The sequence below is a fragment of the Paenibacillus helianthi genome (genome assembly GCF_001909055.1).
Taxonomy (GTDB): Bacteria; Bacillota; Bacilli; order Paenibacillales; family Paenibacillaceae; genus Paenibacillus_AQ; species Paenibacillus_AQ helianthi.
In genome coordinates, this window is record NZ_LVWI01000062.1 from 1 (window position 1) to 48,108 (window position 48,108).

The 48,108-nt window shown below is 46.3% G+C and carries 43 protein-coding genes and 3 pseudogenes; 10 read left to right on the forward strand and 36 right to left on the reverse strand.

Annotation, left to right across the window (positions count from 1 at the left end; genetic code table 11):
- Positions 1-41 precede the first annotated feature (41 nt).
- The 7 genes and pseudogenes from A3844_RS23150 to A3844_RS23175 form a co-directional block, all read right to left on the reverse strand.
- On the reverse strand, positions 42-566 hold the full coding sequence (locus tag A3844_RS23150) for an ABC-three component system protein (protein ID WP_074108586.1): 525 nt from the start codon (positions 564-566) through the stop codon (positions 42-44).
- Positions 556-711, reverse strand: a complete 156-nt coding sequence (locus A3844_RS32860) for a hypothetical protein (RefSeq protein WP_167374726.1) — start codon at positions 709-711, stop codon at positions 556-558. Before A3844_RS32860 ends, A3844_RS23150 begins: the two co-directional genes overlap by 11 nt.
- Before the next feature lie 536 nt (positions 712-1,247).
- The gene (locus tag A3844_RS23155) at positions 1,248-2,435 is read right to left on the reverse strand and encodes a DNA cytosine methyltransferase (protein WP_074108587.1); all 1,188 of its coding nucleotides are present in this window, start codon (positions 2,433-2,435) and stop codon (positions 1,248-1,250) included.
- Complete coding sequence (locus tag A3844_RS23160) at positions 2,425-5,331, reverse strand: ATP-dependent DNA helicase (RefSeq protein ID WP_074108588.1); 2,907 nt, start codon at positions 5,329-5,331, stop codon at positions 2,425-2,427. The genes A3844_RS23155 and A3844_RS23160 overlap by 11 nt, the downstream gene beginning before the upstream one ends.
- 785 nt (positions 5,332-6,116) lie before the next feature.
- Entirely contained in the window at positions 6,117-8,009 is a 1,893-nt protein-coding gene (locus A3844_RS23165; RefSeq protein ID WP_074108589.1) for a DUF2075 domain-containing protein, read from the reverse strand.
- 19 nt (positions 8,010-8,028) lie between these two features.
- On the reverse strand, positions 8,029-8,358 hold the full coding sequence (locus A3844_RS23170) for a MazG-like family protein (protein ID WP_074108590.1): 330 nt from the start codon (positions 8,356-8,358) through the stop codon (positions 8,029-8,031).
- Between the two features lie 167 nt (positions 8,359-8,525).
- Positions 8,526-9,091, reverse strand: a pseudogene (locus A3844_RS23175) (SF0329 family protein).
- A 774-nt stretch (positions 9,092-9,865) separates the two neighbouring features.
- Between A3844_RS23175 and A3844_RS23185 the strand changes: the two are divergent.
- Together A3844_RS23185 and A3844_RS23190 are read left to right on the forward strand one after the other, a co-directional pair.
- Positions 9,866-10,324: a hypothetical protein gene (locus A3844_RS23185; RefSeq protein WP_074084296.1), complete on the forward strand. Its 459-nt coding sequence runs from the start codon at positions 9,866-9,868 to the stop codon at positions 10,322-10,324.
- 418 nt (positions 10,325-10,742) lie between these two features.
- Positions 10,743-11,225, forward strand: a complete 483-nt coding sequence (locus A3844_RS23190) for a hypothetical protein (protein ID WP_074108591.1) — start codon at positions 10,743-10,745, stop codon at positions 11,223-11,225.
- A gap of 130 nt (positions 11,226-11,355) precedes the next feature.
- Here the strand turns inward: A3844_RS23190 and A3844_RS23195 are convergent, their stop codons facing one another.
- Complete coding sequence (locus A3844_RS23195) at positions 11,356-11,553, reverse strand: hypothetical protein (protein WP_178381927.1); 198 nt, start codon at positions 11,551-11,553, stop codon at positions 11,356-11,358.
- Positions 11,554-11,736: 183 nt separating this feature from the next.
- On the opposite strand from A3844_RS23195, the gene A3844_RS23200 reads away from it, so the two are divergent.
- Positions 11,737-12,066 carry a sigma factor-like helix-turn-helix DNA-binding protein gene (locus A3844_RS23200; RefSeq protein WP_074084293.1) on the forward strand — a complete coding sequence of 110 codons (330 nt, stop codon included), beginning with the start codon at positions 11,737-11,739 and terminating at the stop codon, positions 12,064-12,066.
- A 409-nt stretch (positions 12,067-12,475) separates the two neighbouring features.
- Positions 12,476-12,817 carry a DUF1801 domain-containing protein gene (locus A3844_RS23210; protein ID WP_074108593.1) on the forward strand — a complete coding sequence of 114 codons (342 nt, stop codon included), beginning with the start codon at positions 12,476-12,478 and terminating at the stop codon, positions 12,815-12,817.
- A gap of 161 nt (positions 12,818-12,978) precedes the next feature.
- Here A3844_RS23210 and A3844_RS23215 read toward each other — a convergent pair whose 3' ends face one another.
- The 11 genes and pseudogenes from A3844_RS23215 to A3844_RS23260 all read right to left on the reverse strand — a co-directional run bounded on the left by A3844_RS23215 (position 12,979) and on the right by A3844_RS23260 (position 24,322).
- Positions 12,979-14,589, reverse strand: a complete 1,611-nt coding sequence (locus A3844_RS23215; RefSeq protein ID WP_074108594.1) for a bifunctional metallophosphatase/5'-nucleotidase — start codon at positions 14,587-14,589, stop codon at positions 12,979-12,981.
- 31 nt (positions 14,590-14,620) lie between these two features.
- On the reverse strand, positions 14,621-15,448 hold the full coding sequence (locus A3844_RS23220) for a carbohydrate ABC transporter permease (RefSeq protein ID WP_074108595.1): 828 nt from the start codon (positions 15,446-15,448) through the stop codon (positions 14,621-14,623).
- A gap of 12 nt (positions 15,449-15,460) precedes the next feature.
- Positions 15,461-16,345 (reverse strand): carbohydrate ABC transporter permease, encoded by an 885-nt coding sequence (locus tag A3844_RS23225; protein WP_074108596.1) that lies wholly within the window; start codon positions 16,343-16,345, stop codon positions 15,461-15,463.
- Positions 16,346-16,462: 117 nt separating this feature from the next.
- Complete coding sequence (locus A3844_RS23230; RefSeq protein ID WP_074108597.1) at positions 16,463-17,758, reverse strand: ABC transporter substrate-binding protein; 1,296 nt, start codon at positions 17,756-17,758, stop codon at positions 16,463-16,465.
- A gap of 236 nt (positions 17,759-17,994) precedes the next feature.
- Positions 17,995-18,849: a response regulator transcription factor gene (locus A3844_RS23235; protein ID WP_074084287.1), complete on the reverse strand. Its 855-nt coding sequence runs from the start codon at positions 18,847-18,849 to the stop codon at positions 17,995-17,997.
- 4 nt (positions 18,850-18,853) lie between these two features.
- Positions 18,854-20,692 (reverse strand): cache domain-containing sensor histidine kinase, encoded by a 1,839-nt coding sequence (locus A3844_RS23240; protein ID WP_074108598.1) that lies wholly within the window; start codon positions 20,690-20,692, stop codon positions 18,854-18,856.
- A gap of 315 nt (positions 20,693-21,007) precedes the next feature.
- On the reverse strand, positions 21,008-21,316 hold the full coding sequence (locus A3844_RS23245; RefSeq protein ID WP_074108599.1) for a hypothetical protein: 309 nt from the start codon (positions 21,314-21,316) through the stop codon (positions 21,008-21,010).
- Between the two features lie 235 nt (positions 21,317-21,551).
- Positions 21,552-21,722: pseudogene (locus tag A3844_RS34060) on the reverse strand (SF0329 family protein); the annotation flags it as partial.
- 308 nt (positions 21,723-22,030) lie between these two features.
- Positions 22,031-22,495, reverse strand: coding sequence for an immunity protein YezG family protein (locus A3844_RS23250; RefSeq protein WP_074108600.1), 465 nt, complete (start codon positions 22,493-22,495; stop codon positions 22,031-22,033).
- A 136-nt stretch (positions 22,496-22,631) separates the two neighbouring features.
- Positions 22,632-23,201 (reverse strand): SF0329 family protein, encoded by a 570-nt coding sequence (locus tag A3844_RS23255; RefSeq protein WP_074108601.1) that lies wholly within the window; start codon positions 23,199-23,201, stop codon positions 22,632-22,634.
- Positions 23,202-23,332: 131 nt separating this feature from the next.
- A complete protein-coding gene (locus tag A3844_RS23260) occupies positions 23,333-24,322 on the reverse strand; it encodes a tRNA dihydrouridine synthase (protein ID WP_074108602.1) in 990 nt (329 codons plus the stop codon).
- Positions 24,323-24,683: 361 nt separating this feature from the next.
- Between A3844_RS23260 and A3844_RS23265 the strand changes: the two genes are divergently transcribed.
- Both A3844_RS23265 and A3844_RS23270 read left to right on the forward strand, forming a co-directional pair.
- Positions 24,684-25,982: an MFS transporter gene (locus tag A3844_RS23265; protein ID WP_074084281.1), complete on the forward strand. Its 1,299-nt coding sequence runs from the start codon at positions 24,684-24,686 to the stop codon at positions 25,980-25,982.
- A gap of 89 nt (positions 25,983-26,071) precedes the next feature.
- The gene (locus A3844_RS23270; protein ID WP_074084280.1) at positions 26,072-26,869 is read left to right on the forward strand and encodes a nucleotidyltransferase domain-containing protein; all 798 of its coding nucleotides are present in this window, start codon (positions 26,072-26,074) and stop codon (positions 26,867-26,869) included.
- 50 nt (positions 26,870-26,919) lie between these two features.
- On the opposite strand, the gene A3844_RS23275 is transcribed toward A3844_RS23270, so the two are convergent.
- From A3844_RS23275 to A3844_RS23295, 5 genes are read right to left on the reverse strand one after another with little or no spacing between them, the layout of a single operon-like run.
- Positions 26,920-27,948, reverse strand: a complete 1,029-nt coding sequence (locus A3844_RS23275; RefSeq protein WP_074108603.1) for a Gfo/Idh/MocA family protein — start codon at positions 27,946-27,948, stop codon at positions 26,920-26,922.
- Positions 27,945-29,138, reverse strand: a complete 1,194-nt coding sequence (locus A3844_RS23280; RefSeq protein ID WP_074108604.1) for a radical SAM/SPASM domain-containing protein — start codon at positions 29,136-29,138, stop codon at positions 27,945-27,947. Before A3844_RS23280 ends, A3844_RS23275 begins: the two co-directional genes overlap by 4 nt.
- On the reverse strand, positions 29,138-30,259 hold the full coding sequence (locus tag A3844_RS23285) for a hypothetical protein (RefSeq protein WP_074108605.1): 1,122 nt from the start codon (positions 30,257-30,259) through the stop codon (positions 29,138-29,140). Before A3844_RS23285 ends, A3844_RS23280 begins: the two co-directional genes overlap by 1 nt.
- Positions 30,260-30,275: 16 nt before the next feature.
- The gene (locus tag A3844_RS23290; protein WP_074108606.1) at positions 30,276-31,616 is read right to left on the reverse strand and encodes an ATP-grasp domain-containing protein; all 1,341 of its coding nucleotides are present in this window, start codon (positions 31,614-31,616) and stop codon (positions 30,276-30,278) included.
- Complete coding sequence (locus A3844_RS23295) at positions 31,613-31,855, reverse strand: acyl carrier protein (protein WP_074084275.1); 243 nt, start codon at positions 31,853-31,855, stop codon at positions 31,613-31,615. The genes A3844_RS23290 and A3844_RS23295 overlap by 4 nt, the downstream gene beginning before the upstream one ends.
- A gap of 157 nt (positions 31,856-32,012) precedes the next feature.
- On the opposite strand from A3844_RS23295, the gene A3844_RS23300 reads away from it, so the two are divergent.
- Positions 32,013-32,933 (forward strand): AraC family transcriptional regulator, encoded by a 921-nt coding sequence (locus A3844_RS23300; protein ID WP_074108607.1) that lies wholly within the window; start codon positions 32,013-32,015, stop codon positions 32,931-32,933.
- Positions 32,911-33,897, forward strand: a complete 987-nt coding sequence (locus A3844_RS23305) for a hypothetical protein (protein ID WP_074108608.1) — start codon at positions 32,911-32,913, stop codon at positions 33,895-33,897. Before A3844_RS23300 ends, A3844_RS23305 begins: the two co-directional genes overlap by 23 nt.
- A 104-nt stretch (positions 33,898-34,001) precedes the next feature.
- Here A3844_RS23305 and A3844_RS23310 read toward each other — a convergent pair whose 3' ends face one another.
- From A3844_RS23310 to A3844_RS23330, 5 genes are all read right to left on the reverse strand, one after another.
- On the reverse strand, positions 34,002-34,664 hold the full coding sequence (locus A3844_RS23310) for an ABC transporter permease (RefSeq protein WP_167374728.1): 663 nt from the start codon (positions 34,662-34,664) through the stop codon (positions 34,002-34,004).
- Between the two features lie 139 nt (positions 34,665-34,803).
- Complete coding sequence (locus tag A3844_RS33795; RefSeq protein WP_279629284.1) at positions 34,804-34,932, reverse strand: hypothetical protein; 129 nt, start codon at positions 34,930-34,932, stop codon at positions 34,804-34,806.
- A gap of 68 nt (positions 34,933-35,000) precedes the next feature.
- A complete protein-coding gene (locus A3844_RS23320; RefSeq protein WP_074108611.1) occupies positions 35,001-35,864 on the reverse strand; it encodes an RNA polymerase sigma-70 factor in 864 nt (287 codons plus the stop codon).
- Between the two features lie 44 nt (positions 35,865-35,908).
- The gene (locus A3844_RS23325) at positions 35,909-37,093 is read right to left on the reverse strand and encodes an NAD(P)/FAD-dependent oxidoreductase (protein ID WP_074084270.1); all 1,185 of its coding nucleotides are present in this window, start codon (positions 37,091-37,093) and stop codon (positions 35,909-35,911) included.
- Positions 37,094-37,323: 230 nt separating this feature from the next.
- Positions 37,324-37,845, reverse strand: a complete 522-nt coding sequence (locus tag A3844_RS23330; protein WP_074108612.1) for a GNAT family N-acetyltransferase — start codon at positions 37,843-37,845, stop codon at positions 37,324-37,326.
- Positions 37,846-37,970: 125 nt separating this feature from the next.
- Between A3844_RS23330 and A3844_RS23335 the strand changes: the two genes are divergently transcribed.
- Positions 37,971-38,948 (forward strand): phosphotransferase enzyme family protein, encoded by a 978-nt coding sequence (locus tag A3844_RS23335; protein WP_074108613.1) that lies wholly within the window; start codon positions 37,971-37,973, stop codon positions 38,946-38,948.
- Positions 38,949-39,371: 423 nt separating this feature from the next.
- Here the strand turns inward: A3844_RS23335 and A3844_RS23340 are convergent, their stop codons facing one another.
- From A3844_RS23340 to A3844_RS23365, 7 genes are all read right to left on the reverse strand, one after another.
- A complete protein-coding gene (locus A3844_RS23340; RefSeq protein WP_074108614.1) occupies positions 39,372-40,823 on the reverse strand; it encodes an ATP-dependent nuclease in 1,452 nt (483 codons plus the stop codon).
- A 160-nt stretch (positions 40,824-40,983) separates the two neighbouring features.
- The gene (locus A3844_RS23345; RefSeq protein ID WP_074108615.1) at positions 40,984-41,295 is read right to left on the reverse strand and encodes a helix-turn-helix domain-containing protein; all 312 of its coding nucleotides are present in this window, start codon (positions 41,293-41,295) and stop codon (positions 40,984-40,986) included.
- Positions 41,296-41,389: 94 nt separating this feature from the next.
- Complete coding sequence (locus A3844_RS23350) at positions 41,390-41,938, reverse strand: hypothetical protein (RefSeq protein WP_074108616.1); 549 nt, start codon at positions 41,936-41,938, stop codon at positions 41,390-41,392.
- Between the two features lie 69 nt (positions 41,939-42,007).
- Positions 42,008-42,700: a hypothetical protein gene (locus A3844_RS23355; RefSeq protein ID WP_074108617.1), complete on the reverse strand. Its 693-nt coding sequence runs from the start codon at positions 42,698-42,700 to the stop codon at positions 42,008-42,010.
- A gap of 54 nt (positions 42,701-42,754) precedes the next feature.
- A complete protein-coding gene (locus A3844_RS23360; RefSeq protein ID WP_074108618.1) occupies positions 42,755-43,432 on the reverse strand; it encodes a terminase small subunit in 678 nt (225 codons plus the stop codon).
- Between the two features lie 56 nt (positions 43,433-43,488).
- Positions 43,489-43,662, reverse strand: a complete 174-nt coding sequence (locus A3844_RS32865; protein WP_167374729.1) for a hypothetical protein — start codon at positions 43,660-43,662, stop codon at positions 43,489-43,491.
- Positions 43,663-43,997: 335 nt separating this feature from the next.
- Complete coding sequence (locus A3844_RS23365; protein ID WP_074108619.1) at positions 43,998-46,820, reverse strand: DUF927 domain-containing protein; 2,823 nt, start codon at positions 46,818-46,820, stop codon at positions 43,998-44,000.
- Positions 46,821-47,232: 412 nt separating this feature from the next.
- Between A3844_RS23365 and A3844_RS33555 the strand changes: the two are divergent.
- Positions 47,233-48,108 (forward strand): annotated as a pseudogene (locus A3844_RS33555) (IS630 family transposase); the annotation flags it as partial.

Genomic DNA, 48,108 nt, shown 5'->3' on the forward strand with positions numbered 1-48,108 from the left:
ATTTAGTACACTATGGTCAAGATCAAGATATTTATGTGGCTTTAACATTCCCCACCCTCTCCTAAATCACACTTCCAGTACATGTAATGCAACATAATCCAAATCAATCTTCTATCTGCCCTAAGTTCGATTGTATTATTCTCTAATATAAAGTTATATAGACATTCAAAAATCAAATCAAACTTTTCAAATTCATCTCGATGGATATTTATTTTTTGATTTAACTCATAAACTGTATTTTCATACATTTTTAATTCCGATAAATTAATTGGTGATTTTAAAAAATCTTCAATTTGTTGAAAATAACTCATACTCTCATCAAGAATTATATTAAAATATCTTACCGAGAGATTGTTAATCTGATTCTTTCTTTCAGCGTTAATTCGATTAACTTCATCTGTTACTTCTATCTCATGTCTTACGACCTGAGAAAAACTGAGAATAACCTCTTTAATATCTTGATCAAAGAATCTTAAGGGACTACCAACCTCATGAAAATGAATATTTAAATCGCGCCCAGCAGTTAAATTTCTATCTCCATTAATTTTAAACTTGTTACTTAACATTTATATTTCCACCTGCTGAAATATTACTATTACCTTTCACTTTAATATTTGTTTTTATTTTTTTCACTTCTTTTATACTATAAAAACTTATAGCTAAAGAGCTTATCGAAATAGCTGTCAAAATTAGTTCAAAAGTAATATCCATAGTAATCCCCCACTAAAATTTTATAGTGTCAAGATACCACATATTGGGTGATTTGTCATGATAGTCACGATAAAGTCATATAAGGCATCTGGGAAACTCAGATTCATGCTAATAATAACTTCAAAAAGTTACTCTTTTTTAATCCCTCACAATTCTCTAATCATTCATCAATAATGAACAATAGAATCTCTAACATTCTTTTTTCATTGTTTTTTGACACTCAATGTAGGACACTTTTAGTTCTTCGCTCTACTCATGATATAGTTCATCGTATTATAATAAATCGAAATCGAAGGCACCTGATTAGGTGCCTTCGATAGTTGGAACGGAGATTGGTAACTATATAACTCTCTATTCGCCGTTGCGTAAAGTACCTATTTGATGTAATTTTCCAAATAGAACGACTTGGGGAGATCAGCGAACGGAATAAAGAAGGAGCTATTTTAGGCTACTTAAAGTATGGATTAATGGCTTTTTCAATGATAGCTGATACGTGAACCATGTTCTGTCAGAGATACGATTGACGTAGGTACACTTCAACTCCTAGTATGAGTTTCTACCAACTTTTTATTCTTACTCCTCTTTGCCTTAATAATATACATCGCCAGTTTTATCACAGCCCCGCTTGCCTTCACAAGATCAATTGGTACTGCGTTACCAATTTGCAAAGCCGCCGCCGTAAGCGAGTCGCTAAAAATAAAATTGTCTGGAAAGGTTTGTAGCCGGGCCGCCTCCCGAATGGAAATACCTCTATCCTGTTCGTAGTGTCCGTATCGTCCCTTTGAATAGCGGAGGCATCCTCCTGTCATGGTCGGTGAAGGTTTATCTGCGTCCATGATCCCATAAACGTCCTTATGCCCTGAAAACACATTACCATTCTCATCTTTCTTTTTGTGGCACTCCAAAACTAAATCATCTGGTAATCCAGTCCGCGACCCTCCGTTTTGACGAATAATCTGCATGCGCAGGATATTTTTAGGAGATAATTTCTCACACTTATGGTTGTGTATTTCCCCGTCATCGGGGTATGCCTCACCAGCTTTGATTGTAGGTAAATCGCCGATGGCTTCCCTTACCGTCTTCCATCGCTTCAGCCCGTGCTTTTCAGCTTTGTCATGCGTCGGTTTCGGTAGTTGGAAAGAATAGCTATCAGCCATCAATTCATCATAGATGTCCTTTCGAACGGCGTGCAGCACAAACCTTTTTCGTATCTGCGGAACGCCGTAATCAGCAGAGTTGAGGATGCCTTCAACGACTACATATTGCTTTTTCAGGCGGTCAAGAAATTCGTCGAGGATTACCTTGTTGTACTCGGTTTTTATACCCGGCACATTCTCCATAAGGATGAACGGAGGAAGTATCTCTTCGATGACCCGCAAAAACTCGAACAACAGCAACTTACGCTCTGCAAGAGACTTGTTTTTGTTTTCGGGATTCTGTCTCGAAAAATTCTGGCAGGGTGGGCATCCCGCGAATAGGTAAATATCATCCTTCTTAATTCCGGCGGCCTTCAGAATAGCTTCACCACTCAAATTGCAGATATCGCCTTTCGGAACGCCGCGCAAAACGTTAACTTTTGAGAGCGACGGATAACCAAGGTATGTATCTACAGCACTATCCTCAATCTCCACGGCAGCTTTAACTTTAAACCCCGCCAAGGTCAGACCGCATGAAACCCCGCCGCAACCTGAAAATATGTCAATTGCTTCAAATTTAAATCTCATTCGTGACGCCTCCATCGTCTTCAAAAGCGATTAAGTTTTTTAAACCTGCAGGTGTATTAATTTGAGGCGGTAAGGCTTCGTTTTTGAAGGATTGTCTTTTTTGTGCACACATGGCTCTGAAATCACAGACCCCGCAGCTTTTCGGGCAAGCGCGCATGGGGAAGTCACTGTCGAGAATGCCTCTTACAGCCCACTCGACAACACCAATGGCATTGTTTACCGATTGCTTATCGACCGGTATCGCCGTTCTGCGATTATCCTTAAGTGTGTGGATATAGCCTGTCTCCACATTCTCACCAATAACTTCTTTGGCAGCTTGCGAATACAACTGAACCTGAACCGACATATCTCGCCAGTCATAAGCGGCAACATCTTCTGGCGTTTCCATTGATTTGAAATCGATAACGTCAGCTGTAGTGATTCCTCGTTGCAAGTCTTCGAGTAGAAGCAGGTCGATAGCGCCAGTTATCAAAGCATCCTTAACTGATATTTCAAACCGGGCTTCGTCTTGCCGCAGACGACCAAAGTCGGCAGCATACTGTTGAGAATATTCCATCAAGATCCTCTGTATAAGCCATTTTGCACGTTCATATGAACCGGGGCGATTAATCGGATCATTACTCGGAAAGACATGTTTCAGCATAAAGGTGGACTCGACAATCTCAGCCACTTCCTCCGCCGATGGAGCCCTATCTTTAAACTGCTGATGCATACGCTCAAGTATTGTATGGCTTGTTTTCCCAAAACCAAAGAGTTCTGGAACTGCCGCATTGTAACCATATATCGTGGACAACTTATATGAGTATGGGCATGTCAAATAACTTTTCACTGACGAAAAATCCGTTGGAAATTCGCTCTCGTCAAAGCGGGGTTGCGGCTCAATTTTCTCCGCCAAATCATCAAATGCTTTGTCCTCGCGCATCTTGGAGCTTGTATAGTCGGCTATGAATGTAGAACGTTTGCAAGCACGCTTCAAGTCCTGGTGATGCGTACTTCCGGTAAGGTAAAGAACCCTCTCGGCGCGAGTAATAGCAGTGTAAAAAAGACGCGCTTCGTCCTCAAGTCGCGTTCCATATGCTCCTCGGTTTATTGCATCAACCATCAGTTCATGCGGCAATTTTCCATTATATGTCGCCTTTTTGTGCGGAAACCTACTCGCAATTAAGTCGACCACAAAAACAACTGGGTACTCAAGCCCTTTGACCTTGTGTATCGTTGAAATATCCACCGAGTTTCCTTTGACAAGGTAATCTATTGACTCCAATTCATAACTGTTTATAGCGATATTACCAATAAAGTTAAGCATCTCAGCGTACCGGAAGGAAGAATCAATACTCGTATAGGTCTTTTCGACATCAAGGATAATCTTGCTAAATAATCCGAGGTCACGAAGCGCGGTCTCATCCTTAAAATCTCTTACGTTGAAAACATCGATTAAATCGTGCAAAAACTCCTGAGGATACACTTTTCGCCGTGCAGCGGAAGTCGATGCATGTATGTTTTGATGCCACTTATTTAGAATAGTAATAAACTTTGCCTCATTGGCATAAGGAAATACCGGAAGCACGTTCGACGCGAAGAATTCTAACGCTTCCTCGCGTGGCAAACCAGCTTCGCGTAATAACTCCATTGAATGCTGAACACAGATGGCATAAGGGCGGTCAAAGATGCCACCCTCCCCAGAGCTCTTGAACGGTATCCCGCGTTTTGACAATGCATCGGTAAATTGCTTATCCCTGTTATCTCCATTACTATTACGTATGCTTCGCAACAAAATGGCGAAATCACCATAGGTAAGACCTCGATATTTTTCCGTACCGTCCGGGTTAATTCCCTCCAAATATTTTGTCCCAATAAGGCTTTCGATCCGCTGAGCCACCCATTCAGCTTCTTCAATTCGGTTGTCAAACCACAGCTTGCGCAAATCCTGAATATTGCCGTCGGAATGCGATTTGATTTCTTTACTCAACCGAACAAGACTTATCGTACGTTGCACGAAGTTGTTTCCTCCACTAACTATCGCGTCAGTACTTCTAAAATTGACCAGAAGCCTATGAACGGCAACATCGGAATACCGTCTATTAAAAGTCAAAATGTTTTGCACATTTGCACCACGCCATCCATAGATAGACTGGTCGTCATCGCCCACCACTAGAAGCATATCAAGATGGCTTGCCAGCGTCCTGATGAAGTCTTCTTGAATGGGATTAATATCTTGGTATTCGTCTACTAGTAGGTGCTTGAATTTCGCAATGCATGAGTTTGCCTTATCCGTTATCCTCTTTAACTCCTGCACACCTAATCGGATAGCAAAAGAAAAGTCCATATAACCGTCGCGATCAAGTATTTCACCTAGTTTTGTCAAGCGGTTGAACAGCGTTGCATCGTATTGCTCAATGTTAGCCAAATCGATATTCTCATTGTTCATGGTTTGCCATGCGTCGACAAGTGGAAGAATATTCTCTTTGAAGTAACGTCCTTCTCCGTGACGCAGTCCAATCTGACGAAATCTTGACATCAAAAACAGTATTAATCCATTCTTATCAAGGATATCGTATTGCCGGTACTTGGCATTAATGTCACCGAGTAGCTTTTGGCAGAAAGAATCCAGAGTTCCGATGAACATTGCTCCAATATAGTTTTCAGGATATCCAAATTTCCGCAAAGCTTCGGCAACTCTGCGCTTAATAGATTCCGCAGCTTTTTCCGTAAAGGTGAAGGCTATAATACCTTCCGGTGCTTCACCTTTAGATACCAAGTAAGCGATTTTGTAAGCCAGCGTCCGAGACTTGCCCGAACCAGCACAAGCCAAACATAAAATATGCCGTGACTCATCAACTACAGCCTCGTACTGCTCATTATTTAAATTGGCACGAAGAATTTCTTCTGTGTTCATAGTGACCTCCTATTGTTAATGTAAGCAGCGAATCATCCATAAGATTATTGTTAATTCTCCATCAAGCTTTTTTTCTTGCTCAACATAAATAATGTCGGTTTTAACAAAGTTACGCAGTTTCTCACATTCGGAATGTTAAACTCAAAATGAAGTGCATATGCTATTTCATTTATTTAAAGAAATCAAAATCTTACTCGTTAAAGATTCTAAGAATTAAACCACATTTAACCAAGATTCACTCTAGTTGTACTCTATCCATTTTACTATGTTTAGGTATATTTTCCCACTCGCAATTATTTCTGCAAAACTAATAGGATAATCATAAGGAGAATCGCTATGTCTCCACTTTCAAACCGTTATAGTACCACACTCATGAATAGATTTGAAATAATAACCCTCGAGGTGCCTACCAGCATAGTGTACGGATAATGGCGTTAGCAATCATGCCTTACGTTGTATGTCATGCGTATTACCTAAAGACGAGGAACCACCAATCCTCAACTTTTGCCTCGTCCTTCGTACAACTGATGAAGCCGGAACAACAAACGCCTTGAAGGAACTGACATTTATGTAAGGATAGACAGCGACATCAGCAATCCAGAATTCTTATGGGAGGACCAAAGGTCATTGTTAAAGTTAAATAGTTTAATGACCTTATCTATTTCATCTGATAGTGTTTGCTCAAATATCTAGATATAAAAAACAGAGGAAAGGCTGGCACCGGGCCTCCCCCGAGCCATTCATCCTATCCTCCATCTTTTCAAATCAATGATATAACTCTCGTCTTATCCCGAAATTACCACTGAGCTTTGGATAGCCAATCTCCTTTGCAAGTACGCCTTTAAATGAGGATCTACACAGTAGATATAGCATCCCTTCGTTCCTCGGGTCATTAACGTCCTGTAGGTGTTTCGTATAATTTGATCGGCCATTCGGAGCGCCTCGTCCTTATCTTTCTTATACAAGGTCTTGAAGCCTGAAAGAGACTTATCTGTCTTCGCACGTTTGAACGGGTCGGTGACGATACGGTTATTCTCGTAACGCATATCTTCGCCAATGATAACTCCGACATAGTCAAATTCAAGTCCCTGTGAGGTATGTATGCAGCCCACTTGTTCGATGGATTCAGGGTCGATCGCCCAAGTCGTCGTATTGTTAAGGTTCCAGCTCATGAAGAATTGATAGCGATCTAATTGAATGTCATGGACGCCAGGATTGTTCTTGCCATCCGTCTTCCAATCCCAGCAGTATCCGGCAAGCATTCTTGCCTTATTGTTGATTTGATTCTTGCTGAAGATTTCGTCCCGTAATTCATTTGGGTCATCATAGAGTCGGATGTCATAGTCGAAATCGAAACCATCTGCGTTTGCCGTTTCACGGATATCGAGTACATCATCGAGCCATGCCAGATATCCATCGGAGCCATTGCACCGGAATTGAGAAGCCAATGTCAGCTCCGTAATATCTGCATCCATTTGTTCGGCATACCGTCTAATCTGCTCTTTGCTGCCAACATCGTGCATGGCGATCTTCTGATATTCATCGATGAAAAATACAGAAAACCGGGCAGCGCGGATAATCTCCATCGTTTGATTAATCCCTTTATTCTTGAACAGACCCGACTTTTCATTTAAGCGATGCGCCTCGTCAACAATCAAGCAACCGAATTCATCGGGCAATGCTTCATAGTATACGCCTGATCCCTTAAACAAGTTATCAATGAACGATTTCTTCAAGTTTTGCTGCAGCTTTTTCATGTATACGGCACGAGGCGCGCTATTCTTGGTTACATATTGGCAGACTAGTTCTCGTGCCGTAAGTTCTACCAAAAGATTAATTCCGAGAACCGACTTACCTGTCCCCGGTCCGCCTTCGACAATCAAGACTTGTTTCTTTCCCGACTGGGCTTGCTGTGCCAATCTTAACGCTTCCTCATAGACTACCTTCTGATCGTCAATCATGATGAATTCCTGATTCCCCTGCAACATGCTGACGAGTGAATCCTGCAACGATTTTGAGGGTTTAATTTTGCCATGTTCAATGAGGTACAGCGATTTGCTTCTATCGGTTTTTTTGATGTAGGTTGAGATAAACCCTCTTAACTTTAGAACATCCCCCTTTGAGAAGATAGGAGCTTCCTCAATGTATTGATTGTAGACAGGATGTAATAGAGGGTCGTTATCGGTCTGTACATAGTTATGTAAATAAGCACAAGGATAGAGTTGGACCGCTTCGTTCTGCACGGTCTCGTTATAATCCCTAATCAGCCTGGCATAAGACCATGCCTGAAAAGAAGGATGCGACGTTTTAGTCTTTGTTCCGTTATAGCGGGTTCTAACAAGGCCATCTGCATCCTCAACCGTTTCAACTTCTGACCATTGCTTAAGCTCGATGATGACGACAGAATATTGATCCTTCTCATTCAAGCCTGTAATCATGAAGTCGACTCTTCTCGAGGTCGCTGGAATTTTATATTCAATCGCGATTCCCACGTTATCTGGAATGGTTGATGTGTTTAATACTTTATATAGGTAGTTCATGGAATTGTTCCATGCGTTAATTTCGCCCATGGAAACCCTGCCGACTTTTTGGACGTACTGATTATGAATCTTTACCGCAATGCTGTCTTCGGTCACATCATTCATAAATTGCTGCTTGGTCGATTCATAAATAATCATGGTGTTCTCCCCTATCCGTTCACTGCCGCGTACCTTTTTTCGAACTTCCCTTGAAGCTGGATACCGGATACTTCTCCGCGTTTTTGTTTATTTTCTGAAGAATGGCATCCTTTACATCAATATTTAAATCATGAACGAGCGTTAGGGTATAGATGAGAATATCAGCGATTTCGTCCTGCATGTCAGAATAATGTTGCTCTATGGCTTGCTGGCTGTTCTTCCATTGGAAGAGTTCCAGCAGTTCGCTAGACTCGAGCGAGATGGAAAGAGCCAGATCTTTAGGATCATGAAATTGCTTCCAGTCCCTTTCGTCGCGGAATTGGATAATTTTCTCGATTAGTTCGTCCATTTGTAGCACCTCATCCTGTTGTTCTAATTCAATCTACTTGCTCTGTACAAAATAATGATAGCCCAATCCTCAATGTAAATCCACGAAATTCCTACAAATTAAACAGAAAAAGACTTCTGTTATCAGAAGCCCTTATTAAATCATATATCTAATCATGGCTCTGAACCTCATAATGTACCACGCCGCAACTCATAAAAATACCGCACAACCGGATGCTTCAACTCCATCTTTTCCACCATACCCACAATCCGCTTTTTCCCAACTCTCCGGTCCACCAAAGCCAGAATATTCAATACCATATCATTGCTCTCCAAGCTCTCCTCTATAGGCGTCGTTAAGAACTGATTAGCCGCCACGATAAAATTCGATTTAACGAGTGTAGCCTGTGCTGACATTAGCTCCTTGGCATGTTCTGTACTTTTTCTGCTTCTGGCCATTACGATTAGGCGATCCTCCGGTACTGGTCCCTTGGTGGCCTGTCTGACCGCTTCAATATCGTCGTCGCTGATAGGAATTTGGATATCCGGATCATTCTTAATTTCCAGCTCTGATTGATACCATCTAATCGGGTTCGTTTTATCACTCATATTGAGTACGTTCTTTTTATCTAACGAGATATAGCAAATCCCTGATCAGGCAGATAACGGTAACCGGGTGCGCGGTATTCTACCTTTCCATGTAGCGCCGGGCTGAGAAAGCCCTCCAGTTGTTGCTTCAATTTGCTCCAGGACATGTGATCCCCCTCCCATATCAAATACCCTCACAAAGTGGGGCTTTAGCTTCGAAGATGACTCAGGTACTTGGGGACCCCAAAACATATTTTTAGAAACAGAGGAAAGGCTTGTTGGCTCCGGGTTGGTCCCCTTCCCCATTCTGCCGATCCTCGATTTTTTTGCGTCATTTTCTATTTTCACACGGATTTCTCCAATCTGGGCAGCCTAATCTCCAAGTGCCTCTGCCACTGTATATACAGAATAATGTCATCATAAATTACCAAGCAATCGATAACCTTAGGTTTATTTTCTCTATTCATCCAAAAGTGTTCCACATCAATTGTAGTCGGGGTGAGATAAAATTCATGTTCTAATGTCATGTAATCCTCCTGAAATTCCGTACTACATAACCCCCTCCTCAGGTTCACCAACATTAAACCCTAATACTTTTGTTGCTTCTGATTTAAACCGTTCTATCCAAGAATCCCATTCACTCTTATTCATCTGTGAAACGAAACTGAGCTATTATTCGCAGCAGCTTGCGCGGGGTATCCTCAAGCACTCTGCCGTCCTAATGATGGCTGATATGTCACCCGGATAAGGCCGTTCCGGATTGCATCTAGCATCTAGGAGAGCTCCGATGCTTAGGCGTTCGACTGCCCAGAGTACTTATTATTTATGAAAAAAACAAAAATAGAGTGTTGTTAAACTCGACGAAAGACTTCCCTATATAGTGAGACAGCAAAGCGCGCTGGTGGCTCAAACAAAAATATCATTTTGGAGGTAGATTAATTATGGCAAGAAGTCGTGAATATGCAGCTTCTATTACGGTTAGTATTGCTCAACTGGAACAAATGCGTGACGCACAGAACTACTCTTATATTTATGGGCATTGGGGTGACGGTTCGGCTGATAAAGTGGGTTTGACTGGTGCACTGGCAGGATACTCTGCTACAATCCTTGGTCTTATTTTTGTGGCTAGCACGCCTGCTGGGATTGCTGTGGGTATTACAAGTCTTGTAGCAAGTTTATTTGCTACAACAGGTAATGATACAGGACATGTTATTCAAAACGGGGTTACATCCATGACTGAAATGATTCGTGGCTTGAAACCTTTAACTCGGTACGATCTGTTTCAAATCCGGTTCCCTTTCCTTGAATTCAGTTTGCAAGATGGCACAGTTATTCGTTTTATTTCTGGTAATGGGGTTATTGAGAGAGCCCATTCCGGTAGTGGTTGGGAGATCGTTTAAGTCTAAGTATCATAAAAGCCTGATACATCCAGTATCAGGCTTTTTCCTTGTACAAAACCACGAGCGTTATCTCTGTAATTATTGAATAAAGACTCGTAAGTGTTTTTTATTGGCAAACCTGCTTGGAAAAGTACCAAGCCCATTACTCACAAATAGATCGATGAAGCATTGAGTAAGGTCGAGTCTGCATGAAGGAGAAATAGTTCCTGAAATAGGTACGAGAAACAGGAAAACACCCATTCCACCGCAAAATGGTATATAATTGGAAATGAATAGGTGAAGGATATGCAACACATGGCAACATGTAAATTACGAAAGCGAATTATCCTGCCATTCTTGTGTCTCTGGTGGGCAGAAGGGAGTGACAACAAAGAGAAGACAGAGGATTAATGAATAAGGAGAAAAGGACGTGATGTGAATGAAACTGCTGAAAAAAAACGTAATAATAGCAATAATTGCGATTGCTGGTATTATTGTTTACGGAATTTATTATTTTATGAGCTTAACTACAACTATGGATAAAGCAGTACTTAATAAGCTCAATCAAACTGGTGTTACTCTTCAAATTATCCGCTTACCTCTTACTACCGATTCAGCTCCAAGTAAAGAAGTAAACATCACTGATCAAAATCAGATTAGTAATGTGTTTAAATACATGTCCAATCTTAAATTAAAGAAAATATCTAATTTTAAAAAACTAGATGCCACCTCAGAGTATGACGTGTTTATTTATTCAAAAGATAATCATAAAATCCTTTTCCGTGTCGCATTCCTAAGTGATAAATACGTTTACGTATATGATAAAAACAACAAAGAAACTATACAAAATTATTCCATTACAAGTGATTTTGACTTTAAATCATTTTCGGATATGCTCGAACAATCACTTAATTCGCAATAAATGAGGGGGCGATACCATTGACCTCTCCAACACCGTATATGATAGGAATCGATAAAAATACGATTCGTTTAAAGGGAGCTGCGGCTATCGCAGCTCCCTTCGTCTGTTGAATCCATACAGTAGGTCTGTCTTATTTTCGTTCCATAATTTTAAAATTGTTTTGTTTCTCCTCCAGCATCTGAATGGCCTGTGTGAGCAATTTCAATGAAGCATCCAGTTTATCTAATTTCTCCCCTACGGTGTCCAGCACATAACGAATCAGAATAAAGCAGAGTGTGACCGGAAAACCTACATTAGTTATTAAGGTGACAACATCTTCGATCTTCAAAGTTTCCCTCCTTCCTGAATCCACGCTTTTAAGGTAGGGAAACGGCATGCTCGTTTCACAACCATTACTTTTCATTCAAAAAAATGGTATAATTTATAGAAACATATGTTCCCATTCGGTTGTTATCTCCCTCTTTAAATTTACCTACTTATATAAGCTATATTAGAAAGGAGAGCACCATAATTGGAACAGAGCGAATATAACCGTTACAAGACTGAAATTTATCGTATTGGCTGGAGATTGCAGTATAGGGCTAAAAAGATAAGAAGACGAGAGCATGGTTTTGACCGTGAATTCCCTGCACCTTCTTTCACAGAGTTATCAGATAACAAGGTGGCGGTGGAGCAGATACTTCGTACGCTCTCCTCCTATGAAAGAACAATTTTGCAAAAAATATATTTGGAAGGCTTGTCGGAAGCTGAAGTTGCCCATCAATTCAACATAACTCAACAGGGGGTGAATAAATGCAAAAGGAAGTTGCTTCAGAACCTATCACAAACAGCGAATTTTTAAATCTCTTAAATGCAGCCAGGAACAAAGACTCGGATGCAACCCTACAACTCCTTGAGCTGTACAAGCCGGATATTCTCCGCTTAGGTCGGTTTATACATTTACCAAAGGAAGACGTAAGTTCTGAAATTATTGTGGAGTTTCTGGAATTAATTTATCGAGAAAAGAAATAAACCGTAAAAAAAATATAAAACCCTCTCAGTGAAAAGAGGGTTTTCACATCTTTTTCAATGATCGCGAAATTCGCATTCCGCCAATGATATATACGAAGGATATGATTTTAATAACCCTGTATGTCAGCGAGAAACCTGATTTCTTTATGACTATACCTATATTTCCTGGAAAAATGTGTTTATATTAATATAAAACCCTGACGAGAAATAAGCGAAGGATTACGGGAGGAGAAGTTCATATGAGCCAAGAGGTTACCGAGTTTATCGAGAAGGTCAAAGAACCGTGGCAAGCCAGTCTATGCCATGAATTACGCCAAGTAGTCCACAATGCAATTCCCGACGTTCAGGAGCGTATTCAATACAATAAGCCTCATTTTCTGAAGAACAAAAAATATGCAGCCGTGATCTCTATGTCTAAGGATGCTGTCAGCTTCACGATCTTCAATGCGACTGGGCTGGAGCTTCCCGAAGGATTGTTCGACGGCCCTCCCGAACGGAAGACGATCAAGTTCCGAAATGGTGAGCAGATCGATGCCGGAATGCTGACCAATTGGGTGAAACAAGCCTCCCAGAAGCTCTAGCACAATAAGAAAAGGGCTCCTGTTAATCAGAAGCCCTTATTAAATCATACAGCACATTATGGCTTTGCACTCTACAACGTCCCACGCCGCAGCTCATGTAAATACTGCAAAGCCATAATTTCAATACCCTATCACTTCTCTCCAGGCTCTTCTCTATAGGGCTACCCTACCCCGACAATCGACCAATTATTATCGACTTCCGGCGATAACGTCCCCTGTTCCTTGATGTAGCTGACCAGCATATCGCGGACGCTGCAGGACGACTCCCAATGTTTAGCCCTGCTAACCAATTTGGACGCCTTCAATAAGCTGCTGTAGCGGTAATTGTTGACGGCAAGCTGCAGCTGCTGCGTATCGGCAAGCGGTTGGCCTTGGTAGAGCACATTGATGATCCGGTGACCGGCTGGCTGTGACAGATCGATCTGATAATCGATCCCGGCGAACATGTCATAGAGGTAACTGGGCACCTCAGGATTGGCAGTGATCTCACGATCACCCGGCTGCCACTGGTTGAAATGCGTGGCCGAGACTTCCATATAGGCTCTAAGCTCTTGGCCGGTTACCGTCACAACGTACAGCACATTGTCGAATGGATAGATTCGGTACACATCAGCGTAAGTTAACGGCCCCTGCTTCAAATCCGCCGTATCTGCGAACAGGCTTGTGGCGGCAACATCCGCCCCGCTGGCCTGCAGCATCGCCTTCTGAATCAGCGTAATAACTGCTGTATCCCGCAATCTTCCCGCCGGTACTCCGCCCGTCTCGGCCTGCGGCTGGAAGTCGGCGACCGCATAACCCAAGAGGCTGCCGGCTGCTTCTGAAGAGGAGTCTCCGCCTCCCTGGCCGCTGAAGGTCATCGTCTCTTCATGCGCTTCTGCAACCAGCTTCCGGAATTCAGGGTCCGGCTCCCAGCCAGCCATATCCACAATCGAGACTTCCTTGTTCACCACCCGGGGCTTTGCACCCTCCAGCTGAACGGTCAGGTCGAAGCGGACCACCTCCCGTCCCCGGTCGCGCGGCCCTCCAATGACGGTATCCCCGATCCGTTCCTTAACGGTAATATGCATATGCCCGACGAGCAGCACATCTGCTTCAGGAACCAGCTTCGTAATGCGTTCAGCGGAATCCGAGCCGCCTTCTTCATCGAACTCGGCCACCATTCCCGCATGAGCGCTGATGACAATAATGTCGGCCTTGCCTTCAGCCCTCAGGGAGGCAGTAATCTGCTGCGCCGTTTCAGCCATGGGGCCAAAGTGCAGCGCATCCACCTTCCCGGCGTCCCAGCGCGGAATATTAGGATTAGTCAGTCCGATCACTGCGATTCTGACACCTTGGATCTCAATTAGCGTATACGGCTCTGCGAACCGTTCTCCGCTGTGATACGCGGCATTCGCAGCGAGCACAGGGAACTCCAGCTCCTGCCTGAACTTCCCGATCAGGCCAAGCCCGAAATTAAATTCATGGTTGCCGAGGGTCATGGCCGCATAACCCATTGCATTCAGCGCAGCCGAGACCGGATGTATGCCATCCGGCCGCTTATTGTAGATATCATCAGTCAGCATATTCCCCTGGAACACGTCACCGTTATCGATGAGGATGACTTCCGCTCCACTGTCTCTGACTTCCCTGACATAGGCGGCGACTCTGGCCATCCCGTCATTCGTTGTCTCGTGGCCGTCTTCATACCGGTAACCCCACAGATTTCCGTGAAGATCCGAGGTGGCGATTATTACGATATTCAATAGTGTGCTGTTACCAGCCAGTATAGTCATCTCTTCATCCTTCTTCCGTCTTCCGCCCTAATTACTTCAGAATCGCCCCTGCGGTAAAACTCTTCTCCATCTGGTCACTGAACAGCACGTAAGCCAGCAGAATGGGCAGTGTGGATATGACCATAGCTGCTGCCAGCGGCCCCCAGCTGATGCTGTATTGACCGCTGAAATTCATCAGGCCCAGCGGCAACGTCCTCAGCTCTTGCTTTTGAATAAAGGTAGCCGCCATCAACAGCTCATTCCACACCGCCAGGAAGACGAAGATCGCTACCGAAGCAAGCGGCGGCTTGAGTAGCGGCAGCACTACCTTGAAGAAGGACTTCACCACCCCGCAGCCGTCCATAAATGCGGCTTCTTCCAGCTCCTTCGGCATGGTCCGCAGAAAAGCTGACAGCATGTATACGCCAATAGGCAAATTCACCGCGATGTACGGCAGAATAATGGACAATCTTGAGCTAAGAATTCCCAGATTCTTGAGTATCATGAAGAGCGGAATTAGCGTAGCATGAATCGGAACCATCACACCCATCAGAAGCATGAACAATATGAGACTGTTATATTTGAATTTCATCCGTGTTAACGCATACGCCATCATCGAAGCAAACAGCAGCACAAACAAGAGTGTAACCAGCGTGACAATCACACTGTTCCCAAAGTATTGATTCACCTTGGCACTGACCCACGCCTCTGTAAAATTGCTTAAGCGCCACTCTGTAGGAAGCGCCCAGACGGTCCCGCCAATAATCTCCGAATTATCCTTAAAGGCACTGATCACAAGCCAGTAGAGCGGAAACAGCTGGAGGACGGCGATAATCATCATCAGGATATAGATGCTTGAATTCTTCGTTTTTCTGAGCATGACCGTTCCTCCTTAATATTCAATTTTCTCTTGGGTCAATATTTTATTTAGCACCCAGGAAATCACGAGGCATTCCAGCACCATAAATACCGCAAGCGCACTGCCATAACCGAAATTCTGCCTCAGGAAGGCTTCCTGGAACATTTTCAGCGCAATCACTGTTGTTGAATTCAGGGGTCCCCCGTTAGTCATTACGTACACACTTTCGAACGTCTTCAGGGCATAGATCACATTCAGGACGATACAGATCCGCAGCACATCGGACAATAGCGGAAAGGTAATATGACGCACAGCTTTCCAGCCTGTCGCTCCGTCCAGCTTCGCCGCTTCATAATACTGCTCCGGTATCCCTTGCATCCCGGCGAACAGGATCAGCATATTGTAACCGACATAATGCCAGGTAGTTACGATCAGGACGGACAACAATGCCGTCTTCGTATCTCCAAGCCAGGCCCCCGTCCAGGCACCCAGTCCAAGGGTATCCATCAATGTGTTCAGCATGCCGATGTTCGGATCATAGATTTTGACCCACAGCAGGCTGACCATTGTCGTTGACATCACTACCGGAAAAAAATATATATTGCGGAACCATTTACGTCCCTTCATCTTCCGGGAGACCAGCAGCGCCAATGTAAACGAGACCGGCAGCTGGATAAACACGCCTACCAGCAAGAAAGCAAGGCTATTCCATACCGCCTGCCAGAAGCTTTTATCCACCGTAAACATCTTGGTGTAGTTGTCCAGTCCAATGAAGGTCATCGGGTTAATGCCATCCCAATCCTGGAGACTGTAGTAGGCGGTCATCACAATAGGCACAAAATAAAAAATCAGAAAAACGAATAATCCGGGCAATAAAAACAAAGCAATTATTTTTTTATTAGAGAGTGCTTTTTCCATCACTTACCCACCTGTCCAATTACAGAAAGTCGATGCGGTCCTAGTGACTGCATCGACTTTCCTGGAATATTGTATTAAACGCTGCCGCCCTGAGCGGAACAGTGTAAGGAATCCTTCTTACTTGGCTGCATGCAGCAACGTCTCCAGCTGAGCAGTGAACTCATCGGCTGTGAGCTGCCCGCCATATAATGCTTGTGTCAGATCACGGTATTCCTGGCCTACATCTGCTGACAACAGACCGAACCACATCGCCTGTGTTTTGGCAGTCTGTTTAATATCCGCAGCATACGCTGAGAGCTCCTTATTCTGTGATTCGGACTTCACCTCGCTCTTGGCGTACCCAGGGAGACCTTTTCTGACAAATTCATCATTAAGCTTCAAAGATAAACGGATGGCAAATTCCTTCGCTTCCTCCACATTTGCGGAGCTATTGTTCACGAACAAGGAGTATGGCGCTTCAGCGTTCTGGAAGCCGATAGTTGCACTGAGGACATCCTCTGCCCCCGTTTTTGGAAACGCAATATAGCCCAGATTGTCGCCCATTGCCTTAGACAGGGAGGAGAAGTTAAAGCTTCCGTCGATCCACATCGCAGCCTTATCATTCTTGAACAGCTCTTGTGCATCCAGGTAAGCAGAGCCGAGGAAGCCTTTCTGGAAGGCATTCGAATTCACCAGGGTGGTCACCTTATTCGCCGCCTCAACGAATGGCGCATCTGTGAACTTCGCCTGTCCGTTAATCGCCTCATCGAAGGCGTTCACATCCTCACGGGCTACGAGCATATTGTAGAGCAGGTCCGCTTGCCATCTTTCTTTTCCGCCCAGTGCAATGGGAATCACACCTTTATCGTTTGCAGCTTTAATCAGCGCCTGAAGATCATCCCATGTTGCTGGAGCAGCAGCGCCAAGTTCGCTTATCAGCTTTTTATTATAGTAAAGAACAAGGGTTGTACTAATGTTAGAAGGAACCGAATAGATGTTGCCATCCTTTTCCGTCACCAGCTGGTTGTCCAGGAATTGTGCGCCCAGGCCCGTGGAATCGAGGGTATCATTAAGCGGAGCCACTGTCTTCGACTGCAGAACAGGGGTGCGGTAGGACTTGCCGGCATGCTGCTGGAATACATCCGGAAGCTCATTTGCGGCAAGCGCAACACTCAGTTTGGTTTTGTAGGTCTCATCTTGAATGTATTCATACTTCAGTTCAACGCCCATTTCCGCTGCGGTAGCCTCAGCTGCTGACTGGTACATCGGATCTGCATCGAAAATCCACAGCGTGACAGATTTCTTACTATCCGCTGCCGCCGCTTCCTGACCCTGGGTTCCCCCATTATTGGCTTCCGCACCTCCACACGAAGTAAGCACTACACTGACGAGCGCAGCGGACGCTGCAACAACCCCAAACTTTTTACCAAACATCTGATTTGGACCACCTTTCACAATTTACGGATACGAACCACAGGTACAATCTTAACAAGTACGAAGCCAGGTTCGAATGGAGATATATTGGCTTTGACAGTAAAATTTTTAGGTATGTTACGTTACTTTACATGCACTTTACATTTCTCCTTATCAATAACATTAGGTTTACACAATAACCGTTTTGCATCAACAAAAAAGCCCGGTTGAATAACCGGACTCCTGCTGGCGATGGCTCAATATTTCCCGGAATAGGTTCCTCCGTATACTTTATTCGGGGTAATTCCGTACTTCTTCTTGAAGCATTTGCTGAAGTAGAACGGATCTCTGTAGCCGACCTGATGGGCGATCGTTGCTACCTTGGGAACTGAAGCATCCTCGGTGGCCGCCCCCTGGCGCAACAGCTCCATGGCTTTGCCCAGGCGGATATTTGTCATATACTCCACGAAAGACTCGTTGGTCTCCTTCTTGAAGACATGACTTAAGTAGCTCGGATTCACGAAGAGGGCACTCGCTGTGCTCTGAAGCGATAAGGTATCCTCGGCATAATGTGCAGTCACATACGCAGCCGCTTTATGGATCAGCCGTTTCCCGCTGCCCTGGCGTCCTCCATCCTCGGAAGTCTGGTCCGCGGCCGGCTGCCCCTCGTAACCCGCCTCTATTTTCAACCGGTTAATGTAACGTTCCTCTTCCCATTTCTCCTGCAACTGCGCACGGATGGTATTAAGCGCCTGTTCAACCGCCTCCTCATCAACGGGCTTCAGCAAATAATGATCCGCTCCGAGCGAGATTGCCTGCTGGGCATAGGTGAAGTTATCGTAGCTTGTGATGAAAATCAGCTTAGCCGCTGAGTCTAAGGCACGGACGGCCTTCACAAAATCGAGCCCGTTCATATTCGGCATTTCAATATCTGTAATAATCAGATCAATCGGCTGTTCCTCCATGATCCTCAAGGCTTCCGAACCGTCCTCCGCCTCTGCAACCACTTCGAAACCGGCAGAAGTCCAGTCTATCAAATGGATCAGCAGCTGCCTGAAATAATATTCGTCATCTACGATCAGGACGCGTGCTGCCGGTGCTGTAGTTCTCATTCAGCTATCCCCTCCCCTGCTCGTCCGCTTGCATAATCAGCGGCAACCGTACCTTCACTTCTACTCCATGTCCCGGTTCAGACGACAGGACGATACCATAAGCTTCGCCGAATCTCAGCTGAATCCGGTCCTGGATATTCTTAAGTCCGAAGCTGTACTCCCCTTCTTCACTGGAACTTAACCAGATCTGCCGCTGTTCCTCTTCACTCATGCCTTTGCCGTTGTCACGGACTATAAAGCACAGAATACGCTCCTCTCCCGAACTTTCCATAGAGCCGGTAATCTCACATAAACCTCCGTCCGGCATCCCTCTGATTCCATGGTGAATCGCATTCTCGACCAGAGGCTGGAGCAGCATCGTGGGTACTTGGCAGGACTCGATTCCCGGTTCAAACGAAATCCGGTAATTCAGCTTTTTGAAGCGGATCTGCTGAATGTAGAGATAGCTCTCCAGATGCTTCTTCTCCTGTGCAGCCGCAATCAATTCCTGTCCGTTGCTAAGTGAAATCCGGTAGAACTCCCCAAGCGCCTTCAAGATACTGCTAATCTCCTTAGCATTCGTCATCACAGCCATCGCACGAATCGTGTCCAGTGTATTATATAGAAAATGCGGTTTGATCTGCGAATACAGCAGCCTCAGCTCCAACAGCCGCTTGGTCTTCTCTTCCGTTTCAATGGTTAGCATCAAGTCCTGAATATGCTCGACCATCTCATTAAATGTCGCACCCAGCCTGCCTATTTCATCCTGGCTGCCGGCAGATGCGCGTCTCTCGAAATTCCCGGCTCCCACCTCAACAATCACCTCACTGAGCTCGCTAAGGGGCCGGGTCAGCCGGCGCGCGAATACAACCGACAGGACCATGGCGGACAGCATGCTGATCAGCCCGAAAACGGCTATTGACAAGGCGATCTTCCAATACCCGCTCGTCAATTCCGAAGTGGGGACAAGGTGGATTACCTTCCAGCCATAGGGATCAAGCCTTTGTAAGGATACCAGATAACGCTTGTCTCCCACCCGCTCGGTCCGGCTTCCTCCCGATGCCGACTTCACCCACCGGGCAAGCGACTGATCCTCAACGGTGCGGCTGACGAGTGCAGCTTCATATGCGGAGATCACCACTCCCTCTTGGTTGATGACCAGGGTAGGATTCTGATTATCCTGTTCATCATGGTACAGCCGGGCGAGCGTCCGTTCGTCAATATTGACATAAATATAACCGATCGGCGTCCCCTTCTCCATGCTCATAATGACTCTGCACACACTAATCATATGCTTAGCAGTCATCCCCGACAGAAATGAAGGCTTCAGCGTATCTACCCAGACCGCACCGCCTTTTGCCGCATCAATCTTATCTTTGGGATAGATGGCGAGACTCTGCGAAGTCACACCGGTCAGGTTGGAGGTATAGTAGAGATCGCCCCCGATCGATTCGATAATGACCGAGTCGATGTTAGGCTCTGTCTCCAGCATTGCAGCCAGCGTGTTATGTATGGACTTCAGCGCCGAGACATCCCCGTCTGCTCCGGTATCCCGGCTAAGCACATTCTGTGTATCCTGGTTAATCAGAGCAAATTTCGAGAAGTTCTGAACCGATTGGAATACGGTCTTCATAGACTGGCTTACCAGCTTCACTTCCTGCTGCGAACTGGCCGAAGTTCTATCGAGCGTCTGATTAAAGACAATTCTATGAATACTTAGAACGAATATCACCAGAGCCAGTAGAACAATAAGGATGTTACTGATTAGAATCTTCCTCCGAAGCGGCATATTCTGTCTGAACGCCAAAGATTGAACCGCCTGGAATTTCTTCAAGAGGGATTGGTGAGACAGTAGCTTCTTCATATTCCCCTCCGATGGTTGTTGAATCGTTCAGTATAATCTGCCTGCTTGTTATCCCTCACTATTATACACACCCATTCAACTCTATCGGAAGACTGCAATTTATCTCCATAAATTTCTTTTAAATTTCAACCACCTGCTCCAGGACATAGTAATCCCCTCTCATATCAAAAAAAAGGAAAGGCTTGTTGGCTCCGGGCTGGTGCCCTTCCCCATTCAGCCGATCCTCGATCTTTTTGCGTCTTTTTCTATTTTCACACGGATTTCTCCAATCCCGGCCGCTTAATCTCCAAGTGCCTCTGTATACTCATCTATTACCTAATGAAACCCATCCTCAGGTTCACCAATATTAAACCCTAATGCTTTTGTTGCTTCTGATTTAAACCGTTCTATCCAAGAATCCCATTCACTCTTATTCATCTGTGCATAAAATGATAATCCACTCGGCTCAACGGATGCCTGAATAAAAACATCATCATCTTCCTGCCCAAACCAGTGTGGAATTCCATCTGTGTACCCTTTCCAACCAGGCATAAGCTCATATATATTAGCAACTTTATTCCATACTTCATCAGGTAGATGAGCCCATATATTCAGATTACAATGATGAGAGTGTATTCTATCCATTTGCCTCTACCTCCATCGTGAAATGCCTGATGCCTTTATTTTTGATAAAATCAATCATTGTATAGTCACAACCTCCAATTAAACTTCGTTCCCATCGTACCATATGTTGGAATTTCCGTCCTAACGCAAAGTATTCACTTATAGTTGCCGAAAAGATGTGCCAGCCATTCCTAGCCTAGACAAACAGAAAAACCCTCTCAGTGAAGAGAGGGCGATCATTCCCAGGCATCATCTCTCACAACGCCCCCCGCCTTAGCTCATAAAAATACCGCACAATCGGATGCTTTAACTCCATCTTCTCAGCCATACTCAAAATCCACTTTTTCCCAACTCTCCTGTCCACCAAAGCCAGAACATTCAACAGGATTTCACTGCTCTCCAAGCTTTCCTCTATAGGCGTCGTCATTTGGCAAGAACATTGGGTCTCCAGCAGGTCAACAGACCGTATTTGGACAGACAGATGTTAGAAAGTCGTTAAGAGAGACTGCTAACTTGTTGGGGATACGAAAGAACAGGAAACTTTGGTAGATCTTTTCGAGTCTCTCCTATTACACAAGTTGGCAATGAAATTCAAATAAATGTCTACTTTGATCGTGATGCTGCTACACATCCATCAATCTTTGGTGGAGAACCGGGATATGTTGCCAAGGTGCACAAAATCTCTTTGTGATTATACAAAAAAAGTCGGCTGCACCTACACAGCCGACTAAGAAATCACTCATTCTTATTTTTTAAATATTCATCTAAATACTCTTGGTGGAATTCATCTCTAGGTAATAATCCAAGAACCTCATATTTCCAGATAGTAAGTTGTTTAGAGGGATTGTTAATTACTTCATCATAACTATAATCAATATTAAATTTACCTGATTGCTCAAGATACATCGTCAGATTTGTCCAAGGTTGATCAAGAGTATTTCTGAAAACCTTATTCAGTTCAACAAAATATTCTTGCAACTCCCCGTGCAACCGGTTATATATGCGTTCATCTACTCCATAAATCTCAGGGATCTCATGACTATATATTAGTTCTTTTTTTGTAGCAGATTCGAAGTAAAAATAGATAATACTCGAACCTGGCAATACTTCTGCATAGAGATAAATTTTATCCCACTGATCAGGAATTATTCCTACTAATTTCTTACCTATAAGTTGATACAATTCTTCCATTTTTTTCATATATGTGTCAACCTCCGACTTTATTATATATTGTTACCAAAACAGGTTTGCGATTGTCAATGGTATATTTCACATTAAATTATGCCGGGCGCCCCCTTGCCCATCTATGATCATTTGCGGGTAAAAATTGTTTGCTTCACAATGTATCACGCCGTAGCTCATAAAAATACCGCACAACCGGATGCTTCAACTCCATCTTCTCTACCATACTCAAAATCCGCTTTTTTCCAACTCTCCGGTCCACCAAAGCCAGAATATTCAATACCATATCGTTGCTCTCTAAGCTCTCCTCTATAGGCGTCGTTAAGAACTGATTAGCCACCACGATAAAATTCGATTTAACGAGTGCAGCCTGTGCTGACATTAGCTCTTTGGCATGTTCTGTACTTTTTCTGCTTCTGGCCATTACGATTAGGCGATCCTCCGGCACTGGCCCCTTGGTGGCTTGTCTAACCGCTTCAATGTCGCTATTTGCGATAGGAATTTGGATATCCGGGTCATTTTTAATCTCCAGTTCTGTTTGATACCATCTGATAGTGTTCGTCTTATCACTCATGTTGAGTACGTTCTTTTTATCTACCGAGATATAGCAAATCCCTGATTTATCAGGCAGATAACGGTAACCGGGCGCGCGGTATTCTACCCTTCTATGTAGCGCCGGGCTAAGAAAGCCCTCCAGTTGTTGCTTCAATTTGCTCCAGGACATGTGATCCCCCTCCCATATAAAAAATGAGGAACGGCTTGCTGGCTCCGGGCTTGTCCCTTCCCCATCATCCGATCCTCACACTTTTTTACGTCTATTCTATTTCCCGCTCGAAATTCAATAATTCTGGCGGCCTAATCCCCAAGCTCCCCCGCCCCGTCCTGCTCCTTGCTCCCAAACTCATCCAGCAGCGCACGCACTTCACTTGTGGACTTGGTGTTCATTAAGCTATTTCTTAACTCACTTGCCCCGCGAAATCCGCGGACATAGATTTTGAAGAATCGTTGAAGCGGGCTGAACGAACGTGGTGCTTGTCCTGCGTATTGATCATAGAGATCCAGATGCAGCCGCAGCAGATCAAGCAATTCCTCACTACTGTGCTCCTTCGGCTCGTGTTCGAACGCAAACGGATTATGAAAAATACCGCGCCCAATCATAATCCCATCCACACCGTACTCTTCAGCGAGCCTCAGGCCGGTCTGACGGTCAGGGATATCCCCGTTAATGGTCAGCAGTGTATGGGGTGCCACCTCATCACGAAGTTTCTTAATCTCCGGAATCAGCTCCCAGTGGGCATCTACTTTGCTCATTTCCTCTCTGGTGCGCAGATGAATGGACAGATTCACAATATCTTGCTGCAAAATATGGGTTAACCAGCCGCGCCATTCGTCGATGTCACTAAATCCGAGCCTTGTTTTGACACTGACGGGCAGTCCCCCGGCCTTTGCGGCCTGGATGATCTCTGCTGCGAGTTCGGGACGGCAGATCAGGCCGCTTCCCTTCCCGTTCTCTGCTACATTCGCTACAGGACAGCCCATATTAAGATCAATGCCTTTGAAACCTTCCTCGGCCATCCCGATGCTCATCTGCCGGAAGTATTCCGGCTTATCTCCCCAGATATGCGCTACAATGGGCTGTTCATCCTCTGTAAATGTCAGACGCCCGCGCACAGCATGGTGCCCCTCCGGGTGACAATAGCTCTCTGAATTCGCAAACTCCGTAAAAAACACATCCGGTCTAGCAGCAATACTTACGACATGGCGAAACACAACATCCGTCACATCTTCCATGGGCGCCAGTATGAAAAAAGGCCGTGGTAAATCACGCCAAAAATTATTCGTCATATCATTAACCTCTCTATACGTACCAGGACACTCTTGATCCCGAAATAGTAAACGAACCTGTTCATGACAAAGTATATCATAACCCCGGTAGAAGCATACTCACCCAATAAGTGTGCATCTTTTGAATTTGCAATTGTATAGTTATTTTCCGGGTTCACACATGGTAAAATAAAGAAGAATTTACTGTTGGGTGAATTCAACCTCGAGCGATAAAGAAGGAGAAAACACATGAAAATATGCAGTGGCACCGCTCCGTGCAAGGTCTGAACCGGACGAAACTGCACGGAGCGGATAGAGTTCGTCCGTTCGGCTTTGCACTTTCATTGATTCGTTAAGAATTCATTGAAAGAGGAGCAGAGTCATGATAAAAAAATTAAAAACGAACGTCAGGGAGCTTCGAACGTTCCTGATTTTATGGATTACACAGTCCTTTTCAGCACTGGGCAGTGCAATGACCTCCTTTGCCTTAGTGATCTGGTCTTATCAACAGCAAGGGTCGGCTCTTACCAGCTCGCTATTGGTTATCTGTTCCTACGCCCCCTATGTCCTGCTGAGTATCTTCGCAGGTGCACTGAGCGACCGGTGGAACAAGAAGGCCACCATGCTGATCAGCGACAGCTTTGCGGCACTTTGTACCGTTTCGATCCTTATTCTGATGACGACGGGTACACTCCAGATTTGGCATCTGTATTTGATCAATACCTTGAATGGTGTGATGAACACTGTACAGCAACCGGCGTCGGATGTAGCGATTAGCCTGTTAGCTCCGCAAAAACACTACCAGAAGGTAAGCGGGATGCGTTCCTTATCCAATTCATTGGTTACCATACTGACGCCTATACTCGCCACTTCAATGCTTTCCTTTACCAGTATCCGGGTTGTTATTGTGTTTGATTTGATTACATTTGCTACAGCGTTCATGGCGTTGCTCTGCTGGGTCCATATCCCGCAAGTTCCAAAACAGAGCGGCACGGGGAGCGAGACGGTATTACAATCTGCCAAAAGCGGCTTACGGTATCTCAGGGACAACCGGGGCATTCTGGATTTGATCCTTTTTTTGGCCGTGATCAATTTTACCGCCTCGATCTTCAATGCTGCCCTGCCCGCAATGATGCTCTCACGTGTTGGCGGCGGAGAATTAGCGCTAGGTATGGTCAACGCAGTTACAGGGATAGCCATGATGGTTGGAAGCCTTGCGGTTGCTATTCTGCCGCCGCCAAAAAGCCGGGTTCGGGTCATTTTGAATTGCCTGCTGTTCTCCATGAGCTCCGAGAATTTCATCCTTGCCTTCGGCAGAAGTACACCGGTATGGTGTTTGGGCGCTATCCTCGGATGGGTATTCATTCCGGTTATGAACGCTAATATGGATGTGCTTTTCCGCTCCACCATCCCGATTGAGATGCAGGGGCGTGTCTATTCGGCAAGGAATACGTTACAGTTTTTCACCATTCCTGTAGGATATCTGTGCGGTGGCGTGTTGGTTGACAGGGTGTTTGAACCCTTTATGGCCGTGCAGCCGATGAACAGCCTGTGGGTCGCACTGGTCGGAACAGGCAAAGGCTCCGGAGCAGCCTTGCTATTTCTTGCCATCGGAATTTTCGGTGCCTGTTCTTGCCTGCCGTTCCGGGCGGACAAACATATCTGGAGATTGGAAGAATAGTTGCCCCGGGTAGATAAATGTCTGAATTGACCATAGCTGGTAAGCTGTCCAATGGGTACGCTTAAGGTGCAGGAGCACTTTAAGAGAGGATGAAAGAGATGTATGAGCACCATAGACAGACGCTGGAGAAGCTGGTGGGGAAGCATGAGAAGAACCCTTCCTGTCTGGCAGTAATCACCAGTGGTTCGGTAGCGCAAGGAACGGCCAAGGAAACCTCGGATGTGGATGTTCACCTCGTATTCACCGATGAAGCGTATGAAGAATATGACCGGAACAATACGCTGTCCTATGTGGACCATGAAGTCAGTACCTATGAAGGCGGATACGCCGATATCAAGGTGATCAACCTCCGGTTCTTGGAGCTTGCAGCCAAGCGGGGCAATGAGCCGACGAGGTATGCTTTTACCGGTTCAGACGTTGTGTTCTCTAGAATCCCGCAGCTGAACGATCTGGTAGCCCGAATCCCCGTCTATCCTGAAGAGAACCGGGACCGCAATCTGCGGGACTTTTGCGCCCAGATCTTCCTGTACGCTTTTTATTTCGCCAAAGAGGCGGCCCGGAAGAACGATGCCTACCTGCTCGCTCACACAGCCAGCAATCTGGTATTCTTCAGCGGGAGAATGATCCTGGCTTATAACCGGAGGCTCTTTCCAAGCCACAAGGGGCTTCTGGATGCCGTAGATGCTGCAGAACATAAGCCGAAGGATTTCCGTAAGCTCGCTGCAGAGCTGCTGCAGTCGCCCGGTGCAGATAAGAGTATGCGCTTCGCCGCGAAGATGCTGGCTTTTTATAATCACGGCCTTACCTTCGAGCAGGCGCTGGGCATCTATGTGATGAACAACGAGCGCTCCTGGATAGAGCAGCCTCCTTCCCTGCAGGACCGTTAATACAAACAGCGACTCTCCGGTGATCGGAGGTCGCTGTTTTGACGTTTGGACTATAGATGGCTGGCCGCATTATAGACCCGGCGCTGCTGCGCCTCGGCCATGATTATGGATTGAAGGTGTACCCGTTCCCATGTAGCTTCCAGCTTTTCTGCCCTTTGCCCGCTCATCATTTCTGCAAAAGCCTCCAGCTGGTTAACATAGTAGTTCATCGGCTCAAATTCGCAAAGGGTACTGCGGTTGTCCGGAAGATCATGCCGTATTTTGATTTTGTAGAATCCTTTGACCGGCCGGAAGAAATCCGGGACCGTCAGCACCGTATGCTCGAAATACAAGGTATGCGAAGCCCGGAAAGGAAGCTCAAAGGAAGTGAGACACTCCGCTTCCAGACCGTTCTCATATTGCAGCGCCGCCTGAAAGGTCCAATCGCAGCCATCCGGTCCGTCAAAAGCCGACTGGGCCCTAATCTCTCGGGGCTGAAGACCGACCAGGGTCTGCAGGAACTGCAGCCAATAACAACCCAGGTCGGTAAAAGCGCCTCCGCCTTTAGCCTTGACACTGCGGTAATTCCCGGCATATCTGTCCTTGGCAGGGACGGATATTCTTGTACTGATCCTGTGGAGCGGACCGAATTGCCCGGAGCCGACAATAGATTGGAGTGCCTGCTGCCAGGGATGGAAGGCAATCATCAGACCTTCGGCAAGCTTCGGAGTGGCGGATTGTTCTTTTACCAGCCGTAACCGTTCTGCTTCTTCGGGATTCAGGCATATCGGCTTTTCTACCAATACATGCTTACCCGCCTTCAAAGCCCGAACTGCCCATTCTGTATGAAGTTCATTACTGAGTGCAATATATACTCCATCCAGCTCGCCAAGCTCCAGCAGTTCCTCCAGACTGCCCGCCACATAAGGAATCCGGTAGGTGTCCGCCAGTTTCGCCGCTTTTTCAAAGGTCCGGTTGGCGATTGCCGTTATCCGAACCTTCTCCACAACCCGCGAAGGCTCCAGTATGGCCGGTACAGCAATGTTCGACGAACCCAGGATTCCGAGCTTGTAGGCAGGTTGTTCCTCTCCGTTCTTCATACATGCGTTAATGCAGCATAAGTATTCAAGTACAGCACATTGCATTTGGAACAAGCCGGGGACAAGCCTTCATCCAGAATCCGCCGCAGCCTGTCGTAGCGGGCTGAATTCCATATTTCCGTCAGCGTCTGCTCCTTCACATTGCCAATAGCCAGCTCGCCAAAAAATTTGCATGCACTCACCATGCCGTTCGGAGCAATATCCACCCGGGTACTGAGCGCCAGACATTTCGACGTACTGCGGGACGCCATCGGCTTGCCAGCCACAAAGTCTTCGATTTCATCAAAGTCCAGCCCCGGCTGATAACGGATTCGGGTATTGTGCCAAGTGTTGCTGTTGATCCGTTTCAGGTCTTCGGTTAGCCTTGTGACATTCTCAGGCTTGATATGGTATTTGAAGGCATGCCAGCTGCTCCGGTGATCCGGCGGAAGCTCAGCCAGCCACTGAAAGTGTTCATCGTAGAAGCGGTCCATTTCCAGACTGGTTTCCGCAGAGATATACCACGGGAAGCAGAGCAATACCAGATCGACGCCCTTTTGCTCAAAAAACTCCACCAGCTCGTACAATCGGCCGATCATATTGTCATTAATCACATTGTGCACAGAGATCCGGCCGCGGAAGCGGCCTTGCTTGCGCAGTTCAAGCAGCCGTTCGACGCTCTCGATCACTTTGTGAAATGAACCTTTGCCGCGCAGCAAATCATGCTCCTCCTCGAACCCTTCTATCGGAATCAGCAGTTCCAGGTTGTCAGAGATCGCACACAGCTCCTCTTCGTACTTAGGAATCAGATAGGCGTTGGTACAGATCGTTGTATCCCGGGGATGCTCCTTCAGAAGCTCCAGAATCTGCCGGGTATTCCGGTGAAAAAGCGGCTCGCCCCCCCATAAATACAAACGGGACTGTGCCTCATCCGTCTCCTCCAGAAGCCTCTGGATCATCTCCAGATCCATATCCAGATTCTGCTCGGCGGTGTCCATATCATGATGATAGCCGGATTCATTCCATTGGTAGCAATGCTTGCAGCGGAGATTACAGCGGTTGGTCAGCTTCAGGGACATAATTTCCGGCATAACGGTTCTGAACCCGGGATCATGTTTGCGTTCTCTGTGTGGAACCACGACATTCTTGATCGTGCGTTTCAGAGCCTCAAAGGACTTGGCATCAAGGTTAACTCTACTGGTAGGCTGCATTAGCTTCTCCCTTCTGCTGCGGATCGTTGTTCCGCATAGCTTGCCGCATAGTCTGGATACTGGCCCCTGGCTGACCTGAGGTTATTCGCCAGCTTACGCAATTTCTCACGGTCAAAGCCCGATTCGGCCCACTCCCCGTAACGGATGCCATAACCAAGCTCTACCCACAGATCACTGTTAATCTTCTCGTGCGGGCCAAAGGGGTCCAGCAGCACCAGCGGAGTGCCCGAAGTAAGTGAATCAATCAAGGCGCCTCCTCCCGGCTTGCTGATTACTGCGGATGTCTGCCGGATGACACCATACATCCCATCCTGATAGTTACGGCAGGGCGGAAAGCGGTCTGCCTGGTTACCGGTTACCTCTGCAAAAGGCGGGAAGGTATACTGCCCGCTGCTGTCACGCTTCCAGGTCCGCCACTCCGGGTCGTTCATATAATAACGTCTTCCATGGATGGCCGCTCCAATCTCCTGAGAGCTGTACGCGGCAATATCCAGTTCATACCCTGCCGACTCCAGGGCATCAAACTTCTCGCGGAAGGTTCCAATCCCCCAGCCGCCGCCATGAACAACCAGTCTACCGTTCCTAGCCGAAGGGGACAGCGCTTCCGGGGGGCCGGCATCTATACTGTATAGAATCTCCCGTTTCACGGGGTCATACATGCTTACTTCACGGTAGCCTTCCGCGTAACCGGGGTTCAGCCTGCGGAGATTCTTCCATGATGGCGAAAGATCGGCATCAATATAGAGCAAATCGGCATCCACAGAAAAGCCGGCCAGTTCACGGTACCTGTCCATAACATGCACCCAGTGCCCGGATAATACAATGAAGCGCTGTCTTTCTTCCTGCTTCCATTGTTGAAGCAAACGTTCCACGGCTGCAGCATCAAGGCTGCTCCGGATATCCGCCGGTATTTTCTGTGAGGTCAAAGCTACGGCGAAGTTCTGCTGGTACGCTTTGCGGCTGTTGTCCGTCTGCTTCTTTTTGCTGTCCGGCATGAGTGTTTCAAAAACTTCAATCTCCGCCTGGATACCAAGTGCTATGAGTCTCCGTTCAATCAGCAGGCCGGGGACATAGAAGCCCAGACCAAAACCAGAACATAGAATAGTTACGGTGTTATTCATTGGAGGATCCCTTTCTTTATCGCAGTATAGTATAGCCAGTGCGCAGAAGCGATTCGTCCAGCTTACGGATGAGTCTATTCTTGCTGTCTTCATTTCGGTAAGCGAGTGCTGCATACAGCTTGCCTTTGCCGGAGCCGGTGGATCGGGAAGAGGCTGGAGGCTGGAGTGTACCCGAAGCCAAAGGAATTACTCCTTCCCCCTCTCCCAGCGAAAATAAAACGTCTTCTTGCGCAAGCCGCCCCAGCAGATCTTCATAATGAACCTCGCCTAGGGTTGCCAGCGGTACCTGTAATAGACAGGTGTGCATCCCCTCCTGCTTGAGATGGCGGTCTACATTATGCTTGATCAGACTCATCGACTTCCGGGCATTGATCTCCACCAGAGGGGCGAGGCTCCCGTCACGCAGCAGCATTGAATCCACGCATACATCACCGAAATAACCATCTGCATACAGCTCCCGCCCAATGCTGTGCATGGTTTCCCAATATCCTTCCCGGTCCAGCCTTTCGAGCAGAGACGGCTCCGGGGAATGTGACTCTCCGAAGGCAAAACCGTGGTTGACCAGTTGCTGAACGGACAATATCGAGATCCGGCCTTCCGGATCAATGTGAAATTGACAGGAGAAGTCTGTCTCCCGGTCCAGCAGAGGTTCGAGCACAAACTTTATTCTTTTGTCCTGGTTTCGGCTGGACTCCAGATACCCGGCAATTCTGCGCAACACCCGCTCAGAGTCCACGAGCTGATTTCCTTTGCCGGATACACCATACTCATCCTTGATCAGAAAAGCCCCCTTCTCCAGCAACGCTTGTCCTGATTGCAGCAACTCTTCCGTGTTATGGACGACAAGAGCGATATTCGGCAGCAGCAGCCTGTCCCGCATAGCAGCAGAGTAGGTTTTGGTGTTCACTTTGCGTACAATCTGTTCATCCGGGATAACGGGCAGAAGCTTATATCGCCTAACCGCCTCATGCGTCCCGGGAAGCACGGCAAAAGGTTCAAGGAACCATCCTTCCGGTATTAAGCTGCCCAGTTCCTGCCCGGGGTCCAGCCTGCCCAGCAGTTCAAATACATTCAGTGCGTCCTGTGCTGTGCCTGGTTCCTCCACTCCCAAGGTTAATGGATTCATATTGGTCCTAAATGAATAATCGAGCGATTGCAGATAGTCATATTGAGCCTTATCCATACCCTGACGGGTTAATAGAATATCTCCGCTCCTGCAGAAGACAAACAGCATCTCATCCATGGCCTGCACAATAGCCAGAGCCTTCGCATCAGGAACGGATGGTAGAGCAGCCAGATCTTCCTCCCGCCAGTACCGTTCCGACTCCAGGCTGCCGCAGTGCACAGCGTTCTTCATCGTACGGCAAGCCCCGCGACATAATCGGAGAAGCGGTCTACCGATTTCAAATGTTCAAGATCAAAGGTATCGAAATCTACTTCGACATCGAATTCGTCTTCGATTCTCAGAATAAAGTTGATGATTTGCAGGGAATCAAGTGCGGCGTCCAGCGTCAGATCTGAAGCTCCGTTCAGCGTCTGAAGCAGGCCCGGTTCCTCTTTGATTTCGGCGATAATTTCAATGACCTTCTGCTGCATGTGTATACCCCTTTCAGTATGCGTATTAGGAATGAATAGAAAGAATATACCAAAAATCGGACTGTTAATATATGGTTGAATGCGCCAAAATATTCAGCTATACTAGGGTAGATTCCAGGTTGTCCATCCTAAGGAAGCAGGAAACGGAGGTTTGTTTATGGAAGGTTTTCCGGTATTTACTGGGGAATATCTATTTGACTCCTGTTCATCGGTACAAATGCTCCTCACTCAGGAAACGGTCACTTCCGTATGTCATCAGCACGATTTTTTGGAGCTCGCTTATGTGGTTCAAGGGAAAGGAATCCATCTGGCGGGTGAGGATAAAATGCAGGTTATGCAGGGGGATTTGTTAGTTATACCTCCCGGGGTTTCCCATGTCTTTCACCCTCAGGATCTGACCGGTGCAGAGCCGCTCCTCATCTTCAATTGTATGCTCAGGCCTGAGCTTTGCAGGATTCTCAGAGAGCTGCCGAGACCCTTCTCCGAAGTGGATATGTTACCACTGCTGAGGCTTCTGGAGGTGAAGCAATGGTTCTGGTATAGAGGGAAAAGCGTAGAGCTGACCTTATTGCTCCGCCGTATGCAGGGGATGCAAAACTATGGCTCACTTAGGGGTCAACAGCAGCTATACCCGTTGCTGTTCGAAGTGGCGAACCTCATTATGCCTGCAGCTGCCGTCCCTTTCACTCAGCAGCCCGGGAAGGACTATGATCCGCTGCATGACGTCATCCTGTATATGATTAGTAATTTCAGGAAAAAAATCACGCTGAAGGAGATGAGCCGGCAGATTTCGGTGAGCTCCCGCCAGTTTCAGAGATTATTCAAAATTAAAACCGGCAGGTCCTACATCCAGATGCTACAGGAAATCCGCATGAAATACAGCTGCATCCTGCTGATGTTCACGAAGCTTGGGATACAGTCCGTTGCACTGGAGGTCGGAATTTACGATATGAAATATTTCTACCGGCTATTCCGTGAATATAGCGGGATGACCCCTGCCTCTTACCGAAACCGGTTGCAGAGTCATTTTTTGTCGGCGAAGGAGATGATGAGCAGTGCTGAACATTGCTCCCATTAAGAGTACCCCCTACCCTACCCTGCGCAGTTGTATTGATGACTGCATCCAGTCTGTTGCGAAGTGGCAGGGAACGGACAGCAAGTGCATGTACGGCAATGCCTGGCAGATGTCTTTTGAAGAACAGCAGTCCCCGGATCAGCCGTTGATTGAGCGGTTAATGCTGCCACGGATCAGTACAGAATCCCTGTCTGCGTACCATGGCCTTAGGTTCAGTTATATCGAACGGAAGGGGCCGGCTATGGATAAGAACTTTATGCTGGACATCCTGGAGAGCCGGCTGTCCTCAGGAATGCCGGTCCTGGTCGGATTCGATTCTTATGACTGCCCCTGGTGTGTGGCCTTCCGCAGGCTGCATACCAGCCATGCCTGTCTCGCCGTTGGACTGGACCGTTCGAGCAACATCATTTATCTGACGGATGCCTACTATGGCAAAGAGCTTGAAGCAGTGGATTTTGATCTCCTGGAGCAAGCCTGCCATTTCTATGCCTTATTTGATCTTTGTGATACTTCGCGTTCATACACAGATTGGCAGACTACGCTTCAAGGAATGCTGACCCATCCAACCCACCAGATTCAGCCGGGCCAGGTTGCCGCGCAGCTATCCGCCTATGCGGACGCCTATCTGGAGGAGGGAGTTACCGGCGACGGGACTGCCGAAGCCAGTTCTAACTTCAAGATCTACGCCAACGCCCTGCCGATCAGCAGAATCCGGTTCAGCCTATTCCTGCAGCTGCTTGACGATGGTGCCCATGTGCCCGCACTCTCCCGGGCCGCCGAGGGCTACCGGCATGCAGGAGAGCAGTGGGATCTGATTAATCAATTTATAATCAAGGTGATGTGTTCCGGCAATAAGCAGGCTGCGCGGGTGAAGATTCATAAGAAGATGTGTGAGATCATCAGCTTGGAAGAGCAGCTTCTGGATGAATTGGTAGAGTTAACAATGATCATCAACAACCATTATTAATTCCCCATTATTCTGCACAAGCACAAAAAAAGAAGACGCACAGGAATTAGGAGTTTCCTGCGTCTTCTTTTCATTGGTGATGCCACAGGGTGGAATTACGTAATCTAATTCTCTCTCCGAAGGCCATCTACAATATTTACTTTATTTAACCTATACATCGGCCAAATCGCGGCGGCGAGCGACGTAATCATCGCACCCGCGAAGGCAATGCCGATACTGGCCCACGGGAATACCCAGGCTGTATCCAAAATGCCTGCGAAGAGAACATGTAGTCCATAATTCAGAGCCGTCCCTAGCAGAATACCGATCAAGGAGGCCAATAAACCATAGAATATCCCTTCTAAAATAATCATTTTCCTCACTTCATTCTGCGTCATGCCGATGGCCTTCAGCACTGCAAACTCTTTCGTACGAAGGATCAGATTCGTACTTACGGTATTCATAATGTTCAAGAAACCAATGAGCACAATGACACCGATGAAGCCATACAGCAAGATACTGAACGTCATGGCGTCATTTTTGGCCTGAGCGATTTCCGTCACCCGATCCGTATAATTAAATCCGGCATCCTTTTCATTTAATGATTTGAGATAGTCTGTTATAGGCAGGCTCGATAGCTCCGGATTAGCCAGGATGAAGATTCTGGAATAAGTATCGGTTCCCATGATCCTGGAATAGACTTCCGGGGACGTAAAGAATGAAAGAACTTGACTGCTATTATATTCGTTCGACAGCAAATCCTGATCGACAATCCCCGCTACTGTCACGGTTAGATATCCTTTATGCTTCCCGTCCATGGCTCGAATGGTGATGTGGTCTCCAAGGCCCGAAATAAAAAAGATTCGGGCAGTGAGGTGATGCTCTTTATTTTATTTGAACAACGGCATTGAGCGGAGATCAGATAGATCAAAACCATTTGCCATCTGTACCCATCAAAAAAAAGCTGCTCTGCCAATACGCCAATAGTTGCAGATCCGGCTGCCGCCGCAAGCCTTCTCGGCATTTTAATAATATCTCGAAAGTCGAAGTTGTCATGATTCCTCCCTTATATAAGCTGTTCGTGGTCTTGTACATAAGGACTAGCTCCAATCGAATACTCTTTTTCATTTCAATAAATGCCTCAGCTTATCTGGGTTCCTAATAAAGTACAGGTTGCAAATCGCATTTCTCTCAACGTGTATCAGCACAACAACTTCGATGCCCTCGCCTGAACGGACAACAAGCCCTGTTTGACCATTTATATCCGTCATCTCTACATGCACGCCTCCTTCGTAATGAGGAGCCTTACGAATTAGACCGAGAAGGAACCGGGCGACGGGATCGCGCGATTCAATAGGACGGACGGCGGCGAACGCTTTGCCCCCTCCATCAGAGACCAACACGACATCTTCGGTGAGTATGGATACAACCGTGTCCACGTTTCCCAGTTCGAGAGCCTTCAGGAATCGACGGACCCACTCTTCGCTCGCCGCTTCTGAGTGGACCTGCTCATCACGGGTAATCCCCATCTTCCCTCTCGCACGGCTGAACAGTTTGCGGCAATTTGCTTCACTTTTGTCAACAAGTTCAGCAATATCTGAATATTCAAAGCCGAGCGCTTCACGAAGCACGAATACCGCCCGTTCCGTATGGGATAGTCTTTCAAGCAACACGAGCATAGCGTAAGACAACAGCTCATCACGAACAACCGCTTCAAACGATTCATCATTGGGCGTAAAAATGGGCTCGGGAAGCCATTGTCCGAAATACAGTTCCCGCCGTTTACGCGCCGATTTGAATAAATCCCGACAGCGATTAGTCACCATTTTGCACAGATATGCTCTGGGTTTAACCAAACGCGCCAGATCTACGTCATTGATCTTCAGGAATACGTCCTGCACAGCATCCTCCGCATCGGAAGCCGACCCGGTCAGTTGGTAGGCAAGCGTAAACAGCAGCGCTTTATACTGCTCATATAACTCTTGCATCTTCCCACTTCCAATCTTAGCCTCGAATCCTCTACTTAGTTACATTATTTTAACAGACTTGGCGCATCCCATGTAAATTTCCTCAGTCGCCAACCCAGCTTTCCCGTAAAAACAATATCTACCCCCAATATACGTGTCCATGCCATTCCATGCCCCGGACCTAAGCCAAAGCAGAAAAAGTCTATAAACCCCTTATGCGAAGGTGCAGGGCGCCCTTCAAGATCCGCCGACAAAATCTTCCCAAGCCTTGCCGCTTGAGCGGTCGCTTCCTTACACGTCTTCCCGTCCGCCCGTCCGCTAGCAGGGTCTACGATTCGGGCGCAGTCGCCAATGCTGTATACACCCTGAGTACCCTGAACCCGGTAACTTGCATCTACGATCACGTATCCTTCCGGAGTGACCGGTAACCCGATGTTTCGCAGCGTTGGATTGGGTAGAAGCCCCAGCGTCCAAACACATAGACCGACAGACATCGTTTCTCCGCTAGATAAGGTAAGCGTTCCCTCTTTCTCCTGTAAAACTCTGCTCCCTTGTAAGACGGTTACTCCGCAAGCTTCAAGTGAACGTTCCAGTTTAAGCCCTACCTTGGCCGGGCCATCCGGGAATAGCCTCTTGTTCGTGTTAAATAGTTTTATCCTCACAGCGCCCGGATCAAGTCCCCATTGCTGCGCATCTTCTCGAACGAAATGAGCCAGTTCGGCAGATGTCTCGATGCCGCTTATACCTGCTCCCGCAACGGCAATGGTCATTAATCTCTGACGCTCTTTCGCGTTTGTTTCCTTAACGGCTTTTTGCATATTCGTGCGCCACGCTTCTCTGATCTTCCACGCGGCATCCAAGCTCGCCAATGCCATCCCCCCCTGATCAAGGTCGGGTTGCCGTACGATGCTGCCTACCGTCAAAACGAGAATGTCATATTCCATCGAATTCTCAATTCCTTCGGCATCCTGATAAAGCAGCCTTCTCTTCTCTGATTCGATTTTGGTTACGGTAGCCTGAACGAATTCGACCCCCACGGGAAACAACCTTGTCAGTGGGACAATTATATCTTCGTTTCCAGCCGCAGGCTTAAAAAGCAAAACTTTACGAAGGTGATAGGGATTCTTATCGATTAGAATGAGTCGAAGCGGACGCTGGCTTGACTCACCCTTTAACGTTTTTCGAATCGCATTAACCGCATTGATGCCCGCATATCCTCCGCCAACGATGATGCATATCAATTCTTTCATTGCAACCACTCCTTATTTTGTTTTGCTTATAAAACGAGATAAGGGGTCGTGTTGTGACAACAGCGATATGTTGACGACTGCCGATTATTCGTACTCACGGATATTAAACGGTGTAAAACATGCCTTACCTTTGTCGGTAATTATTTTCGATTGAGAATTGAATCTTTATCATATTTTCCCCTTTGTTTGCTGGATTTACAGGCGTAAAGACTTGAAGCATCTCAAAATGATTAGGTTTCAATCCAAAATCTTTTTACGATATTGCCATCTTCTTCTGTAAAGCTTGTGTCCGGTATTCCGCCGTTGTTTAGTATCGTTTTCTCGGAAGCTATATTATCTTCATCACATACAACAAGAACTTTTCTGATACCGAGTTCTTTTGTTTTTCCCAATGCCATAGCAAGTAATTTTGTAGCATAACCTTTTTGTCTCTCGGTAGGACGAATTCCGTATCCAATATGACCGCCACAATTTAATAACTTTTCAGTTAAGTCATGTCTGATATTTACTGCCCCTATGACCCTCTTGTCATTGGATACTAACCAGTATGTAGAACTTGGAACCCAATTTTCAGGGATATGCTCTCGATTTTCATTTTCAAGCAGAAATTGAATCATACCCTCAAAGTCAGACGGGTCTCTGCTTACAACCCACGGTACAATAGATTCTCCACTAGACCTCCATTCCTCGTAGAAAGCTATGTATTCGTCTTGATATTCAATACTCGGCTTTGCTAAAAATACAGTTCTCAAGAACAATCCCCCCTATCAACTATTTGCCAGTAGTCAAAAACAAATATAATCAACCATTACATTTTTCCCTAAAAATTGATGTGTTACTGTAATATTATACAATGATAACGAGGAGAGATTGAGGATTGGATAAAAATTTGAGTATAGCAAAGGAAGCGTTAAGTAACTACTCCATAACATGTAAATCGATTGATTTCATTGCACAAAGCGGAAATACGATCTACAAAATCACTGACCTGGATAACAACAGCTATAGCCTCCGATTGCATATATCCAAGGGTGACGCTCTTGAGAGTTTTTGGAGTAAGCCGGAAGTGATCCATTCCGAAATGATCTGGCTTCACGCCTTAGCATTAGATACAGATTTAACCCTGCCTTCACCTTACAAGAATACCTGCGGAGAATTCATTACGAACGTAAACAATACAAGCTGCACTTTGCTACAATGGGTGGAAGGTGAGCAGAAACCTTTTATCCTTACAATAGATGACGCTAAATATATAGGTGAAATGACCGGTAAATTACATAGGCAAGCCTCTAACTGGCAAATCCCAAGTTTATTTGAACGTCCTGTCTTTGATAGTTCCCGTATATTACAATCACTGGGCAAGCTTAGGGAGCGGGCTAATGCAGGTCTGCTTCATACAAGTGATACCGAACTTCTTCAGATTGCAGGTGAGCAGGTAATTACAATGATGAACTCTATGGAGAGAACGTCCGGTAATTGGGGAATGATTCATGCCGATTTGATTCCAAGTAATATTGTGTTTCATGAAAACGAGGCGCGGCCCATCGATTTTGGCGCTTGCGGGTTTGGTTACTATTTGGTTGATCTGGGCTGGACGTTCTCCTATATACACCCTTCATTCAGAGAACAGTTACTGAAATCATATTCTAAGTATCATTCATTACCGGATAACTATATTGAGCTATTGGAAGGTTTTTTCGTTGCAGCACAGCTTGAAACCATGAATTTCTGGCTGGGTCTGCCCGATTCGCAGGATTGGTTGCCAAACCATATCAGTAAATTAGCCAGTAGAGAAATTAATGCCTATGTAAACAATGAATCGTTTCTCTTCACAGGTGTTCCGTATTGGGAATAACAATTCCTATACTCTTGAACGCTCGCAATCTAAGTTTAAAAATACACAAAAGAGCCATGTAGACCTCTCTACATGGCTCTTACTCCAGAAGGGATATGGAATCTTATATAGATTCCTGCCGCTTCTGTTTATTTTTTACTCCCTAACCAACACAGCTACCGATTCCACATGCACCGTATGCGGGCAACCATCCCGTTATTAGGGCTTCTGTTATAGTGATAAGAAACCGCGTAAAATAAGGGCTTTTATGAACAGCGTATGCTGTGTTGTCGGCTTTTAGGGCGGTTTAACATCAAGTTTCACATCAGATTCACATCAAACAAGCTGTACTGTTTTTTTTTGCACTCCCAAAAGTCACGAAAAAGGGCGCAATTAGGTACGCCCTTTTATTTATCCATAGGAATTTTATCTGAATCGCTTTCCTCACGATTGACCTTCAAGCTTCGCATCGATTAAATTTAATAAGTCTTGAGTAGCTTCATCTCTCAGTTCATTCTTAACCCATGAACGAGCCATGGCTCTCCACAATTCATTCCCGCCAACAACTAGTTTGTCTGCGGTATGTTTTATCCAATCATGATGATTTGGTAATGTTGCAGCTTGCTCAGTGAAATTAACTAATTGAGAATGGGATCGATTAACATTCTGTGCAACATCCGGCCAACCACTAATACTTAAATCATCGTATATCTGACGTTCTGGAGCATCATCTCCCGGTAGCAACAGGCACCCTGGTGAACTATCTTGATCAGCATCAAGAATGATAATTGAGGGCCGCGGAAATCTCCCTTGGGATTCCATCATCCCTAAGGATTTGCCAACAGATGCTGATCCATATGAAATAATAGAGCATCGCGACAAGTGATCCAAATTATTCTTTGCAAGAATTTCTTCTATTAAGATTTTTGCCACATCATCCTCAACATAAATATCTAGCTCAGGGTAGTTAATTTCATCCATTCTTGTGAGGGCAAATTCCGAACTTATTCCGTTTACTACATTTTTAATACCATTATCATTAAACACATAGACTCTTGCAATTGCCGGCAATTCATCAAGTATATACGGAGAGTGTGTAGTTATAATAAACTGCACTTTCTTTTCTCTTGATATAACAGCCAAATCTCTTAATAATCTTCTTTGTGCTCTTGGATGCAATGATGTTTCTATCTCATCGATTAATACTAAACTGTATTGAGGTATATCTTGAGCTAATAATCCTGCAATAGTAGCCTCACCAGCCCCTTGATGAAAACCTGAGTAGCTATGACCATTTAGAGAAATTACATTCACTGAACGATTCGCATCTATATCAGTTATTGACTGTTTTACACTATTGTAAGACTTACCAATAATACTTGAAAACCTGTTTTTTTGATCATCAGTGAATAATTGTGAAGATGCTTCTTTAACCGATCTTTTGGCTAGTCTTGAGTAACCCATTCTCGCATTTATAGGCTGTATTCTTCTCAGGTCAAGAAATTCCACCTTTCTTTCTCTACGTGTTTCAATCCCCCTCCATCTGGTTGTAGGCTTTCTTACCGAGATAACATGTGAATTTGTACCCTCCCTAATAGAGGCTTTTATATCAATATCAGTTAGTTCTTCCCAAGCGGTGTCAGGAAAGAACAATGACGGGAATAGTTGTGCGTTTTTAGACCTTCTTGAATCTCTATATAGTGAAGCTGCGCATTGAAGTATTGTGCTTTTACCTGAGCCGTTCTCTCCTACAATTGCTACAATAGGAAATTTAAAATCAACTCTTTCACCCGCCCATCCTCTAACGTTATTTATTTCTAACCATTCAAGATGTTTTGGATAATCGCCTCTCTCCCATGTATTATCAAGTCTTCTTACCTCACGACTTAGGCTCATTCTTTAACCACCTTTATACATTAAATAACTTCTGAGGAATATAATTCGTCACCTCTCAAGTATCCCCTGCAATAACACTCTAAAATTTTGGATTCGTAGCGATTGTCGAAAATTGCAACACAATATAGTTACGGCTTCGAACTAGCTATGAAGAGTGATATCAGCCGTCCGGCGCGTCATAATTTAACCGCTCCTGATCATCCATCCAGCGGTCAAGTGAAGACAACCTAAACCGCATTTGAGGCTTTTGAGATCCTGCGGCTCCAATAGGAAACCACGGAATTCTTTTTTCCTTAGCCATGGTATAGAGCAAAGTCTTTGAAATGCCGATATACTCTGCTGCCTCGTCTGCAGAGAGAGTCGCCCGCTTCAGCCGATCCGCGTACTTCTGATCTGCTATTTCCTGTGTGACCGGCAGCAGCTGAGCCAGGATACGATTCTTGATTTCGTCGATAAACTCATTAGTCGTCATAATATCAGGTCCCCCTGTGGCTAAAATAATGAAAAGAGCCCTCCGAAGAGAGAGCTCATAATACAGTAAAACTATTATATTTCAGGTGCTATCCCTATCCTTCCAATTCGGCCAGTTGCTTATTCAATTCCACAAGCTGTGCCTCCAGGTCAGCCAGTTCGACTTTCTTTGCCTCCAAATTAGCCAGCAAATTATCAAGGAAATTCTTTCGTCCAGTTTCTTCAATGGTACCAATGGAGTTGTCATAGGCTGCCTGTGCCCTTGGAATTGCATCCGTTTCGTACAGACTCACGCCGCCCCTGGCAGATTCGATTTTAGTCTGAACGGCTTGAATTTCAATCTTTTTTCTACTAATGGAAACCGCTGCTGGCAAATCACTCGTTGCTATATTCGCGGTATTGTCGCTCATAATGATCTTCTTCCCCTCTACAGTCAGCGTTGCCCCGGAGATTTGCGCGACAGCGCGTACCGGAGCATACGCTGAACCATTTATGATGGCCGCTTCTGCAACATTTTTTCCGTCCTTCTCAATCGAGAAGACCCCTGTTACCTTTTTCCCGACCAGACTCGTAGAATCGGCGAAAGCCGAAGCCCCGGCAAACAATAACGCACCGACAATAATTCCAGACACAAATTTCTTCAAGATGAACACTCCCTTGGTAAAAATTTCTACCCTTATTATCGTCGGTAGGTTACAGTTCTGACAAGACTACTATGCTGGAATGTTCACCTGTGCCAACAGATTGCCATCTTTACTCCACAGTTTCAAATTACGGGATGTCGGGTCAAATGTCATATTATAGCCTGCCTCCGAAACGTCAGCTTTGTTATGCAATTCATTCGCCATCGAAACCCCGGTCTGCTCGTTCTTGAGTTGCGCCCAATCTATCACTTGAATCGAATTATATCCCCGAAGATAGATGTTCATGAACTCCAGCGTCAGGTTACTGTTGCCGTTCATATACAAGCCCGTGGAGCTACTGGGAAGACTCATTGATGCATAATCACTCCCGTTTACAAAACTGAAATCAGCGAGTTCATTCGTTCCGACAGAACGAATTTCAACCCCCTTCCCTTCTGCTGTGTAAGCTCCAAATAGATCGCCCTCCGGGTCCATTTTGATCAAAGGGTAGTCAGTCTTACTCCGGACCAGCGCTCCTGTCATAACTACTTTCCCGTCAATTCCCGCTGTGAATGTCAAATTCACGCCATCGTTAATGGTGATGCCCTCATTATCCAGGATGATTGATGCGCCGTTATCCAAGGGGATGTGTAACTCGTTAATGTTCTTCCAATCAAGGTTATTTAGAAGCCACGATAGCTCCTTCGTCATCTTGCCTACGGCGTTTTTAAGTTCTTCTACACTGTTCATACCATTTACATTGGGAAACGAAAATCCTGCCATTATATCAAACCTCTCTTTCTTTTCTCTTTTTCTCACTTAGCTGCTTGAAGTCGATTACATCAAATCTTCTAATTTTTTGATAGTCAGCTCGCCCTTCAGCCTGAGTTCATCCTTGTACATGCCAAGGTGCCGGGCGATCCGGTCCCACGCCTGCTCCTGGTCATTCAGCTTGACCTCCAGTCCGTTTGCCGTGTATTTGGCTCCGGCGTACAACTTCTTTGCCTTCGGGCTCAGATCCCTTGTATCCGCAGCGTGGAGCTGTCCATGACCCTCCCCGTGGCATTCAGGGCATTTCGGATGTGGTCTAATAGTTGGGTCGAAGCCGTAGCCCCCGGAATCGGAAGGAAGCACAGGCGTCTTGCCCTTCTTGGTGCTGAGCTTGGCAGCGTTCACCGCTCGCTCATACTCCTCGTTGTCAATCCACTGATACTCATGATCATGACCAAAGCAGTGCCGGCAGCAGACGCGCCGATGATGGATGACTTCATTGGGGTCAGCAGTAGCCAAATCCAGCCAGTGCTGAAGCACCATCTCGGCGGTAACCTCAACCTTGGCAGCTCGCTTGTCCATGGCTTCCTGTATGGCGATTTTTATATCAGGTTTTGTCAGGTTCTCCTGCCCGACAGATCTGGCGGTCTTGGCACTATACCCGGCACGAATCGCAGCCTGAGTAGCGTTAAGATCAACCAGATATTCGGTTACGAAAAGCTTCTGTTTAGCCGTCAGTGCCATCTATATCAACTCCCTTCAAATAGGTTCCTTACTTATCTCAGAGTGGATCTGTCCTGCTACATCAGCCCCAGCCGCTCCGCGACATCCCGCCAGTCACGTTCCGCTTCATAATGCGGCCATCGGTCATCAATGAGGTTCTCGATCTCACGGCTCAGCAGGGAGGCATCCATACCCCGCTCCCAAAGCTCATCAATCGTCTGTTCCACTTCCCGATTCAGTCGTTTGCTCATAATTTGCTTATCACCTCCCTCCCAGCATTGACCTTGCTTGCAGCAACTCCGCCGCGTTTAATCAAATTGTTCCCAGCGGTTCCAGCCTTGTTCCAAGAGCTAAACCCTTGTGCCGCAAGGGTTTGAGGGACTTGGTTCTCTGTTCTCAGTCTCCGCAACATATACGACGTCTATATGAAAAAATAGGGGTATATAGCAGAGAGATTTCCCTTATGTGTACATATTGTATTTATATTGAGAACATAAGGAACACTGAGAACAAGAATACAGATTCCCTTTTGCATCAAGGGATTTCCCGTTCTCAGTGCCGTGCCAATGATTGAGAACACCGAGAATTAATCCTGTCCGAATTCTGAAAATCGTTCCCTTGTATCAAAGGACCATTCGAGCTTGGTCATATCAAAACAGTAGGTCCAGGGATTTCCTCCGCCCAATCTACGTCTCCATTTGGTACGCTGTGGGGCTGCCTTGGTCCACCCCTTCTCTTTCCATGCCTTTGATATAGAAAGAGGCTCATACCCACGTGATCTGAGATGCTCATCCAGCAAATCATCAATTACAAAAAGTTCATCTTCCTTAATCTCACCGAACAGCCTTCCTTGGTACGGCTGCCCGCCCCCATTAATGATGAACTGCCTATTATTTGTGGTCACCCAGCTCATTACAGACTCGAGTGCTTCCTCTGCTCGGTCAAGCTCCGGAGACCCCCCGGTAACCTCCATCCATGATTTCTCCAGATCAGCAGCAGCATATAACCCTTGGCCAAAACAGGCATCGAACATCTGGCCAGTCACATCGATCAGCGCCATGATTCTCGACAACCGCATGGCCACTTCTCCCGCAGTTCGGCTGATCTGCAGATACCATTCGCAAGCGGCGCTGAACTGCTTCTTCCAGTGGGTCATATCGGCAGTCTGCAAGAAGCGAATCCACGGCTCCGCCATATGGCCGTAGTTTTCACCTACCAGCTTATTCAGCTCCTGGACCAGCCGGGCGGCTTCAATATCTGCTGTAATAAATGGGGAGCCCTCCAGTGACAGCACACGGCCCACGCTGCCGCCGTCTTTGGCGAAGCTCGTAACTCTCTGCTCACCGGTTGAGAGCATCACCGTTTGCCAGCCAGCGCTGACTTGAGTGCCTTTCAGTGATCCTCTGCCCTTCCCCTGCCCGCTGCTGAACTGGTACACTATTGGCCGCGCTGTCCGCTCGTCCGTCTTCTTTGTGTCATCCAAGAAGAGCGGTAAATGATTCATAGTGGACGCATATCGCTCAATGGCTACCTTCGTCATATTCCACTGCCGGAAGATTCCTGGCTTGGTTTCATCCGGACTTCCGAAGAGGCTAGCTGCGATTCTCAGCGCCGTTGTCTTCCCTCTCGATGTACTGCCAGCCAGCTCGAATATATAAGGGCTCTCACCCCAAAGACTCAGCAGCGGCGCCGACAGCGCGGCATAGACTGCCATTTTAACCGCAGGAAAAGGCTTGATTCGCTCCAATACCAGCATCGTTCCCTGCAGTTCCCCCTTGATGTGAAAGCCTCGTGCTGTTTGACCATCCCCCGCATCTTTCGGCATGAACTGAATGTCCCCTTCGCCAATGAAGCGTTCGCCAAGCAGGAACCCACCACCGATCCACCCGAGTTGATTGCTGACTATTCTTGTGACCATCCGGTCTGCGTTCTCCGACTCGAAGCGGCTGATATAAGCGGCCAACTTCCGGGCGTTCTCCGAATGGACCGGCAGCCCATAGTCCGATAGATTAATAAGCTTCTTCGAATCGGCAAAAGTACTGCGGGTATCGGAAACAGACTTCGTACCCCTGTTGCTTACCCATGAGACCTCCAGCCCCTGTGTATGATCGGTGAGGTTCGTATAGCGCCCTGTGACGGCAACCAGGCATTCACATACACCAACTTTCCTTACCTCACCGTTTTTCAGGGTCTTGACTTCGAATAGCTTGCCGCCAATGACCTCAAAGCCTAACGGAATCTTTATACCGGTTAGGTTTATTGCCGTCTCCGCACCCGAGACTGCATCGATCCCATACTCAAAATCAGGATCATCACCGAAGGCTTCCTGAATCTCAGCTGTAGCTTCTTCCTGAATTAAACGCTGAACATCATCCAGGCCGTGGGTAAACTTAACCATCTCTAAATGACTGGGCTTCTGATCTACCTCCTGCCCTTCGGGGGCATCCTCGTCCAAGTGGCCGAAGAGATGGATCCGAACCAGATCAAAAGCATTATGGCTGTGGCCATCGGCTACCGGATCGCTATCTTGATGCGAATAAGCCAGTTCTTGCTCTGGAAAGAGCTCTAGCCCATTTCCGCTGCTGCCTTGCGTGTAGGTGTAGCGATTTGTCATGCTACCCGGCACATAGATTTCAGACAGGAACTCGTTAATGGCATCTTCGATAGAATAGACCCGGCAGAACTGTCCTACGATGCCCCGCTTGGCTCTGGGGTCCTGCGGCTTCCTACCTGTGAAGCGGGAACCCGCCTCACTGGGATGTTTTGGCCAGTTCGCAGGATCTGTCCAGTTCGCTTCGTACATCCCCAGCGCGTGATCTACTCCAAACGGATTTCCTTCAGATTCAATAAACACAGGCTCTGCGTCCTTCGAGCAAGAAGGCAAATACATTAACCGATTTACATCAAATGTGGTTTTATCAAAGCATTCCATTCCGAGCGAGAACGCGATCATGCGTGAAGCTGCCGAACATTCATCCGGCGTCATTTCCCGATCCATCAGAATGATTAGGCGGTACTTGGGTTTGCCATGACGATGACTGTGCGTGGAGTAAATTACATAAGCGTGATCACCGATCACCAAATCCACCATCATGAGAAAAGGTTCATCTGGCGTATCCACATCCAATGTAATCAGACTGCGAACGTCCACGCTTTCCTTTCGGCGCCGACCGCCCCGGACAAGGCCGCCCACGAAGGCAGGTCCGCTCTTTATGACCCCTTTCTCCTCGCGGCTCATCTTGTCATATTGTTGCATCGTTTCGGTTGTACGACGAGCGATCCGAAGCCGATCTACAAAATCCGGCCATTTCAAATAATCGACCTTCCAGTTAGTATCTGTTGCATTTCTACCGAAACTAATCGGTAGCTCCGCCTCATGAACAAATTTAGATCTGTCCGGCTGCTGCATTCACTGTCACCCCCTCATCCTCTTTACATGAGGTGTGCAGCTGTAACTCCCTCATCTCACAAGGCATTGTCTTAAATTCATCCATAGTGTCAGCTCCTAAAGTATTGCAGGTTGCCGCAGTATATTGGCCGGATTACCTGACCAATCGATTGTGTTTTGTTTCAATGGCATAAATGATCCTCTTTGAACCAGTTTTCGGTACTTGAATCAGTATGCCAGGAGATCCGTTCAGCGCATGAAATGTAATAGAGGCTTCAACACGCTGCCCTTTATACCTCCAGTGCTTTTCGATGGACCTAAGAATCGGATCGATTATGATATCAATAAGTTCCTGTCTATATAAGTTGAACTAAAGGAATTCATTTGCACACTGTCGAATAAAAAAGTACAACCTAAAAGCGACGGTGAAACCATGCAAACGACACAAACCTTTATTGAAATTGAAAGCTTAATGAAAAAAGAAAAAGAGCGACGTATGTTTGAGCGTTACCAAGCCATTTTTCTGCATTTGAAAGGGAAGAATGCACAAGAAATCGCAGAGATCATTGGCAGAACGGAACGAACAGTCTATAAATATTTACGTGCTTATCGCGAAGCGGGCGTAGCTGGATTGCAAATCAACTATTCAACGGGAACAACAGGAACAACTGAAAGCGACGATCGTATCCTCAGTTCCCCACGAAATAGGGTTTGAAAGTAAATACAGCTGGACCCTCTATCTCATTGGTGAGTATATTAAGCGGGAGTTCGGTCCGTCCTACTCGCTTCGTGGCATTTCTAAAATGGTGCACCGTCTTGGACTCAGCTACACGAAACCCACATATACGCTAGCTGCTGCGGATGAAGCCAAGCAACAAGTCTTTACAGAGGTGACGTTTCCTACTTTGAAAAAAGACTAATGGACGAAGAGATTACTCATTTGCTCTTCGAAGATGAGTCCATGATCCGGGACTACCAAGCGCTTCAGCATACATGGTTTCTCAAAGGCAAACAACGCATCATCCAGACCACAGGCAAACATCGCGGCGTCAAGTTGTTAGCCGTACTGAATTATATGACGGGTCAAATTCTCTGGAAAGAAGACGAGCAGTATAACGCAGAGACGTTTCTGTCCTTCCTACAAATGGTGGTTGAGGCGTACTCTGAAGGAAAGATTGTCATAGTACTGGATAATGCTCGTATTCATCATGCGAAATTACTTCAACCCTTTTTGGAAGATTACAAAGCACGTCTTGAATTGGTTTTCTTACCTCCCTATAGTCCGCAACTAAACTTGGTTGAGGGACTT

Coding starts and splice junctions, on each gene's coding strand:
- A3844_RS23150 (WP_074108586.1), bottom strand. CDS start 566: ATGTTAAGTAACAAGTTTAAAATTAATGGAGATAGAAATTTAACTGCT.
- A3844_RS32860 (WP_167374726.1), bottom strand. CDS start 711: ATGGATATTACTTTTGAACTAATTTTGACAGCTATTTCGATAAGCTCT.
- A3844_RS23155 (WP_074108587.1), bottom strand. CDS start 2,435: ATGAGATTTAAATTTGAAGCAATTGACATATTTTCAGGTTGCGGCGGG.
- A3844_RS23160 (WP_074108588.1), bottom strand. CDS start 5,331: ATGAACACAGAAGAAATTCTTCGTGCCAATTTAAATAATGAGCAGTAC.
- A3844_RS23165 (WP_074108589.1), bottom strand. CDS start 8,009: ATGATTATTTATGAATCGACCAAGCAGCAATTTATGAATGATGTGACC.
- A3844_RS23170 (WP_074108590.1), bottom strand. CDS start 8,358: ATGGACGAACTAATCGAGAAAATTATCCAATTCCGCGACGAAAGGGAC.
- A3844_RS23185 (WP_074084296.1), top strand. CDS start 9,866: ATGGCAAGAAGTCGTGAATATGCAGCTTCTATTACGGTTAGTATTGCT.
- A3844_RS23190 (WP_074108591.1), top strand. CDS start 10,743: ATGAAACTGCTGAAAAAAAACGTAATAATAGCAATAATTGCGATTGCT.
- A3844_RS23210 (WP_074108593.1), top strand. CDS start 12,476: ATGAGCCAAGAGGTTACCGAGTTTATCGAGAAGGTCAAAGAACCGTGG.
- A3844_RS23215 (WP_074108594.1), bottom strand. CDS start 14,589: ATGACTATACTGGCTGGTAACAGCACACTATTGAATATCGTAATAATC.
- A3844_RS23220 (WP_074108595.1), bottom strand. CDS start 15,448: ATGCTCAGAAAAACGAAGAATTCAAGCATCTATATCCTGATGATGATT.
- A3844_RS23225 (WP_074108596.1), bottom strand. CDS start 16,345: ATGGAAAAAGCACTCTCTAATAAAAAAATAATTGCTTTGTTTTTATTG.
- A3844_RS23230 (WP_074108597.1), bottom strand. CDS start 17,758: ATGTTTGGTAAAAAGTTTGGGGTTGTTGCAGCGTCCGCTGCGCTCGTC.
- A3844_RS23235 (WP_074084287.1), bottom strand. CDS start 18,849: ATGAGAACTACAGCACCGGCAGCACGCGTCCTGATCGTAGATGACGAA.
- A3844_RS23240 (WP_074108598.1), bottom strand. CDS start 20,692: ATGAAGAAGCTACTGTCTCACCAATCCCTCTTGAAGAAATTCCAGGCG.
- A3844_RS23245 (WP_074108599.1), bottom strand. CDS start 21,316: ATGGATAGAATACACTCTCATCATTGTAATCTGAATATATGGGCTCAT.
- A3844_RS23250 (WP_074108600.1), bottom strand. CDS start 22,495: ATGAAAAAAATGGAAGAATTGTATCAACTTATAGGTAAGAAATTAGTA.
- A3844_RS23255 (WP_074108601.1), bottom strand. CDS start 23,201: ATGTCCTGGAGCAAATTGAAGCAACAACTGGAGGGCTTTCTTAGCCCG.
- A3844_RS23260 (WP_074108602.1), bottom strand. CDS start 24,322: ATGACGAATAATTTTTGGCGTGATTTACCACGGCCTTTTTTCATACTG.
- A3844_RS23265 (WP_074084281.1), top strand. CDS start 24,684: ATGATAAAAAAATTAAAAACGAACGTCAGGGAGCTTCGAACGTTCCTG.
- A3844_RS23270 (WP_074084280.1), top strand. CDS start 26,072: ATGAAAGAGATGTATGAGCACCATAGACAGACGCTGGAGAAGCTGGTG.
- A3844_RS23275 (WP_074108603.1), bottom strand. CDS start 27,948: ATGAAGAACGGAGAGGAACAACCTGCCTACAAGCTCGGAATCCTGGGT.
- A3844_RS23280 (WP_074108604.1), bottom strand. CDS start 29,138: ATGCAGCCTACCAGTAGAGTTAACCTTGATGCCAAGTCCTTTGAGGCT.
- A3844_RS23285 (WP_074108605.1), bottom strand. CDS start 30,259: ATGAATAACACCGTAACTATTCTATGTTCTGGTTTTGGTCTGGGCTTC.
- A3844_RS23290 (WP_074108606.1), bottom strand. CDS start 31,616: ATGAAGAACGCTGTGCACTGCGGCAGCCTGGAGTCGGAACGGTACTGG.
- A3844_RS23295 (WP_074084275.1), bottom strand. CDS start 31,855: ATGCAGCAGAAGGTCATTGAAATTATCGCCGAAATCAAAGAGGAACCG.
- A3844_RS23300 (WP_074108607.1), top strand. CDS start 32,013: ATGGAAGGTTTTCCGGTATTTACTGGGGAATATCTATTTGACTCCTGT.
- A3844_RS33795 (WP_279629284.1), bottom strand. CDS start 34,932: ATGACAACTTCGACTTTCGAGATATTATTAAAATGCCGAGAAGGCTTG.
- A3844_RS23320 (WP_074108611.1), bottom strand. CDS start 35,864: ATGCAAGAGTTATATGAGCAGTATAAAGCGCTGCTGTTTACGCTTGCC.
- A3844_RS23325 (WP_074084270.1), bottom strand. CDS start 37,093: ATGAAAGAATTGATATGCATCATCGTTGGCGGAGGATATGCGGGCATC.
- A3844_RS23340 (WP_074108614.1), bottom strand. CDS start 40,823: ATGAGCCTAAGTCGTGAGGTAAGAAGACTTGATAATACATGGGAGAGA.
- A3844_RS23345 (WP_074108615.1), bottom strand. CDS start 41,295: ATGACGACTAATGAGTTTATCGACGAAATCAAGAATCGTATCCTGGCT.
- A3844_RS23355 (WP_074108617.1), bottom strand. CDS start 42,700: ATGGCAGGATTTTCGTTTCCCAATGTAAATGGTATGAACAGTGTAGAA.
- A3844_RS23360 (WP_074108618.1), bottom strand. CDS start 43,432: ATGGCACTGACGGCTAAACAGAAGCTTTTCGTAACCGAATATCTGGTT.
- A3844_RS32865 (WP_167374729.1), bottom strand. CDS start 43,662: ATGAGCAAACGACTGAATCGGGAAGTGGAACAGACGATTGATGAGCTT.
- A3844_RS23365 (WP_074108619.1), bottom strand. CDS start 46,820: ATGCAGCAGCCGGACAGATCTAAATTTGTTCATGAGGCGGAGCTACCG.